Annotated in this window: 43 protein-coding genes and 1 riboswitch (1 of these 44 running past the window's edge); of the genes, 33 read left to right on the top strand and 10 right to left on the bottom strand. The window is 56.7% G+C overall.

The genetic code is table 11. The features are described from left to right. A partial coding sequence (locus C5L39_RS04010; RefSeq protein WP_342767894.1) for a biotin/lipoyl-containing protein occupies positions 1–479 on the bottom strand: 479 nt, incomplete at its 3' end. A 126-nt stretch (positions 480–605) separates the two neighbouring features. On the opposite strand from C5L39_RS04010, the gene C5L39_RS04005 reads away from it, so the two are divergent. After that, a complete protein-coding gene (locus tag C5L39_RS04005; RefSeq protein WP_123047568.1) occupies positions 606–1,001 on the top strand; it encodes an oxidoreductase in 396 nt (131 codons plus the stop codon). Between the two features lie 94 nt (positions 1,002–1,095). Next, positions 1,096–1,485, top strand: a complete 390-nt coding sequence (locus tag C5L39_RS04000; RefSeq protein ID WP_123047567.1) for a hypothetical protein — start codon at positions 1,096–1,098, stop codon at positions 1,483–1,485. A gap of 92 nt (positions 1,486–1,577) precedes the next feature. On the opposite strand, the gene C5L39_RS03995 is transcribed toward C5L39_RS04000, so the two are convergent. After that, positions 1,578–3,080, bottom strand: coding sequence for a leucyl aminopeptidase (locus C5L39_RS03995; RefSeq protein WP_123047566.1), 1,503 nt, complete (start codon positions 3,078–3,080; stop codon positions 1,578–1,580). A gap of 71 nt (positions 3,081–3,151) precedes the next feature. On the opposite strand from C5L39_RS03995, the gene C5L39_RS03990 reads away from it, so the two are divergent. Further along, positions 3,152–4,264, top strand: coding sequence for a branched-chain amino acid aminotransferase (locus C5L39_RS03990; protein WP_123047565.1), 1,113 nt, complete (start codon positions 3,152–3,154; stop codon positions 4,262–4,264). Here C5L39_RS03990 and C5L39_RS03985 read toward each other — a convergent pair. After that, positions 4,261–5,277 (bottom strand): nicotinate-nucleotide--dimethylbenzimidazole phosphoribosyltransferase, encoded by a 1,017-nt coding sequence (locus tag C5L39_RS03985; protein WP_123047564.1) that lies wholly within the window; start codon positions 5,275–5,277, stop codon positions 4,261–4,263. The genes C5L39_RS03990 and C5L39_RS03985 overlap by 4 nt on opposite strands. 60 nt (positions 5,278–5,337) lie before the next feature. Then, positions 5,338–6,060: a DUF3043 domain-containing protein gene (locus C5L39_RS03980; RefSeq protein ID WP_197714710.1), complete on the bottom strand. Its 723-nt coding sequence runs from the start codon at positions 6,058–6,060 to the stop codon at positions 5,338–5,340. Between the two features lie 225 nt (positions 6,061–6,285). On the opposite strand from C5L39_RS03980, the gene C5L39_RS03975 reads away from it, so the two are divergent. Further along, complete coding sequence (locus C5L39_RS03975) at positions 6,286–6,630, top strand: HesB/IscA family protein (protein ID WP_123047562.1); 345 nt, start codon at positions 6,286–6,288, stop codon at positions 6,628–6,630. 91 nt (positions 6,631–6,721) lie between these two features. Here C5L39_RS03975 and asnB read toward each other — a convergent pair whose 3' ends face one another. Beyond that, entirely contained in the window at positions 6,722–8,644 is a 1,923-nt protein-coding gene (gene asnB / locus C5L39_RS03970) for an asparagine synthase (glutamine-hydrolyzing) (RefSeq protein ID WP_123047561.1), read from the bottom strand. 438 nt (positions 8,645–9,082) lie between these two features. On the opposite strand from asnB, the gene ctaC reads away from it, so the two are divergent. The 12 genes from ctaC (at position 9,083) to C5L39_RS03910 (ending at position 22,864) form a co-directional block, all read left to right on the top strand. Beyond that, positions 9,083–10,177: an aa3-type cytochrome oxidase subunit II gene (ctaC, locus tag C5L39_RS03965; RefSeq protein ID WP_123047560.1), complete on the top strand. Its 1,095-nt coding sequence runs from the start codon at positions 9,083–9,085 to the stop codon at positions 10,175–10,177. Positions 10,178–10,192: 15 nt separating this feature from the next. Continuing rightward, positions 10,193–10,624: an aa3-type cytochrome oxidase subunit IV gene (gene ctaF / locus C5L39_RS03960; RefSeq protein WP_123047559.1), complete on the top strand. Its 432-nt coding sequence runs from the start codon at positions 10,193–10,195 to the stop codon at positions 10,622–10,624. Positions 10,625–11,354: 730 nt separating this feature from the next. Then, the gene (gene ctaE, locus C5L39_RS03955; protein ID WP_123047558.1) at positions 11,355–11,969 is read left to right on the top strand and encodes an aa3-type cytochrome oxidase subunit III; all 615 of its coding nucleotides are present in this window, start codon (positions 11,355–11,357) and stop codon (positions 11,967–11,969) included. Positions 11,970–12,036: 67 nt separating this feature from the next. Next, entirely contained in the window at positions 12,037–12,930 is an 894-nt protein-coding gene (qcrC, locus tag C5L39_RS03950; RefSeq protein WP_425453848.1) for a cytochrome bc1 complex diheme cytochrome c subunit, read from the top strand. Next, positions 12,927–14,144: a cytochrome bc1 complex Rieske iron-sulfur subunit gene (gene qcrA / locus C5L39_RS03945; protein ID WP_123047556.1), complete on the top strand. Its 1,218-nt coding sequence runs from the start codon at positions 12,927–12,929 to the stop codon at positions 14,142–14,144. The genes qcrC and qcrA overlap by 4 nt, the downstream gene beginning before the upstream one ends. After that, positions 14,144–15,772, top strand: coding sequence for a cytochrome bc1 complex cytochrome b subunit (gene qcrB / locus C5L39_RS03940; RefSeq protein WP_123047555.1), 1,629 nt, complete (start codon positions 14,144–14,146; stop codon positions 15,770–15,772). Before qcrA ends, qcrB begins: the two co-directional genes overlap by 1 nt. A gap of 862 nt (positions 15,773–16,634) precedes the next feature. Beyond that, positions 16,635–16,835: riboswitch (cyclic di-AMP (ydaO/yuaA leader) on the top strand. Between the two features lie 12 nt (positions 16,836–16,847). Further along, positions 16,848–17,474: a C40 family peptidase gene (locus tag C5L39_RS03935; RefSeq protein WP_123047554.1), complete on the top strand. Its 627-nt coding sequence runs from the start codon at positions 16,848–16,850 to the stop codon at positions 17,472–17,474. Positions 17,475–17,637: 163 nt separating this feature from the next. Next, complete coding sequence (locus C5L39_RS03930; RefSeq protein ID WP_245974869.1) at positions 17,638–18,669, top strand: C40 family peptidase; 1,032 nt, start codon at positions 17,638–17,640, stop codon at positions 18,667–18,669. An 11-nt stretch (positions 18,670–18,680) separates the two neighbouring features. Further along, positions 18,681–19,814 (top strand): glycosyltransferase family 4 protein, encoded by a 1,134-nt coding sequence (locus C5L39_RS03925; protein WP_123047820.1) that lies wholly within the window; start codon positions 18,681–18,683, stop codon positions 19,812–19,814. 64 nt (positions 19,815–19,878) lie between these two features. Further along, positions 19,879–20,847: an ROK family protein gene (locus C5L39_RS03920; protein WP_123047819.1), complete on the top strand. Its 969-nt coding sequence runs from the start codon at positions 19,879–19,881 to the stop codon at positions 20,845–20,847. A gap of 23 nt (positions 20,848–20,870) precedes the next feature. Next, positions 20,871–21,602, top strand: coding sequence for a lysophospholipid acyltransferase family protein (locus tag C5L39_RS03915; RefSeq protein WP_123047553.1), 732 nt, complete (start codon positions 20,871–20,873; stop codon positions 21,600–21,602). A gap of 104 nt (positions 21,603–21,706) precedes the next feature. Then, positions 21,707–22,864, top strand: coding sequence for an acyltransferase family protein (locus C5L39_RS03910; RefSeq protein WP_123047552.1), 1,158 nt, complete (start codon positions 21,707–21,709; stop codon positions 22,862–22,864). On the opposite strand, the gene C5L39_RS03905 is transcribed toward C5L39_RS03910, so the two are convergent. Further along, entirely contained in the window at positions 22,845–24,221 is a 1,377-nt protein-coding gene (locus C5L39_RS03905; protein WP_165857965.1) for a glycosyltransferase 87 family protein, read from the bottom strand. The two genes, C5L39_RS03910 and C5L39_RS03905, sit on opposite strands and share 20 nt — an antisense overlap. A 118-nt stretch (positions 24,222–24,339) precedes the next feature. Here C5L39_RS03905 and C5L39_RS03900 point away from each other — a divergent pair, with 118 nt between their 5' ends. The 3 genes from C5L39_RS03900 to C5L39_RS03890 all read left to right on the top strand — a co-directional run bounded on the left by C5L39_RS03900 (position 24,340) and on the right by C5L39_RS03890 (position 27,564). Continuing rightward, positions 24,340–24,846: a polyadenylate-specific 3'-exoribonuclease AS gene (locus tag C5L39_RS03900; protein ID WP_123047550.1), complete on the top strand. Its 507-nt coding sequence runs from the start codon at positions 24,340–24,342 to the stop codon at positions 24,844–24,846. Positions 24,847–24,904: 58 nt separating this feature from the next. Then, positions 24,905–26,293, top strand: coding sequence for a class II 3-deoxy-7-phosphoheptulonate synthase (locus tag C5L39_RS03895; protein WP_165857964.1), 1,389 nt, complete (start codon positions 24,905–24,907; stop codon positions 26,291–26,293). 101 nt (positions 26,294–26,394) lie between these two features. After that, complete coding sequence (locus tag C5L39_RS03890; RefSeq protein ID WP_123047548.1) at positions 26,395–27,564, top strand: alpha/beta hydrolase; 1,170 nt, start codon at positions 26,395–26,397, stop codon at positions 27,562–27,564. On the opposite strand, the gene pknB is transcribed toward C5L39_RS03890, so the two are convergent. Further along, on the bottom strand, positions 27,561–29,783 hold the full coding sequence (gene pknB, locus C5L39_RS03885; protein WP_123047818.1) for a Stk1 family PASTA domain-containing Ser/Thr kinase: 2,223 nt from the start codon (positions 29,781–29,783) through the stop codon (positions 27,561–27,563). The two genes, C5L39_RS03890 and pknB, sit on opposite strands and share 4 nt — an antisense overlap. 82 nt (positions 29,784–29,865) lie before the next feature. Between pknB and C5L39_RS03880 the strand changes: the two genes are divergently transcribed. Further along, positions 29,866–30,246: an Rv2175c family DNA-binding protein gene (locus C5L39_RS03880; RefSeq protein WP_123047547.1), complete on the top strand. Its 381-nt coding sequence runs from the start codon at positions 29,866–29,868 to the stop codon at positions 30,244–30,246. On the opposite strand, the gene C5L39_RS03875 is transcribed toward C5L39_RS03880, so the two are convergent. The 3 genes from C5L39_RS03875 to C5L39_RS03865 form a co-directional block, all read right to left on the bottom strand. Continuing rightward, positions 30,149–31,735, bottom strand: coding sequence for an alpha-(1->6)-mannopyranosyltransferase A (locus C5L39_RS03875; protein WP_123047546.1), 1,587 nt, complete (start codon positions 31,733–31,735; stop codon positions 30,149–30,151). The genes C5L39_RS03880 and C5L39_RS03875 overlap by 98 nt on opposite strands. A 16-nt stretch (positions 31,736–31,751) precedes the next feature. After that, the gene (locus C5L39_RS03870) at positions 31,752–32,828 is read right to left on the bottom strand and encodes a polyprenyl synthetase family protein (protein ID WP_123047545.1); all 1,077 of its coding nucleotides are present in this window, start codon (positions 32,826–32,828) and stop codon (positions 31,752–31,754) included. Positions 32,829–32,926: 98 nt separating this feature from the next. After that, complete coding sequence (locus tag C5L39_RS03865) at positions 32,927–33,526, bottom strand: GNAT family N-acetyltransferase (RefSeq protein WP_123047544.1); 600 nt, start codon at positions 33,524–33,526, stop codon at positions 32,927–32,929. Positions 33,527–33,763: 237 nt separating this feature from the next. On the opposite strand from C5L39_RS03865, the gene C5L39_RS03860 reads away from it, so the two are divergent. The 13 genes from C5L39_RS03860 to murC all read left to right on the top strand — a co-directional run. Continuing rightward, a complete protein-coding gene (locus C5L39_RS03860) occupies positions 33,764–34,195 on the top strand; it encodes an SAV_6107 family HEPN domain-containing protein (protein WP_123047543.1) in 432 nt (143 codons plus the stop codon). Between the two features lie 113 nt (positions 34,196–34,308). Then, positions 34,309–34,698, top strand: coding sequence for a DUF3040 domain-containing protein (locus tag C5L39_RS03855; RefSeq protein ID WP_123047542.1), 390 nt, complete (start codon positions 34,309–34,311; stop codon positions 34,696–34,698). A gap of 534 nt (positions 34,699–35,232) precedes the next feature. After that, complete coding sequence (gene mraZ, locus C5L39_RS03850; protein ID WP_123047541.1) at positions 35,233–35,667, top strand: division/cell wall cluster transcriptional repressor MraZ; 435 nt, start codon at positions 35,233–35,235, stop codon at positions 35,665–35,667. Positions 35,668–35,882: 215 nt separating this feature from the next. Beyond that, positions 35,883–36,893 (top strand): 16S rRNA (cytosine(1402)-N(4))-methyltransferase RsmH, encoded by a 1,011-nt coding sequence (rsmH, locus tag C5L39_RS03845; RefSeq protein WP_425453847.1) that lies wholly within the window; start codon positions 35,883–35,885, stop codon positions 36,891–36,893. Continuing rightward, on the top strand, positions 36,890–37,717 hold the full coding sequence (gene ftsL / locus C5L39_RS03840; RefSeq protein WP_123047539.1) for a cell division protein FtsL: 828 nt from the start codon (positions 36,890–36,892) through the stop codon (positions 37,715–37,717). Before rsmH ends, ftsL begins: the two co-directional genes overlap by 4 nt. Positions 37,718–37,923: 206 nt before the next feature. Continuing rightward, the gene (locus C5L39_RS03835; RefSeq protein WP_342767892.1) at positions 37,924–39,774 is read left to right on the top strand and encodes a peptidoglycan D,D-transpeptidase FtsI family protein; all 1,851 of its coding nucleotides are present in this window, start codon (positions 37,924–37,926) and stop codon (positions 39,772–39,774) included. A gap of 29 nt (positions 39,775–39,803) precedes the next feature. Next, positions 39,804–41,321: a UDP-N-acetylmuramoyl-L-alanyl-D-glutamate--2,6-diaminopimelate ligase gene (locus C5L39_RS03830; protein WP_123047538.1), complete on the top strand. Its 1,518-nt coding sequence runs from the start codon at positions 39,804–39,806 to the stop codon at positions 41,319–41,321. Continuing rightward, a complete protein-coding gene (locus C5L39_RS03825; RefSeq protein WP_123047537.1) occupies positions 41,318–42,862 on the top strand; it encodes a UDP-N-acetylmuramoyl-tripeptide--D-alanyl-D-alanine ligase in 1,545 nt (514 codons plus the stop codon). Before C5L39_RS03830 ends, C5L39_RS03825 begins: the two co-directional genes overlap by 4 nt. Before the next feature lie 12 nt (positions 42,863–42,874). Next, on the top strand, positions 42,875–43,984 hold the full coding sequence (gene mraY, locus C5L39_RS03820) for a phospho-N-acetylmuramoyl-pentapeptide-transferase (protein WP_123047536.1): 1,110 nt from the start codon (positions 42,875–42,877) through the stop codon (positions 43,982–43,984). Then, entirely contained in the window at positions 43,981–45,393 is a 1,413-nt protein-coding gene (murD, locus tag C5L39_RS03815; protein WP_123047535.1) for a UDP-N-acetylmuramoyl-L-alanine--D-glutamate ligase, read from the top strand. The genes mraY and murD overlap by 4 nt, the downstream gene beginning before the upstream one ends. Further along, a complete protein-coding gene (locus C5L39_RS03810; RefSeq protein WP_245974868.1) occupies positions 45,390–46,820 on the top strand; it encodes a peptidoglycan glycosyltransferase FtsW in 1,431 nt (476 codons plus the stop codon). Before murD ends, C5L39_RS03810 begins: the two co-directional genes overlap by 4 nt. Positions 46,821–46,823: 3 nt before the next feature. Continuing rightward, the gene (gene murG, locus C5L39_RS03805; RefSeq protein WP_123047534.1) at positions 46,824–47,921 is read left to right on the top strand and encodes an undecaprenyldiphospho-muramoylpentapeptide beta-N-acetylglucosaminyltransferase; all 1,098 of its coding nucleotides are present in this window, start codon (positions 46,824–46,826) and stop codon (positions 47,919–47,921) included. Between the two features lie 47 nt (positions 47,922–47,968). Then, positions 47,969–48,584, top strand: partial view of a UDP-N-acetylmuramate--L-alanine ligase gene (murC, locus tag C5L39_RS03800; protein ID WP_123047533.1) — the 5' end (the start) only. The gene runs 839 nt beyond the window's last position; 616 of the gene's 1,455 nt are visible here — the first part of the coding sequence; its start codon is at positions 47,969–47,971; its stop codon lies off the right edge, out of view.

Here is a 48,584-nt window from a genome sequence, read left to right as displayed (position 1 = left end):
ACCTTGTCGGTGGAGACCTCTAGCAGTGGCTCGTCGACCTCAACGGTATCGCCGACCTGCTTGAGCCACTGAGTGATGGTGCCTTCGGTGACGGATTCGCCCAGTTCAGGCATCTCAACATCAGTAGATGCTCCACCAGAAGACTTCGGAGCCGATTCTTCCTTGGCTGGCTCCTCAGCTGACTCTTCGTCCGGGGTCTCCGGCTCTTCATCAGCATCGTCGGAAGAATCGGAAGACTCGTCCTTGTCTCCAATCACGGCGATCACAGCCCCGACGTCGACAGTGTCATCTTCCTCGGCCTTAACCTCTAAAAGAACACCTGCCGCTGGGGAGGGGATCTCGGTGTCAACCTTGTCGGTGGAGACCTCTAGCAGTGGCTCGTCGACCTCGACGGTATCGCCGACTTGTTTCAGCCACTGAGTGATGGTGCCTTCGGTGACGGATTCGCCCAGTTCGGGCATCTCTACGGAGAACGCCATGGTGTTCTGACTCCTCGAAAGTCGTTCGTATGTCGGTAGGTAATGAGACTCAGCGTACCTGGGTAATGAGGTACCCGTGCCACCGAGCGTTCCTGCCGCGTGCAGTTACCCCTACAATTGTAAAGCGTGTTCAACCTATTTGGTCGCAACAGGTCCCGGTCCAGCCTCCGTCCCCCCAGAGCACCGGGTGAGACGATTCGTCCTGGGGACGCTCAATTCCTGCGCGACTGGTGTCGAACTCGGGGGTTTGTGGAAGGATTCGTCGAACCAGAGACGGCAGTTAATGAGATGTCAGTGGTGCTAGTTGATGAGACTGGGGAATTCGTCCGACGCCGTATCGGCGGCCCCAGAGGCATTGATGTTGTGGCAAAAATTATCGACGGCCCCGTCTACGACGTAGAAGAAACCGGGTACCCGCAAAGAATGCGCGAGCGCATCGAACGGGAACGCATTTTGCGTAAACGTGAGGAACAGCGACTCCGCCGAGAGCGGTTTGAACGTGGAGAATCGCCAGATAGGTAAATCAGATCGGCTTTACGATGCTTGAGATGGCGACCGTCGGTACTGACTGCTTCTAAACCACTCGGACCTCTGCGAGATTTTCGAATGCGATTTCGTGTTGAGCCCCGCGGTGGTTGTTCGCGCTGCAGTTTCGGCCCAGGCGCGGTGGTTCGACCGCTTAAGTGCGGTGCGAGTAACCGTTGGGGTGGCAGGTTTTGCCTGGGTGGTTGTTCGCGCTGCAGTTTCGGCCCAGGCGCGGTGGTTCGACCGCTTAAGTGCGGTGCGACTAACCGTTGGGGTGGCAGGTTTTGCCTGGGTGGTTGTTCGCGCTGCAGTTTCGACCTACAAGCGGTGCCCTGACCGCCTAAGTGCGGTGCGAGTAACCGTTGGGGTGGCAGGTTTTGCCTGGGTGGTTGTTCGCGCTGCAGTTTTGACCTGCAAGCGGTGTTCTGACCGCTTAAGTGCGGTGCGAGTAACCGCCCAAGGAGTCATCCCTGCGCATTGATCCCGGGGAACGCAGAAACCCGCGGGCCGGATGCCTCAACAACTTTTAAGACACCAGCCCGCGGGCTCAGCAACAGCAGAAGCTAGGAGGAATTACTTCTCCTGAGCAACCTGGTCTAGCAGTGCCAGGAAGGTTCGCACTGGAACTCCGGTGGCTCGCTTGGGGGTGTATCCGGAGACGCCACCGTTGTTGAACGAGGGGCCCGCGATATCCACGTGTGCCCATTCGGTGCCTTCGCTGACGAATTTCGACAGGTAGAGACCCGCGAACATCATGCCGCCGAAACGGGAGTTATGGGAGTTGCGGATATCGGCAACCGGGGACTTTAGCTCGGATTCTTGTTCCTCGAGCAGCGGCATAGCCCACGCGGGCTCGCCGACGGTGCGTCCGATTCCAGCGATCCGGTCGCGGAGTTCGTCGGTGCCCATGATTCCGGCAGTCTTGGAACCAAGTGCAACCATCTGCGCGCCGGTGAGGGTGGCAGTCTCGACGAGGTAATCGGGGTTGTCCTCGCAGGCACGGGCGATGCCATCGGCGAGCACCAAGCGTCCTTCAGCATCGGTGTTGATGATTTCGGAGGTAAGTCCGCCGTAGTGGGTAATGACATCGCCTGGGCGCTGCGCATCGCCAGAAGGCATATTTTCAGCCAACGGCAGGGTAGCGGTGATGTTGACTGGCAGTTCTAGCTTCGCCGCAGCGATGACGGTGGCAGCCACAGCGGCGGAGCCGCCCATATCGGAGATCATGTCTTCCATCTTCGATGCGGGCTTGAGGGAGATTCCGCCGGTATCGAAGGTGATGCCCTTGCCGACGAACGCAACCGTCTTCTTTGCCTTACGGGGGCTCCAGGTCAGACGCACCAACCGAGGGCCACGGGATGAGCCTTGGCCGACGGCGAGGATGCCGCCAAAGCCGTTCTTAGCTAGGGCCTTCTCGTCGAGGATTTCTACCTTGAGGCCAGTGGTCTCTGCCTCTGCGGCGATGATGCCAGCGTAGGACTCGGGGTAAAGATGTGAGGCTGGGGTGTTGACAAGATCGCGAGCCAAGATGACAGCCTCGGCGGTGATCACGGCAGTCTCGAACTCTGCCTTGTCAGTCTTTTCCGTGCCCAGGAAGGCAATTTCGGCAACCGGGGTGGAGGAGTCCTTTTCGCGGCGAATACCACGGTAGCTGTAAGCGCCCAGTGCGAGGCCTTCGACGGCGGCGGCCAGACCGAACATGCCCAGGGTGGTGGCGACGGTCTCCAAGCCGGTTAGGGTTCGGGCGGCGCTACCAGCTGCACGGCGCAGGATCTCATCGGTCAGTTCCTCGGGATCGCCCAGGCCGACAACGATGATAGAGTCCACGCCGAGTTTTTCGGGGGCCGGAACACGGGTGATTTCGTTGGCATCTCCGGTAGCGCCGACGGCGGTGAGGGAGCGTAGGACCTCGCGCAGGGAGGCGTCGTCAAGCAGGGTGGAGCCGGGTAGCTCCAATCCTTCTTCGCCAGCGAGTGCGGGGACGAGGAAAGCATCCGTGGATTTCGGGGCTTTCTTGACCAGCTTGAGCTGCGGGGTGGCGCTGCGAGCTGGAAGTGTGAACGTTGGGTTCGCCATGAATAGATCCTTTATCTGATAGGCAAGGGATACGTCCAGACTATAGATTGCGTCGGTGTAGCGTTGTCGCCATGTCGCCTCTCAAATTCACCGTGAATCGCACGAAAACTCCGACCTCCGAGGAAACGCGCCAAGAGATTCTGGCCAACCCTCGGTTCGGTAAGAACTTTACTGACCATATGATCACCATTCAGTGGGATGAGACCAACGGATGGCACGACGCCCGAGTGCGTCCCTATGAGTCCATTCCGATGGATCCGGCGACCACTGTTTTCCACTATGGCCAGGCGATTTTTGAAGGTGTTAAGGCATACCGCCAGCCGGATGGCTCCATCGCTACCTTCCGCCCAGAAGCCAACGCCGAGCGGATGCAACGCTCCGCCGAGCGGATGGCAATGCCGCCGCTGCCCACTGAGGATTTCCTAGAGGCTCTGCGATTGCTTGTCGACGCCGACTCCGACTGGGTGCCGGCAGCCGGCGGAGAAGCTAGCTTGTACTTGCGCCCGTTCATGATCTCGACCGAGGTCTCTTTGGGAGTTAGCCCTGCAAGTTCTTATACCTTCTTCGTGATTGCTTCACCTGTGGGCGCGTACTTCTCCGGGGGAATCAAGCCGGTGTCGGTGTGGCTCTCAGAGGACTACGTTCGGGCCGCCCCTGGTGGCACTGGTGCTGCGAAATTCGCTGGCAACTATGCCGCTTCTCTACTCGCCCAGGCTCAAGCCGACGAGAAGGGCTGCGACCAAGTCGTGTGGCTAGATGCCATCGAACATAATTACATCGAGGAAATGGGCGGCATGAACCTCATGTTCGTCTACGGCTCTGGTGAATCGGCCAAGATCGTCACCCCAGCACTCTCCGGCTCCTTGCTGCCTGGCATCACCCGTGATTCCCTGCTTCAGGTTGCCAGCGATATGGGCTACGAGACCGAAGAGGTCAAAATCTCCAAGACCCAGTGGCGCGATGATGTCGCTTCCGGTGCGATGACTGAGACCATGGCCTGCGGCACTGCTGCAGTGATCACCCCAGTTGGCCGCGTGCTGTCTAATGCCGGCGAGTTCGAGGTCAACAACAACCTCCCCGGGGAGATCACCATGGCTATGCGTGAGCGGCTCACTCATATCCAGCGCGGCGAGCTGCCCGATACCCACGGCTGGGTGCATTCACTGGTCCCAGCTGAAAACTAGGCTGGAGAAAGTTCCTCCGCGACGAGTTCGGCGGCGGCGCTGATCAATGGCAGCGCCGCAAGGGCACCGACGCCTTGGCCAGCATTGATATCCAAGGCAAGCAACGGGGTTAGCTCCAGAGCCTGTAGCGCAATCAGCTGCGCAGGCTCTGGGGTGAGTTGCCCCGCCCAAAACCAGTCACGTGCTCCGGGTGCGAGACGCTCGGCGACATAGGCTGCGACACTGACCGCGGCACCGTCAAGCAACACCGGGGTACGACGGATCGCGGCTTGAGCCAGGAAACCTACCAATGCCACAAAGTCGGGGGAGGAAGCTTTCCGCAGGACCTCGGTCGGTTCGGCCAATAACGTGCGGACACGGAACATAGCATCGCGGATCACGCATACCTTGTTTTTCCACAGCTGGTCACTCATCCCGACCCCAGTTCCGACCACCACCACAGGTTCGGTGCGAGTGAATGCGCCGATGATGGTCGCGGCGATAGTGCTGCTGCCTACACCGAGTTCTGCCGGGATAAGCAGATCAGCTCCGGAATCGACTTCACGGTCGGCGATGGCGCGTCCAATGTCTAGCGCACGATCGAATTGTTCGAGGCTCATGGCGTCTTCGACGTCAATAGCCCCGCTAGAGCGGGAAACCCGTTGTTCCCCCCATGCTTCATGATCGAGCGAGACATCTACGAGGCTTATCGACGCCCCCGCCGACCGCGCCAATACATTAACCGGCCCGGAGCCCTCGAGGATTCTCTGTGCTCGTTGTGCCGAGGCCTCTGCTGGGAGCGCCGAGACTTCGCGCGCGGCGATACCGTGGTCGCCTGCGAAGACGATCATCCGGGGCCTAGCGAGCGGTTGCGGTGGGACCTGACCCTGGCAGGAAGAGATCCACGCCGCAACCTCGCCGAGCCGACCTAATCCGGCTCCTACCGGGCGGGCATCGGCAAGTGCGTTAAGCACAGCTTCCTGGGAGGCGACGTCGGGTGCAACGACGGCGTCGAAAAGCGAGGACGTATCCAAGAAAAGCCTCCTGGGGTCGGGGTGAGACGGTCCACGTTTCAGACTCTAGTAGACCTTTGATCAGGAGTGTTTGGTGATTTCCACCTGGGGTTTGGGGGAGCGCCACTTCCGAGGCTGAGTAGCGCGGGAGTAGGCGTAGAAGCCCAAACCGAAACCGGCAGCGGAGGTATTCGGGAACTTCGCTCGAGTAGCCCGATTCGCTCGGCGGGCCAGCCAGACGCCTTCCATGAAAAAGGCGAACATCAAAATCATGGCGAACAGCGACATGACATTAGCCACCGTAGGCAACCAGGTGCCGATGAACAGGATCACCAAGAGGCCCAGTGCGACCGGCATGACGTAGTTATTCAAGAAACGGCGCGAATCGATCCAATCACGCACGAATCGGCGTTCCACACCCTTGTCTCGGGGAAGGAGGTATTTTTCTTCACCGCGATCCATAGCGGCATTGACTGCTTGGCTTTGCTCGCGAGACTTAGCCCGCTCACGGCGCTTATGTTCCTTCCATTCTTCTTTAGACATGGATTTCTTGAGTTCTTTGTTCTTGGCATTGCCGAGAAGGCCACCACTCGGACCAGCGGGATCGCGCATGACGCCACGCTCGATTTCGACATCGCGGCGTCTGGGCGTGGGGCGGCCCTTCGGCGGGGTATAGCTCTTAGGCCGCGACTCGCCTGAGTGAACCGAGTCTGTGACGTTCTCGCCCAGGCTCGTGTCAGTGACGTCGGCGACGTGGGATTCGGACTGAGTAGTTTCATCGGATTTCTGCCAGGGAAGTTTCACAATGCCCAGGTTACAAGGCCAGTAGGTCATTCGGGAATACGGGTACTCGCAGGCGTGTTAATTAGGGATAAGGCGCTTTGCCCGACATGGGAAGCCAGTGGGTAACCAAGGGCTACCGTGGCCATCTAGCACCCGTCAATAGTATGGTGGGCGGCTATAGCAGACTCTCAGTGCATTAGCGGGAGTTTTGGCGCCACCGAAATTCACATACGCAAGGAGATCAGTATGACAGCCCCTACCTCCGCAACCGGACTCATTCTCACGGATGCAGCAGCATCCAAGGCCAAGGCACTACTTGACCAAGAAGGACGGGATGACTTGGCACTGCGTATCGCCGTACAGCCGGGTGGCTGTGCTGGCCTGCGCTACCAGCTCTACTTCGATGATCGCACTCTCGATGGGGACAAAACCGACGAGGTCGGCGGTGTCCGCATGGTGGTGGACAAGATGTCGGTTCCGTACCTCAACGGCGCTCGCATCGATTTTGCTGACACCATTGAGTCTCAGGGATTTACCATTGACAACCCCAATGCAGGTGGATCCTGCGCCTGCGGCGACTCCTTCAACTGATTCGCGCTTAGCTGTCCTTGGAATCCAATAACGAAAACGCCCGCCTCCCCAGATTGAACTGGGTAGAGGCGGGCGTTTCGCAGTTTCAAGATTACAGATTGACTGGGTAGTCCTTTTCTTCAATCTGTGGGTCGATACGGTGCTCGACGAAGATGCCGTGCCAGATCATGAAGGCCAAGACTGTCCAGAGGCGACGAGAGTGATCAGAAACTCCGTCGCGGTGCTCTCGAAGCATCTCTAGTACGGCTTTTCGGTTGAAAATCTCATCAGTCTGAGATTCGTTGATGGTCTGCTGCGCCCAGCCAAAGAGCTCATCGCCAGCCAACCAATGTCGCATCGGGACTGGGAAACCGAGCTTCTTACGGTGCAAAACATGCGGCGGAACGATCTGCTCCATGGCCTTGCGCAGTGCGTATTTAGTGGTGCCGTTGGAGACTTTGAGCTCATGGGGAATCGTCTGTGCGACGGCAAAGACTTCCTTGTCCAAGAAAGGCACACGTAGCTCAAGGGAGTTAGCCATGTTGATCTTGTCGGCTTTGACCAAGATGTCTCCGCGCATCCAGGTAAAGAGATCTAGGTGCTGCATTCGAGCCACCGGGTCCATGTCCTGAGAGACCTGATAGATCGGGGCGGTGACCTCTTTGTGGTCCCACTCCGGCTTGGCCCAAGGGATCACTCGCTCCATTTGCTCGAAGCTGAAGGAACGAGCATTGCCGTAGTAGCGCTCTTCCATGGTCTGAGTTCCGCGGTCGAGCAGCGACTTGCCCTTGACCCCATCAGGAAGCACCCGACTGAGTTGACGCAGGCCCTTGAGTAGTGGGGAGGGGAGCTTTTCGAAGGGAGCGAGGGAGAGCGGTTCTTTGTAGATGGTGTAGCCGCCGAAGAGCTCATCGGCACCCTCACCGGAGAGCACAACCTTGACGTGTTTGCGAGCTTCTTGAGCCACAAAATACAGCGGGACCAGAGAAGGATCAGCCACCGGATCATCGAGGTACCACATGATTTTCGGGATGGCGGAGGCATATTCCTCTGGGGAGACCACCTTGACGATGTGTTCCACCCCGATGGCGGCAGCTGACTCGGCGGCTACATCTACCTCGGAATAACCCTCGCGCTCAAAACCAGTAGTAAAGGTCAGCAGGTTCGGATTATGACGCTTAGCCAGGGTGGCGATGGCGGTGGAATCGATGCCTCCAGAGAGGAAAGATCCGACGGTCACATCGGCACGCATGTGCTTTTCCACCGAGTCTTCCATCACCTTGGCGATCCGATCGAAGAGATCCTGCTCTGCTCCCTTGGGAACGGCGGTGATGGGAAACTGCGGCTTGAAATACCGCTTTGCGACGACCTCTTCTCCCGGTCGCAGCGTGACCGTGCAGCCTGATTCGACGCGGCGAATGGCGGAGTGCAAAGACTCTGGCTCCGGCACGTACTGCAGATCTACGTAGTGCTCGATGGCACGCCGGTCAAGGCTGAGATCCAGACCCAGCTCGGGAGCCATCTCGAGGATAGACTTCTTCTCCGAGGCGAATACGGTGCCGACGGGGGAGGTGGCGTAGAACAGGGGCTTGATACCGAATTGGTCACGTCCGACGAACATGACCTGTTCGAGGGTGTCCCAAATTGCGAAGGCGAACATGCCACGCAGATGCTCGACGACGTCCTCGCCCCAATGGTGGTATCCCACCACAATGGTCTCGGAGTCGCCTTCAGTATGGAAGGTGTGACCAGCCTCTTTGAGTTCAGCTCGCAGCTCAACGTAGTTGTAAATCTCGCCGTTGAAGATGAGGGTGTAGCGCTCTGGAGTATCTGCCGGGCCCCACACCAAGGGCTGGTGGGAGTGCTCAAGGTCAACGATGGAAAGACGATTAAAGCCGAAAATGGCTGATTCATCATTCCAAGTCCCGGCCTCGTCTGGGCCGCGGTGGCGCATGCATGGCAGCGCCCTGGTCGCGGCGTCAACGAAAGTGGACGCATTTCCGCCGCTGGTAAGCATGCCAAGGAAGCCGCACATGGTGGGAAGTGTTCTCCTCATATATTAACGGGAATGTAGAAGGGTCTGTCCCACGATACGACTCTTGAGCCTTCCTAGGGGAAACCGCCACGAAATCGAGGTTGTTTTGACGTGATTAGTGAAGACGGGTGTGGGTTAGTGATGGTGAGGGGCAAAGGGGCTGAAAGTCTCCCCGAACGGGTTGATACTTTAGGTTGACGCAGGCTAGCGGTCACTGTGAGATGGGTTACATCGGTTATGGAGTGGTTTTGCAGCATTGGGCGGTTAACCCGCAGGGGCTGTAATATTCTGAGTACTTTGTGTGGCACTGGTGACTAAGTGGGCCTGAGTTGGCAGGGGTAAAGCCCGTGGATGGAGTTCATTCATGAACTATCCTGCTGAATTAGGAATGCTTCACCAGTGTTCAAGGATTTAGCGTGGACAGGAAGGCAGACACACGTGGAACAGCGTAAAAAGCGTGGCTTCGCCCGTAAGGCGAGTCTCGGCGGAGTGATGGCACTCGGTGGCTTAGCGCTCGCCGGCTGTGACGTCGCTCCCCCGGAGAGCGTCAGCAAGATTCTCGGCATGGGTTGGCCGACGGGTATTACCCCAGAAGCTACCTCCATGTACAACTTCTGGGTTTGGGTGTGGGTTACCGCCTGGATCATCGGCATCATCATGTGGGCATTGTTCCTCGTGGCGATCTTCCGCTGGGGCGCAAAGAAGGCTGAAAAGCAGGGCAAGGGTGAGTTCCCGAAGCAGCTGCAGTACAACATTCCCCTCGAGCTCGTACTGACGATCCTCCCGATCTTCATCGTCATGGGACTGTTCTTCTTCACCGTCCAGACTCAGCAGAAGGTCACGGCCTTGGACAAGGATCCAGAGGTTGTTGTCGACGTAACTGCTTTCCAGTGGAACTGGAAGTTCGGCTACCAGCAGGTCGGCTCGGAGCTTAGCCCGACCGGAACCGTCTATGACGGACTGGATGAGGAACGCCAAGCCATCGCTGAAGAGTCTAAGTATGACGATGAGGAGTCGGTCGAGAATCCGAACCCGATTCACGGCATGTCTAAGGGCGATCAGTCCTACCTCCACTTCAACCAGATCGAAACCCTCGGCACCACTGAGGAAGTTCCGGTCTTGGTCCTTCCTACCGATACCGCCATTGAGTTCCAGCTGGCTTCCGGTGACGTCTCCCACGCTTTCTGGATCCCCGAGTTCCTGTTTAAGCGCGATGCTTACGCACACCCGGAGACCAACCAGCAGCAGCGCGCTTTCCAGATTGAGGCTATCGAAGAAGAAGGAGCCTTCGTCGGACGCTGTGCTGAGATGTGTGGCACCTACCACGCCATGATGAACTTCGAGCTTCGTGCAGTCTCTCCGGAGGCATTCACTGACTACATGCAGTTCCGCATCGACAACCCGGATGCTCCGAACTCTGATGCTCTGGCTTCCATCGGCGAAGCGCCCTATGCAACGTCGACTCAGCCGTTCAACTCAGATCGTCAGACCTGGGACGGCGAGAACTTCGTCGATAACAACGCCAACACCTAAACGAGGAGAAACACCATGCGTTCAAGCGCGAAACTGATGTACAGCATCGCCGCATTCCTCGCTGTGATGGCAGGCGTCTACATCTTTGCTACCAGCTATGTGGCAGATGACGCCTACCTCTTCCGCACTGAGTGGGTCGGTATTACTGCTCTAGTCCTTTCCTTTGGCCTAGCGTTGATGCTCGGCGCCTACCTTCATTTCACTGAGCGAAGGATCGATATCCTTCCCGAGGATTGGGAAGAAGCAGAGGTTGCCGATAAGGCTGGCATCTTGGGCTTCTATTCCCCGAACTCGATCTGGCCAGCCACCATGGCCGGTGCGATCATGGTCTTGGGCCTTGGTATTGCCTTCTGGTTCTTCTGGCTCATCGCCCTGGGCGCTGTCCTATTGATCTGGGCTACCACCATGCTCAACCTGCAGTACGGACTGCCTAAGGAAAAGCACTGATTTACTCGGCCTGACTTTTCTGGCCACGCACAAATCCGAAACACCCGCTCCCTCGCGATCTGAGGGAGCGGGTGTTTTCTTGTATCTGGGATTGGTGCGAACCTCGGATCACTTGGATCTAGCTGTGGCAGTTGGGAGAGCCTGGTGCTGGAGTTAGTTGGGTACAGCCGTTTCCTAGTCCGCAGCATTAGTGCTGTATCTGAAAGTGGTCTGGCCCTGGCGAACTCCATGACTGGTGGGGTGCGAGCTCCCGCGTTGTGTCGGCTGAGCCCCGGAGCGAAGGACGCGACCAGATTGCTGCTAGGCGTCAGGGGTGGAGTGACTGCTTAGCGCTGACGTCTCCGCAGTGGGGAAGAGGGGCGCCCGATAGTTATGGGAGGAGGAAAGGTGCAGTTCACGGGGGGTCATCCGAAAGTTGGAAGCTCTATATTCCGCTATTCTTGGCCTGTGATCTGGATCTCTATGGAGGTTGGCGAGTTTCCTGCGCAGGTGCTACGAGATGCGGTATGGTTACCGCCAGCAACTGCCAATATGGAGCTGGGGACTCCCTGGTGGTGGGTGACCTGCAGAAATGCAGCGTCGGTGGGGGGATCGAAATAGTTCCCGGGGGTGGGGAAGTTTTTCTATCGATTTTTTCGATCCATAAACCTGCTGGTGGTGTCGATGCTCTCTCTTCTTTGCGGGGGGAGATGAGGTGACTTCCGCATTCAGACCCGTCATACTGTCTTACGTGACGAGCGCAATTTCAAACCCAGGTATGGCAGCACCACAACGTGTGCCGGCACTTAACCGACCCAATATGGTCAGTGTTGGCACCATCGTGTTCCTGTCGCAGGAATTGATGTTCTTCGCCGGTCTGTTCGCGATGTATTTTACTTCGCGTGCTAACGGTCAAGCAGGAGACTGGGCGGAGCAAGCGGAGCATCTTAATGTTCCTTATGCTCTGGCCATCACCGTTATTCTGGTGTCCTCCTCCTTCACCGCGCAGATGGGCGTCTTCGCAGCTGAAAGGGGTGACGTTTATGGTCTTCGAAAGTGGTTCCTTATAACCATTTTGTTAGGAACAACCTTCCTTGCTGGTCAGAGCTTTGAGTATTACGAGCTTGTCCATCATGGGATGACTATCCAATCGAGTGTCTATGGCTCGGTCTTCTTCATTACAACGGGCTTCCACGCCGCACACGTCTTAGCTGGCGTGCTGGGCTTCGTGGTTGTCCTCATGAGGATTGGTCGCGCTAAGTTCACGCCGGCACAGGCCACCGCGGCCATGGTGACGTCGTACTACTGGCACTTCGTTGACGTTGTCTGGATCGGCCTCTTCATCGTTATTTACTTCATCCAGTAGGCCGTAGTCCGCCGAGTTACTGGGCCTACAGCCCTTCACTTTCCGTTCACGATTTTCAAAAGGGAAACTGATGGAAACCACCCCGAATACCGCCCCCGCGGACGACACAACGTCGTCCCCGTCGGCCAAGAAGGTTCGAAATCGCCGTAAAATGCGACGGACCGTAGCTGGCGCCTTCGCCCTAACCCTGGGCCTTACCGGCGCAGGCGTTTTGGCGACGGCCCTTACCCCGGACGCTCAGATCGCCACCGCGCAGTCTGATGACCAGGCATTGATCCAAGAAGGCAAAGACCTCTACGAAGTTGCCTGCATCACCTGTCACGGTGCCAACCTGCAGGGTGTGCCCGATCGTGGCCCATCTCTGATCGGTGCTGGCGAAGGAGCGGTCTACTTCCAGGTCCACTCCGGACGCATGCCGATGATGTCTAACGACGCACAGGCCGAGCGCAAGACTCCTCGATACACCGAGCAGCAGACGCTGGCTATGGCCGCATATGTTGCTGCCAATGGCGGTGGACCGGAACTCGTGTTCAACGAAGACGGCACCCTTGCTATGGAGGAGCTCCGCGGAGAAAACTTCGATGGCCAGATGGCCGCCGAGGATATCGCCCGTGGCTCTGAGCTCTTCCGCTTGAACTGTGCTTCCTGCCATAACTTCACCGGTCGCGGCGGCGCGCTGTCCTCCGGTAAGTACGCTCCGGGTCTTGACCCAGCGAATGAGCAGGAAATCTACCAGGCGATGCTCACTGGCCCGCAGAACATGCCGGCCTTCTCTGATCGTCAGCTCAGTGCTGACGAGAAGAAGGACATCATCGCCTTCATTAAGAACGCTAAGGAAAACCCCTCTCCCGGTGGTTGGTCCCTCGGCGGTCTTGGCCCAGTCAATGAAGGCTTGGCCATGTGGTTTATCGGCATCACCCTCGTCGGTGCAGCTGCTATGTGGATTGGATCCCGCTCATGAGTGACTCGAAAAGGACCTACACGGACCAAGAACTCAACGCGATGAGCAATGACGAGCTCGCGCGCCTGGGTACAGAGCTTGACGGCGTGACCGTCGCTTATCGCAAGGCACGTTTCCCCGTAGCCAACGATCCCGCTGAGAAGCGTGCTGTTCGTGCCATTTACATCTGGCTGGCCATCGGTATTCTCGCCGGCATCGCTTTCCTTGGTGTCTACATCTTCTGGCCTTGGCAGTTCCAACTGCTCGGCGACGATAACCACATGTTCCATACCCTCTACACCCCGCTACTGGGTGTGACCTCAGGTTTGTCAATCCTGGGATTGGGCTTTGCGGTTGTTCTCTACGTTAAGCGAATTGTCCCGGAAGAGATTTCGGTGCAGCGTCGCCACGATGGTCCCTCGGAAGAGGTTGATCGCCGTACGATTACTGCTTTGCTGAATGATTCTTGGGAGACCTCGACCCTAGGCCGCCGCAAGGCGCTGCAGGGTCTGCTCGGCGGAGCTGGAATTCTCGCAGGTTTGGTCGTAGTTGCTCCTTTGGGCGGCATGATCAAGAACCCGTGGAAGGCCAGCGAGCTCGGTATCATGGGCGATGGCACTCTCTGGACTTCAGGTTGGACTCTTCACAACGAAGGGGTCACTCTCTACTTGGCTCGTGACACTGGTGCCATCGCTGAAGAACACACCGGCGATTCTGGTACTCACTGGACCACCACTGGTATTTCTCGGCTGGTTCGTGTTCGTGCCGAAGATCTAGATGCCGGCGCAATGGAGACTGTCTACCCGTTGACTGCAGAAGATGCTAACGATGGCGAGAACTACGATCCTTCCCGCGATGTCTATGAAAATCACATGCACTCGATCCACGGTCCGCGTAACCCCGTGATGCTGATCCGCCTGCGCACTGCTGATGCCGAAAAGGCCATCGAGCGCGAAGGTCAGGAAGACTTCCATTACGGTGACTACTACGCGTACTCGAAGATCTGTACTCACATCGGCTGCCCGACCTCGCTGTTTGAGGCTCAGACGAACCGTATTCTTTGCCCGTGTCACCAGTCGCAGTTCGATGCGCTTCAGTACGGTAAGCCGATCTTCGGCCCGGCGGCCCGTGCGCTGCCGCAGCTGCCGATCGAAGTCGATGAAGAAGGTTACTTCGTCGCTAAGGGCAACTTCATTGAGCCCCTTGGCCCGGCATTCTGGGAGCGTACGTCCTAATGAGTAAAAAAATGGCCCAAGCGGCTAATAACATTGATTCTAGGTACACCGTTGCGGGGCTACTTCGCCCTCAGCTCAACAAGGTGTTCCCGACCCACTGGTCGTTCATGCTCGGTGAGGTGGCGCTCTATAGCTTCATCATCTTGCTGCTGACTGGTGTCTACCTAGCCCTATTCTTCGATCCTTCCATCACGAAGGTCATCTACGACGGCGCTTACCTGCCGCTCAACGGTGTCGAGATGTCCCGTGCATATGCCACGGCGTTGGATATCTCCTTCGAGGTCCGTGGCGGACTCTTCGTTCGCCAGATGCACCACTGGGCCGCACTGATGTTCATGATGTCGATGGTCGTCCATATGCTCCGTATCTTCTTCACCGGTGCGTTCCGTCGCCCGCGTGAAGCCAACTGGATCATTGGTTGCACCTTGATCATCCTGGGTATGGCCGAGGGCTTCATGGGTTACTCCCTCCCGGACGACCTGCTCTCCGGTGTTGGCCTGCGCATTATGTCGGCGATCATTATCGGCCTACCGATCATCGGTACCTGGCTGCATTGGTTGATCTTCGGCGGCGACTTCCCCTCTGATCTGATGCTTAACCGCTTCTACATCGCCCACGTGCTGATCATCCCGGGCATTCTGCTTGGCTTGATTGCTGCTCACCTTGCCCTGGTCTGGTACCAGAAGCACACCCAGTTCCCGGGTGCTGGTCGTGCAGAGAACAACGTGGTCGGTATCCGAATCATGCCATTGTTTGCTACCAAGGCCATCGGCTTCGGTCTGCTGACTGCTGGTGTGCTGGCACTGATGTCAGGTCTGCTGACGATTAACGCAATTTGGTTGCTCGGACCGTACAACCCCTCGCAGGTTTCTGCAGGTTCGCAGCCTGACGTTTACATGTTGTGGACAGATGGCCTGGCTCGTGTCATGCCCGCGTGGGAGCTCTACCTTGGCAGCTACACCATCCCTTCAGCCTTCTGGGTTGCTCTGGCAGCTGGTTTGATGGTGGTTGTACTCTTCGCCTACCCATGGATTGAGAAGAAGGCCACTGGTGATGATGTTCACCACAACCTTCTGCAGCGTCCTCGCGACGTGCCGGCACGTACCGGCGTCGGCGTCATGGGTATCGTGTTCTTCATGCTGGTGACCATCTCTGGTGGTAACGACCATATTGCGCACTTCTTCCAGATCTCGCTGAACGCGATGACCTGGTTCGGTCGAATTGGCATCATCATTCTGCCTCCGCTGGCTTACTACATCACCCATCGCATCTGCGTTGGCCTGCAGCGTTCCGACCGTGAGGTCTTGGAGCACGGTATCGAAACCGGCGTCATTAAGCAGATGCCCAACGGTGCCTTCGTGGAGATCCACCAGCCCTTGGGCCCGGTTGATGAACACGGACACCCGATCCCGCTTGAGTACGCTGGTGCGATTGTGCCGAAGCAGCTCAACGAGCTCGGCTTTGCAGAGATCGAGGCCAGGGGATCCTTCCTCAAGCCTGATCCTGAGGATGTCACCGACAAGCTTGACGCCATTCACCACGAGAATGCTCTCGAGGAGAAGGCAATGTACGAAGCACTCCAAGCTGAGAATGAAGCTAGGGATCGTCGCGACGGTCTGCTGGACTAATATTGCTTGGGCTTTGATCCGCTCACCGAAAGATCCCGTCTCCCCAGTTTTGGGAAGGCGGGATTTTTCGTTGAGCTAGGAGAATATGGACCACCTTCTAGGTGATGTAGTCAGCCTAAAACGAGCATTTATTCCTAGGCTGAGCCATTTGGGTGTGGTTGAAGCAATCCTGCATCGGTTGGGATGGGCATCTCTTAAACGGATGATCCAGGGCGCATTGATCTGGTTCTAGTAGAAGGGGCAGGTCTATCTATTGAGCTCAGCTAGCTGGCCACTGAGTTAGTCGTATCGAGGGTTTGCTAACAACGAGATGGAGTTGCCCATTTACACTCTGCTTGGGAGAGAAGACGATCACTGTTGATGAAGTGGGAGTATGCAGCAGCATTGGTCTAGATAGTTCTAGGCGGGCAGTTGCCCCATATGCGCTTTCTGATGTGTCTGGCAGTGAAGGGGGCTACAGCCGCTGTTGCTGAAGTAACGCATGGGACGGCTTGGGGGTGTCAGTTTGATGGGGAGCTAGTGCACCTGTCTAGAGATGCTCTTGTTACTTAGCCCGGCATTCTTGATGTCGTCTCAGTGGAAATCTCATTATGTGTCCTGAATCACTTGTAAAGGTCTGTGAATCTCAACTTCTTCACAATTTCAGGGCTATCGACCCAGGGCCTTTGGAAAGTGCAGTTCAGGGCGGGGTTTCCGTTTTGGGCTGTGAAGATTGCGTAGTCCGATGGTTCCGCATGAATTTGATAACGACGAGGTAACGGCTGGCGATGGCTGGTCCCATTGGACAGACTTCGTTGCTGTTTTGTAACCTGACTGAGACATTGCGGGGCAGCCGATAGTGCGGCCCGGTGATCTGAACTAACAAAGACCAACGCCGAACCTTAGGCAATGACAATTCACCACGAATGTCAGAACCGGGGGCCGGGGAACCAAATAGCTTTCATCTGGGGTTTATCCCTCGCAAGAGCGTCTCCCAAGTTTTAGATGGGCGACGTGGAGCGGGGGAGGGGCGTTTCCTTCTCTCAACCCGTCAGCTAACCCGGTAGGCCACAAGGAAGATCTGGAGAATAAATTAGTGTCTAAGCACCGCCGTCAGGGTAATTCTACTCGCCGCATCGCTACCGCTTCTGCTGTCGTCATGGGAACCACCATGCTGGCCCCCGGCATCGCCGGCGCAGCTGAGGTAGTTGTACCAAACACTGACCTCAGCTTCGAGGTTGCTGGCCTTGAGAATATCCCTGGCATCTCTTCCGTCCCGGAGATCGGCCAGTTCGTCCCTTCGTTGCAGGCAGAGACCTTCACCGCTGGTCCGGTTGCAACTGACGTGACCTCCATCGCGCCGATGGCATCTTCTACTTCTACCGGCCAGGCCATCGTTGACGCCGCCCGTGCGAAGATCGGTTCCCCCTACGTTTACGGTGCTGCCGGCCCCAGCGCCTTCGATTGCTCTGGCTTGACCTCTTGGGTCTACCAGCAGGCTGGAAAGACCATCCCTCGCACCTCCCAGGCGCAGGCTAGCCAGGGCCAGCAGGTCTCATTGGATCAGCTCCAAGCGGGCGACATCATCGCCTACTACGGTGGGGCCTCCCATGTCGGTATCTACACCGGCAACGGCACCATCATTGACGCCCTCAACTCCGGCGTCCCGGTTGCTGAGCGTGCACTGGACTACATGCCGATCCATTCGGCAGTGCGCTTCTAAGCTGCTCGCTGTGCTGCCGGTTTAGCCGGGAGCTTTTCGACCCCGCCCGCATAACCGCTCACTGCGGTGGTGCGGGCGTCGTGCGTGTCTACGGAGGGATGCCCGCGTCCCGTCTATAGTGATCAACGTTGTTTCTTTTTGTCCTTCTGCCGAAAGTTGAGCTGTGCGCCTCAGTCTCGCTAGCAATCGCCGTTGTCATCCGATCATTTCGGCGGGTTGTGCTGCTGTCCTGTTGGTAACAGGGACCACGTTTGCCGCGACCGCCAACGCAGATGAAGTCGATGAGCTGATAGCGGCTATGTCGGAGGTTTCTCAAGAGGCGTCCGCGCAGAACGAAGAAGTCAAGCAGCTGGAGATTGATATCGAAGCCGGGCAAGCCGAGCTAGAGCGTCTGCAGGCGGATGCTGATAGCGCTCAGCAGTTTGCTGATTCTGCCCGGACAGCAGAAGAAGAATACCAAGGTGAAGTCAATGACTTGGCTGGCGCTAAATACCGGGGGTTGATGGTAGATCCGGTGATCAATGCCATTGCTGCCAGCAACCCACAAAACGCTATTGATAGAGCTGCTTACCTAGGGACGCTGACACGAGGTGCTGAGGCGGTCGTCGATAAGCTCGCTGAGGCCACTGCGGAAGCAGCCGTCTCACACACTGATGCCTCTCGCGCATTGGCTGAGGCGTCCTTTCAGCAGAGTGTTCTTGAGCAGCAAATGGCAGAGCTTGATGCTGGCCAAGAAGAGCTGAACGAACGCATCGCCGACATTGAAGAACAAGTCAACGCACTTCCGCCTGCGGACCAAGCGCGATGGGAAGGGAAGAACTCGCCCATCGGAGATGCTGATCTCAGCTCCGTGTCCGGTTCTGGGGCGGTATCTGCTGCACTGGCTAAGTTGGGCTCTCCCTATGGTTGGGGTGCTGTTGGGCCGAGTCAATTTGACTGCTCTGGGCTAATGTACTGGGCATATCAGCAGCAAGGGCAGTCTATTCCTCGTACTTCGCAGGCTCAGCTTGCTGGTGGAACTCCGGTTTCCCGAGCTGATCTACAACCGGGCGATATCGTCGGCTACTACCCAGGGGTGACCCACGTCGGTATGTATATCGGAAATGGTCAGCTGGTGCACGCCTCCGATTACGGTATTCCTGTGCAGATTGTGTCCGTTGATTCCATGCCTTGGGCTGGCGCAGTCCGCTACTGATCAACCATAAGATGCCACGTATTCTCCTGGTAACCAATGATTTTCCGCCCACTGTTGGCGGCATTCAGTCCTACTTACGAGACTTCCTAGACACCCTTGATCCAGCTGATGTCTTGGTCTTTGCTTCTACCCAGGACTCGCAGGCGGCCCGTGATTTTGATGCGACCTTGCCTTATCAAGTGATTCGGTGGGCTCAAAGCATGATGCTGCCTACCCCAGCAACGAGTCGAGAGATGTCTAGAATCATCGCTGACTACGGTATTGAGACCGTCTGGTTCGGGGCGGCCGCCCCACTAGCGCTTATGGCGAAGGCCGCCCGTTCAGCAGGCGCTGCCAAGGTGATTGCCTCTACCCACGGCCACGAGGTGGGCTGGTCGATGATTCCTGGTGCACGCCAGATACTCCGGAGAATCGGGGATCATTGCGACGTAGTTACCTACATATCTGACTACACCTTGGGGCGTTTTAATACTGCCTTTGGCTCGCATCCGCAGTTTGTCCACCTCCCTTCCGGAGTGGATATCCAGACTTTTCAGCCGGTGGGCTCACAACTGCAGGCTCAAACCCGTGATCGGCTTGGTGTCGGTGCGGATCCCTTAGTGGTTTGTATCTCGAGGCTGGTTGCACGCAAGGGGCAAGACCAACTTATTCGTGCTTTGCCGCAACTAAGACTGAGCCATCCTAGAACGCGCCTGCTCATCGTTGGTACGGGTGGCTATGAATCGAGGTTGCGCAGGTTAGCAGCAAAAGAGGGCGTTGACAACGCCGTCGTTTTCACCGGTTCGCTACCCTTTGATGAGATGAAAGCGATTCTGGGCTGCGCGGATGTATTTGCCATGCCAGCGCGTACTAGAGGCAAAGGACTCGACGTTGAAGGCCTGGGGATCGTCTACTTGGAAGCTCAGGCTTGTGCAATACCGGTGATAGCTGGCAATTCGGGAGGTGCTCCGGAAACCGTCACTGCTGATAGCGGCATCGTGGTCGATGGTGGAGACCTCAAGGAACTGACTATGGCCCTCGAAGAGCTGTTAGCCGATCAAACTCGTCGCAAGGAAATGGGAGAGGCTGGCAGAGTCAATGTAGAAGACAACTGGACGTGGGAGATTATGGGTGCTCGGCTGCGAGAGATAGTGGTGCCAATGTGATGACTTGGGTGATTGCTGGCTATAATCACCAGTTTGCAGTGATATGTCCGACGAAGGTGGCTCCATGAATCCCGACCCGCAGGTGACGACTCTGGGGTTTGACATCGGTGGCACCAACGTGCGTGCCGGAGTTGTTACCGCCGACGGTGAGATCATCGATTCTCGTAGTGGTGCCACGCCTGGTACTGCTGCGGAGTTGGAAGATCTAATTGCCAGCATGGTCGCTGAACTGAGCGTTAAGCATCAGCCAGCTGCGGTTGGACTGGCCATCGCAGGCTTTTTAGACCCAGAGTGTGAGACTGTCCGTTTTGCCCCTCATCTGCCGTGGCGCGATGCCCAGGTGCGTCGTGATCTGCAAGAGCGTTTAAAGCTGCCAGTAAAATTGGAACACGATGCGAACTCCGCAGCGTGGGGAGAGTACCGCTTCGGTGGTGCCCGGAATGTTGGTACTTGGGTGTTTTTCGCCGTAGGTACAGGCATCGGTGCCACACTGATGATTGATGGAAAGATCTACCGTGGAGCCCATGGAACTGCGCCTGAATTTGGTCACCTGACTGTCGTCCCCGGAGGTCGTCAGTGTGCCTGTGGAAAGCGAGGTTGCCTAGAACGCTATGCCTCCGGTACCGCTCTAGTCGAGACCGCAATAGAAGTAATCGAGCGAGATCCTTCCCTGCGAGACTGCGAACTGGGCCGTCGGATTCAAGCTAATCCAGGGGAAATAACAGGCAATGACATCATGATTGCTGCCCGCAACTCAGACATTGCCGGCCTAGCAGTGATCGCTGAATTTGCAGAGTGGCTAGGGCAAGGCCTGGCGATCGTGGCAGATGTACTCGACCCAGCTTTGATACTCATCGGCGGGGGAGTCTCGCGAGACGCAGACCTTTATTTAGACATTAGTAAGGGCAAAATGGCACGGAGTATTGTCGGTGCCGGATACCGTCCGCTGCCCGATATCGTTGGGGCAGAACTGGGCGCAGACGCAGGTATGATTGGCGTGGCGGATTTAGCTCGCCAACATACTATTAGTTAAACGCATACGACTGGGGAGAAAACATGCATAACAAATGGTACTGGGCCTTTAAGAATGTATTTATTGGCCCAGCCTTGAGGGTATGGAATCGCCCTTGGATCGAGGGAGTGGACAACATTCCTACTGAAGGCCCCGCTCTGGTGGCCTCGACACACCAGTCAGTGATGGATTCCTTCTTCTTCCCATTGGTCTGCCCACGCCAGATCATTTTTCCGGCTAAATCGGAGTACTTCACCAACACTGGCATCATCGGCGCTATTCAACGATGGTTCTTCAAAGTCTTGGCGCAGGTGAAAGTTGATCGCACCGCTACCAACGCTGGGGATGCTACTCAAGCAGCAGCTTTAGAAGTACTGGAAAGGGGCGATGTCTTTGCCATTTATCCGGAGGGCACGCGTTCTCCTGATGGCCGGATCTACCGCGGACGGACCGGCATGGCACGTATCGCCTTGGCTAGTGGCGTTGAGATCATCCCCGTGGCCATGATTGACAGCCGTCGCGCCAACCCAATTGGTACCTGGATTCCTCGCCCAGTGAAGGTGGGCATGGTCGTCGGCGAGCCCATTGATGGTCGAGCCTATGTATCTTCCCTAGGACTAGATCCAGATTCACGGGAGGCAGTTCGCCCACTGACCGACCATGTGATGATGATCTTGGCTGAGCTGGCAAAGCAGCCGTATATCAATATTTACGCCTCCGAAGTTAAAGCCTCCCTAGCTGCTGGCTACGGATACCCGCAGGGTGCGGAGATTTAGTCGTCCGCTAGGAGCATTGGACAACTCACGCATCCCCTATATAGTGAAGCGAGCATGCCGACCGGCAGCTTTAATGAACTTCATGATATAGGTGGTATGAGTCGATGACGGCTAAGAAGGAGCGCCTCGACTGGCCAGATATTGCCAAGGGATTGTCAATTTTCGGGGTGGTGCTACTACATGTCAGCCTGGCTATCCCCGAGGGCATGGACACCTTTGTCGCCCAACTCAACCGTTTCCTCGATCCGCTCCGGATGCCCCTGTTTTTCCTAGTCAGTGGATTCTTCTCAGCGAAGGTTTTTCGACTGAGTCTGCGTGAGTTGTTTTTAAGCCGATTGTGGTTTTTTCTCGTGCCCTACGTTATTTGGGCTCCGATCGAGCTGTGGCTGAAATTCCGTGAATATCACATGTTCGATGGCTCTGAAATGCCAGGAATTGGTCGCTATCTTGGCCAGCTACTGACCGGCACCGGAATGTACTGGTTCCTATTCGCGCTGGTGGTGTTCAACCTTATTCTCTGGGCCACCCGTACTCTGCCTTCTTGGGGAGCAGTGTTGGTGAGCTTTTCCCCGATCCTGCTGCTTCCGCTGCATTCTGATGTCCACATGGTCGGCAAAGCAGTGCTGTATCTTCCAGTGTTTATTATCGGTGCTCATTTCCGCCAGAAAATAGCTGATTTCGCGGCGGGTGGGACCTCGGTACGCAACTTGAGCCGAAGTCTGATTCTTTATGCTGTGGCCTTTAGTGTTTCGAGCAGCTGGGTATACCTCAACACCGTCGCTGAGATCTCTGTTACTTGGCCGCTGCCAGGACCTGAGACCATCAACTATTTCGATCTGAGACTGGTAGTCAATTCGGTGGTTCAACTGGCAATGATGCCGATGGCCATCATGTTCGCCATTATGTTGTCGAAGGTGCCGGTGCTTTCCAACGGTCTGAAGTTCCTGGGACGGCACACTCTGGTGATCTATCTCGGACACCCTCTGGCACTGACGGTGCTCTACCACTACAACATGCGTGCAGTAGATCTTCCGATCAGTCGAGATGCTGAGAGCTGGCTCAACTCCACCGCATTCTGGATGGTTATCGGCCTGGTTATCTCGGCAATTGGAGCTTTTGTACTGTGGATTATTACCCAAATCCCTTACCTGAGGTGGACGCTTATGCCTCCGCGTTTGCCCTTCTGGGACGCTACTCCAGTTCAACAATCTAAAGAATCGGTGAAGGCAGAAGCTCTCGAGCTTAAAGTGGCCCGAGAATAATCCGAACCAGTAGGGAAACCGCCAAGCTGGCAAAGGTCGCGAGGACCACCCACGACCACACTTTCCGCGCCGTCGTTTCTGGCTCAACTCCAGTGCGGGATGGAATCATCAGCGAGGGTGCCCACAATGCGCTGATCAAGATCAAGATCGCCACCACTAAGTATGAGTTACCCAGCAGTTGAGTCCACCACGGCCAGTCATATTCGACATCGTTGGTTCGTGGCAGCAGCCAGTGCGGTCCGATGAGCATAACCGCAGTGACCCCGGTTGCGAGGAAGAACGCGAGACGTCGATAAGTTCCCTTCGGCGCATGCCAGGCAGCGATTGCTAAGGCCACAGCAAAGGGGACCAACCAGACCCAGTGGTGGGACCATGACACCGGTGAGCACAACAGTGCGGCTAGGGAAGCCAAGAGGACCAATCCCAAATCCGGGGAAGCGTCCGTGTTCCGAGCAGTCCGCTCGACCAGCACCATCGCGGTGATAATAGTGGCAAGAGCGAGTATCACGAGCACTAGCCACGGCAAACTAGAAGAGGTCTGTTCAGGATCCGACAAACGGGTCAACATACCCCGGATGGACTGATTTCCAGCGTAGGCCAAGCCACCGATCCTGCCTGGGTCCGAAAGCGTATCCAACCAATAGGTCAGTGAATTCTGTGGACTAATCAGGGCAGCCAAGAGTGTCACAGCCACCGCTGAGGCTACGGTCGTAGCCGCCTCTCGCCATTGGCGCCGGACGAAAAAGATCAGAATAAACACAGCAGGAGTCAGCTTGATTGCCGCTGCTAGGCCGATGAGAACACCCCGGGGTAAAAGCGTCCGTCGAGCAAGGACATCGGTGAGTACCAAGGTCATCAGCAAAATATTGACCTGACCAAATGACAAGGTCTCCCGGACTGGCTCGGCTAATAGCGCCAAGGGAAGGACTATCGTGGCGATGACCCGATGATCCTGGTCCGACCACTCCGGCAGGCTGTGACGAACGACGAGGACCACGCACCACCACAAAGCTACTGCGGTAGCCACCGTCAATAGAGCGGAACCGAGACCAAGGGGAATCCACGCTAATGGCGCGAACAAAATTGCGGCAAGCGGGGGATAAGTGAAAGGAAGGTCGATTCCCTCGACTTGGTAGAGACGAGTGTAGAGCTCCTGGCCCTCCAAAAATGCTCGCCCACCTTCGCGGTAGACATCATAATCAATGTGGTAATACCAGCTGAGGCCGGAAGTAATCAGCCAAGGCAATAATGCAGCCACTGCCAGCAATACCGAGATGGCGACGACAACGGTCCTACTGCGGCCGCTGAGCCAAGCAGGGCGTTCTAATGGGGAAACTATGAGTGAAGGGGAGTACACAGGATGACTATATCTGGCCAGGGCACGGCTACCCGAGCGCCAGTGGGGGTTGTCAGCCAGTTAGGCTAAAGAACGATCCCGCCACAGGTGTGGGAATTCGTGAAGGGACGAGTTGGCCGTGCGCTATTTCTACGACACTGAGTTTATCGAGGACGGCCGTACCATCGAGCTGGTCTCAATCGGGATCGTGGCCGAGGACGGGCGGGAATATTACGCCGTATGCACGGACTTCGACCCTTCCAAGGCCAACGGCTGGGTTCGGGAAAATGTGCTAGACAAACTGCCCAATCCGGCGTCTAAAGCATGGAAATCTACCGATACCATCCGCTCCGAAGTCTATGACTTTCTCAAATCAGGGGCCGGACGGACCGAGCTGTGGGCATGGGTGGGTGCCTATGATCATGTCCTGTTGGCACAAATGTGGGGGGACATGACGGGGCTTCCCCGGGAGATTCCGCGTTATACCCGAGAGCTCCGTCAGTACTGGGAGTTTGCCGGCAACCCGACCTTGCCGGATGCCCCGACGGGTAGTCATGACGCACTAGTTGATGCTCGGCATAACTTGGCAAAGTTCCAAGCCTGCGCCAAGGTCTTGCCGTTGGGGCGCAACAACCGCATTCTCTAGTAGCACTGTTGCTGGTCGTACGTGCTCCTCGCCTCAAGTTCGTGATATGAATATGAGTGTGAGTTGGACTGTTGATATTCCTAAAGAAGTTCTCCCTGATCTGCCGCCGCTGCCGGCTAGCCTGAATGAGCAATTTCAGGATGTGATCTCGCGTACGGCATATCAGCAGCCGACCTGGGATCGCGCTCAAGCCGAAAACGTCCGCAAGATCCTCGAGTCGGTGCCTCCGATTATTGTTGCTCCGGAGGTCACTGCGCTTTCCCGCCAGTTGGCTGATGTTGCCAACGGCGAGGCCTTCCTGCTTCAGGGCGGTGACTGCGCTGAGACCTATGAGTCCAACACTGAGCCCCATATTCGGGCCAACGTTAAGACTCTCCTCCAGATGGCAGTTGTCCTGACCTATGGCGCTTCCACCCCAGTGGTGAAGCTGGCTCGTATTGCTGGGCAATACGCGAAGCCGCGTTCCCAGGACCTAGATGCCAACGGTTTGCCCAACTATCGCGGCGACATCGTCAATGGCGTTGAGCCCACTCCTGAGGCTCGTCGGCATGACCCCGCACGTATGATTCGGGCCTATGCTAACGCCTCTGCCGCGATGAACTTGGTCCGTGCATTGACCTCTTCCGGAACTGCTGATTTGCAGCGCGTGCATGAGTGGAACCGCGAGTTCGTTTCGCAGTCTTCTGCCGGCGCCCGCTATCAGGCACTGGCAGATGAGATCGAACGAGGGCTTAGCTTCATGGAAGCCTGTGGAGTGAACGATGATTCACTGCGCACCTCCGATATCTATTGTTCGCATGAAGCACTGTTGGTGGATTACGAGCGCGCGATGCTGCGCCTGCATGAGGACGAAGACGGCGTAGTTCGTCTCTATGATCTCTCTGCTCACCAGCTCTGGATCGGCGAGCGTACCCGTGGCATTGATGATTTCCATGTCAATTTCGCGGCTATGATCGCCAACCCAGTGGGCATCAAAATTGGCCCGTCTATCACTCCGGAAGAAGCGGTTGCCTATGCCGCCAAGCTGGACCCAGAGCGGATTCCTGGCCGGCTGACTTTTGTCGCTCGGATGGGCTACGACAAGGTTCGCACGGTATTGCCTCCGATCATTCAGGCTGTCGAAGCCGCCGGGCATAAGGTGATCTGGCAGTCAGATCCAATGCACGGCAACACCTTCACCGCATCCAATGGTTACAAGACTCGTCACTTCGACAAGGTCATCGATGAGGTTCAGGGCTTTTTCGAGGTCCACCGCGCCTTGGGTACCCACCCAGGCGGCATTCACATCGAGCTGACCGGTGAAAATGTCACTGAGTGCCTTGGTGGAGCCGAGGACATTGCTGACGTCGATCTGCCGGGCCGCTATGAATCCGCATGTGATCCTCGTCTGAACACTCAGCAGTCGTTGGAGCTTGCCTTCTTGGTAGCAGAAATGTTGCGCAACTAGCCCATCTGAGGAGGCCAGTAGGCTTTCTTAATTTATCCCCCAGACTCATTTCTCTTCTGGAAATGGGCCTGGGGGATTATCTATAGAACAAGGTTCTTAATATGAAGGCACAGCAGCTACGTACACTCATGGCAGCTTCGGCTACCGTGGCCATTTCACTGGGGAGTATCTCTCCAGCTGCGGCGCAAAGCGCAGAAGAAGGGGTCAACGGAGTCATCGCTGGTTCAGTCGAAGGCTCCAGCCAAGATCTGGAATGGACCGGTTCCACTTTGGAAGCGGCACTGAGCTCGCTTAATGCTATTGGTTCAGCTGATATTTCGCTCAGCGGCCCATTAGTCTCTAGCAACTCTGAATATCCTCTGGCGACTAGGGACATTGAGAAGGCTGAGATTCTTGACCGCCGAGTTATTGATGCAGGTGAGCGGCTAGAGCGTTGGACTATTGCCTCACCAGCTATGCAACGCGACGTCTCCGTCCAGATTATGAGAGCCGCTGACTCGGAAGCACCTGCACCGATGCTTTATATGCTCTCAGGAATTAATACTCCCTATAACGCCGGGTGGGTGGAAGAAGGCGACCTCTCCTCTGTATTTGGTGATCAAGATGTCACCCTGGTTATCCCTACTGAAGCCTCAGCATCGATGTTCTCCGACTGGGTATCTAAAGACTCAGCTCTCGGAGTGCACATGTGGGAGACCTTCCTAGTAGACGAAATTGCACCTCTGTTGGAGCAAGAAGCGGAGTTGAATTTCAACGGCAAGCGCGCTGTCGGCGGTCTGTCCATGGGAGCTATCGGCGCGGTTCATTTGGCCAACGACAACCCAGAGTTTTTCGACGCCACCTTCGGTATCTCTGGTTGCTATTCCACCCTTGACCCTATTGGTCGGCAGATGACCAGTCTGATTGTCGGCTCTCGTGGCGGAAATGTGGAGAATTTGTGGGGACCATTTGGCTCCGAAGAATGGGTTAACCACGACGTGGTCAACGACCCAGAAGGTCTCCGCGATATGTCGGTTTACCTCTCTGCCGCTAATGGGGCAGTAACTGCGGAAGACCGCGAGTTTTTCGGTACAGATGTAGTTAGCATGACCGGCGGTTCGGTTCTTGAGCGCGGAGTGCTCAGCTGCACTGAGAGCCTTGATACAGCTATGACTGACCTAGGAATGAATCATCAGGAGGTCCATTACAAGGGCAACGGCACCCATAATTGGAATAATTACCGGGAAGAACTTTCCCCAGCGTGGGAGCACGTTAAGACCGCGCTTTACTAGTCCTCCAACGACAGCCTCACGGTAGAACCTGCGCGCGTGTCATCTCCGGATTCGGGGCGCTGATCAGTGACGATTTTCTCGAGCTGGCTGCTTTTGAGATTAGTTTCCAGTCCGATGTCTTCCAATGCGGTGTTAGCCTGGGCGCCCGTCATCCCCTCGAGATCTGGCACGAGCACGTAGCGGGGCAAGCTAAGTTCCATCTTGGTATCACCGAGCGCCACGGTCTCACCGGCGCTTGGGCTGGTAGCCAAGACGGTGTTTCCGGAGGCCTCAGGTTCTGTACCAGTGCGTTCGACATCACTGACGCTAAATCCCGCGGCTTTGATAGCCGCGGTGGCCGCCTCATAATCCAGGCCAATTACATCTGGCACTTCTAGAGCGTTGTTGACCACTAGGGTGATTTCATTGCCTCTGGTCAACATGGTGCCAGTGGGAGGAGAGACGTCGATGACTTCGTTGACGCCGGCATCCTCATCGAATTCTCGTTGAATACGGGTGACATTGAGACCTAGCGTGCCGAGCCTAGTTTGGGCTTCAGCTAAATCCACGCCAACAAGGTTGGGTACTTGGACAGGTTCGGGCCCGCGAGAGAGTTGGACGGTAACGGTAGATCCGATGGGGGCGGTGTCTCCTCCGGAAGGGGTGGTGCGAGCGACTGCGCCTTCGGGCACGTTTGCGGAGTAAATCGGATCGCCGGTGACCACATCGAGGGTGCGTTCGGAGGCTGCCTCTTGGAAAGCTAGGATGTCCATCCCCTCGGCAGAAGGTACTGTCGGCTGCCCTTGGGAGACCAAAACAGTGACTTCTTGACCGCGGACCAGACGGTCACCGATCTCTGGGTCGGTTCCGGCGATCTGCTCAGCTGGAATTTCATCGCTGTAGACAGTGCGTGTCGCCGGAGTGAATCCAGCGTCCTCCATTACTGCGACAGCTTCGATGCTGTCCATGCCTAATACTTGCGGGATTTCACCGTATCGTCCTGATCCAAACCACCAGCCACCGATGGCGACTGAAACCGTGATTAATACGACCAACAAAAGCCAGATGATGAGTCCGGCTTGGGAGCGGTTGGTGAGCGGAGGATCATTAGGAGTCGATGGCGCAGGAGCTTGCCGACTATCCACGACAGGTTCTGCGGGCGCGGTTCCTTCCGGCTGCTGAAGCTGCGTCGGAGCCACGGCATAGGGCAGGGGCGAGCCCGTCTCCGGGGAGTCCTCTGCTTCTAGCATGATGGTTTCCCTGCTCTGGGGCGGATCCGCGGAGATATCAGCGGCAGGAAGATCAATGACACCGGTTGCTGGGCCGACGAGATCAGTAATATCAGTAGGCACTGCGGCGGCACGATTAGCCGCGGAGTTCTCAGGTACGGGCACTGTGAACGCAGGAAGTCGCAGTTCACTGGCGACGTCCTCGACAGCCGCGAGGAACTCTCCGGCATCGGCGAAACGGTCCCTGGGGTCAAGCGCCGTGGCAGTGGCCACTAGGGCGTCGATAAGCGGGGGGATGCCTGAGATCATTGAGCCAGGCGCAGGGACAACCTCATCCAAGCGGCTGAAAGCGTGGTCAAGGGGAGTCTCGCCGCTGAATGGAGTATCGCCGGTGAGTAGCTCAAATAGGACTAATCCCGCGGAATAGACATCTGAGGCTGGCGTGATCTCAGAGCCATCGACCTGCTCTGGTGAGAGGTACGCGACGGTACCGATGATCTGCTGGGAGCTAGGTGAAGAAGAACTAGAGACTCTGACCAGACCAAAGTCAGCGAGCTTGACCCGATGATCGTGGTTGATGAGAACATTATCGGGCTTGATATCTCGGTGAACCAACCCGACGGCATGCACTGCAGACAAACCGGTGAGCACCGAAGCGAGCACGGATGTGGCGGCATGTGGCGGCATTGGTCCGCGTTCAGCGAGCAGTTCACGCAGGGTCCCACCGGTGATCAGCTCCATAACAAGGAAGAGCTGATTGCCATCGGAGCTGAAGTCATAGACGTTGACCAAATTGGGGTGTGCCAATTGGCCCATGGCACGGGCCTCGCGGCGGAACCGTTGGCGGAATACTGGATCTGAGACGTATCGGTGATCCATGACTTTCACTGCCACCGCTCGGCCCAGACGCAGATCGACACAGCGATAGACCGTGGACATGCCACCGCGAGCGATCGGGTGATCGATGCGGTAACGGTCCTCGAGAACATCTCCCACTGACAGTTGGATCATGGCCACCAGTATGGTGCACCGAGCATGCTCCATGCCAACGAGGAAGTGACCATCTGTTATCTGGGGCAGTAGAGTAGGTTCCGTGAATTCGAAAGACAACCTTAGTACTGGCTCCCTTGAGAAGCTGCTCGCCGACGAAACCCTGCTTTCCCTGCCTGAGGCAGCTGAACTTATGGGTGTTCCGATTACCCGAGTCTATGATCTACTGACCGATCGAAAACTGATTGCCTATGTTTCTGACAGTGGTCGTTGCATCCCGGCGTCACTGTTTGGTGGAAACACCACGACTGGGAAGTTCGTTCCGGGTGTGATTACCCTGCTCACCGATGGTGGCTACTCCGATGTCGAGATCCTCGAGTACCTGTTTACTGAGGACGATTCGCTGCCCGGTCGACCGGTGGAGGCGTTGCATGGTCAGCTGGCGCGTGAAGTGGTGCGTCGGGCTCAAGCAATGGCGATCTAGGAGCCACTAGCTTTCGCCCCAGGGCTCCATCCCGATAGATGAAGTCGGTCAAAAGCCAGGCTGAGACGATCGCCCATGCCATCCACCAGGCGTTGTAGAGCTGATGATTACCGCTGCCGGTGAACGCGAGAGTGACCATGATTGAGGCGCCCGTCGATAGACGGAGTACCCACCGTGGGGGGCTAAAGGTGCCCAGCAGGGATATCACCGAGGCGTAGTACCACGGCAAAGTCACGGAGTTAAATATGAAAGCTACCTGGTAGGCGGCTGCGGTTCCCATGATGGCGCGGCGATTATCGCCTCTAAATAGCCACCAGATGATCACTAGTCCGATGAGCATCAATAGCATCGACAGGCTGCGGAAAAATTGCAGGGGAACGTTGTAGTTATATTGCTCGTCAAACAGCTGCATAAATGGAGTGACTATTCCTGCCAGGAAGGAAGGCAGTGCCAGGGGATTGATAACCTTGGAGTTTCCCGAGATCTCTGAGAGCCATCCCCAAGACGCGCCAGAAGCCCAGGTCACCGTAGCTACTACCGCGAGGGTTTCGGCTACTGTGACTGCGCCAGAGATTATAAAAACAATGACCTGCCGGCCGCGGGTTGCTGTGGCCCCTGCATAGTGGTGGACGGCCATCCAAACTACGAAAGGTAGCGCGATGGCTGCGGTGGCTTTGAGCGAGACGGCCACTGCGATGAGAGCAATACCCATCAGGAATTTCTCATGCAGGGCGGCGAGCAACCCTAGGCTCACTAGGCCAACCATGACCGCTTCATTGTGCATGCCGCCGATCATGTGCAGGATCATCACTGGATTGGCGACTCCTAACCACAGCGCTAGCGCAGGATTTCCACCCAGCCGGCGTGCGATTTTGGGAACTGACCATGCGATAGCACCGAATCCCGCGATCGAGATGAGTTTATAAACAATTACTCCTGCGGTGACGCTGTCACCGACTAACCGAGTGATGCCTTCACCGATCCACAGGTGTAAAGGACCATAGGGAGTAGTTGTGTTGCGCCAATCATGGGAGACCTCCAGTAGGTAGGGTCCAGGATTAACGGCAGCGCCTTGGGTATAAGGATCGAAGCCATCGCGCAGCATCGCACCTTGCATTAAGTAGGAATAGACATCGCGGGAGAGTATCGGCGCGGCCAACACTAACGGGGCTATCCACACCCACAGTGCCTTCTGGACCAGCTGAGCTCGCTTTTCGACGCCCGTGTCTGCAGGCGAGCCGCTAGTGCCGATGATGTGTCGATGGCCAAACAAAACCCAACCGGCCAACAACAGCATCATGCCTAGCCAGAGAACGATATTGGAGATGCCAGCCCCGTGCCCGTAGGCGAGAAAATCTAAACCGGTTGCCTCAAGTACGCCATCTCGATTGCGGGTAGCACCGCCACCGAAGGAGCCCAGCAGGATCAGGAAAGAGCCGACTGCGCCGAGAGTGATCGCATGGGGCAGCCTGGAGACAGTCAGGTTCATGTGTACGTCCCGTGGGTTAGCTTCGTCGGGCGGTGGCGCGGATCGCCAGATCAGTGAGCGTACGAGTGACCTCCGCTGAGGTATGAGCGGTGGCCAAATGAGAGAGTCCCGATTCGGTCAGATGTTCAATGCGTTGTTCGATCTCGGCGACTGCTCCAGTTCCAGCGATCAGATCTGCCAAATGTGACAGCTCTAGTGGGTCGGCGGTTGATCCGATCCCAGATCGCAGTGCGGCGGCAGCTGCAGGATCAGAGCTATCGGCCAACCGGAGTGCGGTGGCTAGCAAGACAGTGCGTTTACCTTCGCGCAGGTCATCGCCAGCAGGTTTTCCGGTTAGCTTCGGGTCGCCATAGACCCCGAGCTGATCATCGCGGAGTTGGAAGGCGACCCCAATATCCTGACCATATCCTCGGAAGGCACTGATGGTATCGGCCTCGGCGTTGGCGATGGCAGCTCCCAGATGTAAGGGGCGCTCAATGGTGTAGGCGGCAGTCTTGAATCTATTGACCGAGTCAGCTGCGGAGATGTCCTCACTAGCGGCGGCTTCTAGAGCGATGTCGAGAAGCTGCCCGCCGATGACTTCCGTACGCATCGCTCTCCACGGTTCGCGAGCCCTTGCTAGCGCTTCGGAAGAAAGGCCTGAGTCTTGGAACATGTCCTCGGCCCACACCAGTGCCAGATCGCCGACAAGGATGGCTACGGATTCGCCGAAATGGGAGGAGCTGCCGGACCAATGAGCATCACGGTGGCGAGCCTCCACGGAGCGGTGCACCGTTGGGCTTCCACGCCTGGTATCAGATGCATCGATGATGTCATCATGAATCAGTGCACACGCTTGGATAAATTCCAAGGAAGCCGCGGCTCGGAGCATCGCCAGCGGGTCTTCATCGGTATTAGTGAGACCACCGCCACCTATAAAACCTGCCCATGCGTAGAGCGGTCGGATGCGTTTTCCACCGTTGAGGATAAAAGACTCCAGATGGGAGACAGCCTCGGCGACTGGTCCGCCGATCGCGGCGACCTGTTCACTGCGTGCGTGGATAAACTCAGCCAGTAACTTCGTGGTGGCTTCAGGTATCTGGTCGAGGGTCATGTCTGTGGGATTGAGAGCGGACAACGCGGTGGTTCCTTAACCTCAGTGGGGCACCGGGAGTGTCCGGTGGAGTTTTCTATCAACGATACCCAGTGGTTTCATCCGGGATGGTGGTCGGAGGTAGCAGGCTTGTTGACCATACCTGGAAGCGGCAAAGGAGCAGAGAGGACTGCGAAAGGGCGGGTGTCCCCGTCAAAGATGAAATGGCGTAGTACATCGCGAAAACCCATCGAGCGATAGAGCTTAAATGCAAGGTTGGACTCTCCATCTACCTCTGGCGTAGATAAAAGAGCATTCGAACCTGGGGCATTCCATAACAGCTGAGACAGCAGTATCCGGCCGATTCCCTTGCTCTGATGGAGCGGGTGCACGTGGATTTCAGCAACTTCGAAGTAGTCACGAAGCAGTTCGATCTGGCTGGTGTCGGGGCCACCTTCTTGCCGAATTCCGCGGCGAATTTGCCGATCCCACCACATCTCTCGAGTCCCTAAGTATCCGTAGGCGACTCCGAGAATCTCATCTTGGTCCAGCGCTACGAGCGAGGTGAAACCGGGTTGGAAGATCTCGCGACGCCAGACCTTGGTACGGCTATCTCTGATGGCGGGGTCATAATTCATGGCGTCGATATAGACGCCAACCAGCCGTGGGCAGAGGATGGCAAATTCGGGGCCGGACAGTCGGCGGATCTCCAGTGTCACGTCTCCACTGAACCACGAATGAGGTGGCTATGGGTTAAGGATCACCGCAGTTAAGGGGAGCGGGGTTTCAAGAGTATTCGAAGGTATCAGTGAAAAACTATTGGCAGAGCATTTGAAACGATTGACTGTTTCGAATGTATGTTCTATTGTTTGGGGGGAGATGTCCGATAGGTCTTCTACGTTGGATGACACAGTCCGGAGCGGCAAGCTGGAGACGATGGAGAGGAGTCGGTCCCCATGGCAACGATCAAGTCGGCGACAACAAGTTTTGTGGGTGCTGATCGTGGTGCTCGCTGGGCTGATTTCATCGCCAAAGCGCATGTCTTGCTCTTGCAGGCTGATCGGGCTCGCAAAGATGGTGTCTGGGATCAGGCTCTAGAGTTGGCGTACCAGGCGGGATTGCGTACGGCCGGTGCTTGTATCGCCGACTCTGATGTGGCCAAACGCCGGCGCCGTTCCAGTAGCGCTTGGGCGCAGCTCCGTCTGGTCGATGACCGAGGGGCACAGTGGGCGACTGCCTTTGAGCATTACTCGCTCCTGCGTTCCCGGGTAGCTTCTGGGATAGAACGCAGTCTTGACCCTAGGTTGGTAGATCACATTATTGCTCTGGCCGGGGAGTTTATTGCCGAAGTGGAGGCGGATGCCGGTTCGTTCGGGGTAGCGGCGTAGCTCATTTTTTCCGAGCTACTGGGGAGGGTTGGCAGTGAAGGGAACAATACCGATAGGCTGGGCGTTAGTCCTAGTAGATGGAAATTAGCGCCCAGTCACATCCGGGAGGAATAGTGTCGCTTTCAGAGCAGGAACAGCGAGTATTGCGCGAGATTGAGCAGTCATTGCTTGCTGAAGACCCAAAGTTCGGGTCCTCCGTGTCTGGCGGTCTCGGTGAGGCTGGTGTCGCTGGCTTAAGCCTCCGGGGAATCGCTGTAGCAGTGATTGGCCTGTTGATGCTTATCGGTGGAGTAGCTCTCGCTGCGCAAAGCCTATGGTTTATCTCCCTGAGCCTTGTTGGCTTCTTGGTGATGTTCGGGGCTGGCGTTTGGATGCTTCGGGGTGGCGGTTCAGTCTCGAGTACCAGTAGCCGAGATCGCGGTGGTCGAAAGTCCTCCGGTGAGAAGATCTCCAAGAGTTCCACGATGGAAGAGGACTTCCGCCGTCGTTTTGAGGGGAAATAGCGCAGACGTAAGTATTGCCGATTTTCCTCATTGAGTATCGGTTTTTAAGGCCCGCCGCACCGCTGGTGCGGCGGGCCTTAATCGTTTTCTCCAGGTTTTCTGGGTGTTTTCTGTGATTATGAAGTGATCTGTGGGTTACCCACTTCTCGCCACATGTTGGCCACCTTATGGGTTTCGGGGTGTCGCCCTGGAGCTGCCGGTCTCGAGAACTGCCAGGTTGTGGGGCATTTTCTGGTTGCGGGCAAGGGATCTTCCAAGTGAGAAAGCCCTAAAAGGGGATACCCATTGGCCTCAGTTGAGGCGTCAATAGGGTCAGTTTTGGAACCTCGTGGGATTTCCCTATATGTTCTTTGGTCCCTTTCACCTGCAAGGAGTAATGGCATTGATGAAAACGGGTGTTTTGGATCTTGTCGGTGGGGCAAAGTGGGGTATTGTGGGGCGCAGCGGTGGAGATGAGGGGTACTCGTGACCTTTTCTGAATCCATGGCGGGAATTACATCGACAATGTGATTGAGCCGAGGAAGGTGGCCCGGGATGTTTCTCGGTACCTACACTCCGAAACTTGATGACAAAGGTCGGCTGACACTCCCAGCTAAATTCCGTCAGGATTTGGCTGGTGGGTTGATGATCACGAAGGGGCAAGATCACAGTCTTGCGGTCTATCCCCGGGAAGAGTTCGCGGCTCGTGCCCGAAAGGCTGCGTCCGTGTCTCGTACGAATCCGAAGGCTCGCGCCTTCATTCGCAACTTGGCTGCAAGTGCGGATGAGCAACAGCCCGATGGGAGCGGAAGGATCACTTTGTCAGCTGGGCACCGTGAGTATGCAGGCCTGATCAAGGAATGCGTGGTAGTCGGGTCGGTGGATTTTCTGGAGATCTGGGATGCGCAATCCTGGGCCGCTTATCAGCAAGAAACGGAAGCTGCCTTCTCGGCGGCTGACGCAGATGATGTCCTCGGCGGACTGCTCTGATCCTCCCCGGCTACTGGCCGAGGAGACTACAGGGTCTGGCGGAGCGCGTGTACGGACTCTGCCCGAGGTGATGCTCTGGTGTACTTCCCCGACATCAGATGAACACATCGGGCAGGGCCCTGTACGCACCCCGCACCTTCCGGGTGCCTGAGCAAACCTGAAAATGATGAGCAGAAAAGTGGGGAGGGCACACCATGGCCGACCGGATCGACGATATGGGTTTCGATATCAAGGCTAACCATGGACACGTTCCCGTCCTGCGTAACCGCGTCACAGAGCTTCTTGCTCCGGCCGTTCTAGCGCTGGGAGATCGAGCTGTCGTGGTTGATGGCACGCTGGGCGCTGGCGGTCACAGCGAGCATTTTTTGCGTACCTTTCCTGAGGCAAAGATCATCGGCGTTGACCGAGATCCAGCCGCGTTGTCCGATGCCCAAGAGCGGCTAGCACCATTTGGTGATCGCTTCACAGGTCTCCTGAGCCGGTTCGATGGCATCGGAGAGGCCATCGCAGAAGGATCGGAGGACGTCTTTGAACTTGCCCGCACCAACGGGATCGCTGGCGCACTATTCGATCTAGGTGTCTCGTCTATGCAGCTAGACCAGGTCGAGCGTGGATTCGCCTATCGCACTGATGCGCCGTTGGACATGCGCATGGATCCCACCACTGGAATCACTGCCGCAGAGGTGCTCAATACCTATGACCACGGCAATCTAGCCCGGATTCTTAAGACCTACGGCGATGAGCGTTTTGCCGGGAAGATCGCTTCGGCGATCTTGCGCGAGCGGGAGAAAGAAGCGTTCACCACTTCGGGTCGTTTGGTCGAGCTGCTCTACGCCGCTATTCCGGCTGCTACTCGGCGCACCGGCGGGCATCCGGCAAAGCGTACGTTCCAAGCATTGCGCATCGAGGTTAACGCCGAGTTGGAAGCCCTTGAAAACGTGCTCCCAATTATTGCCGAAACATTGTCGGTGGGTGGGCGAGCAGTGTTCATGAGCTATCAGTCGCTCGAAGACCGAATCGTCAAGAGCGCCTTCGTGGAGATGACAAAATCCACCACCCCACCCGGTCTGCCGATGGATCTTCCTGGAACGGCCCCTCGCTTTAGCACCGTCACTCGTGGCGCGGAGAAAGCGACGGAAGCTGAGACAGCGGAGAACCCGCGGGCAGCTCCGGTGCGGGTGCGCGCCATCGAAAAGCTACCTGACCCAGAGGAAGTGCGACTGTGACCGCTCCCAATCGGAAGGAACGTCATTCAATGGGCGCCAGCCGGGATTTCACCACTGGAACTGAAACCGGCTCCCGTGGAGCCACCACACTGCTTGAGCCAGGTCGACGGCTACCACGCTCGCCACAGCCCGCGCCGCAGCCGGTTCGTGTTCCCGGGCAGGATCCGCACGCCCCACTACCTACTCGACGTCGTCCCTATCAGCGACGGCTTGGCTCGAACCAGGTCGTATCCGTTCGTGGCCGAAGGGTTTCTTCTCGAAAACAGACCACGTTGCTGGCCAAGCTTTCAGCGGTGGCGATTGTCCTTTTAGTGACTGGTGTAGCTGCGGCTATGTGGCTATCCGGAATCTCTACTCAGCAGACCTTTCAGATTCAGCAGCTCTCTTCCCAAGAACGACAGCTTTCTAATCAACTCGAGACCCTCAACCGTGACCTAGAAAGTGTCCGTTCCTCTGCTGATATTGCTCGCCGTGCAGGTGAGATGGGCATGGTTGTGCCGACACAGCCGGGCGTGTTGTCCGTGCAACCTGATGGTCAAGTCATCGAGGAGCTTGCTGCCGATACTGCGACTCAACCGATCATTGATGCCAATGGATCATCGGCTCAACCAAGTCAGTCGAACCAAGCATCCTCGGATCCCGCGGCGATTACTGAACTTGGAGATAACCTCGAGGCAGTTCCGCAAGATGGTCAAACCTTAACCAGCACTGACCCCGGTGTGGCGCCCTATGCACCGAATGTTCCGGTAGCTGAAGCCCCGGTAGCTGAAGCTCCGGTTGTTCCTGCCGAGGAGAATGCGCAGGTTGGTGAGAACGGGCAGTGACTCCAGTAAGTGGTGGAGACGATAGGCGCGAAGCGGGACGAGGAGACTCGTCCCGCCGTTCGTCCTCGCGCACCTATTCTGGTGCGCGCGCCGCTCGAACCCGGCAAGATGCGGAAGAAATCCGGGCGGCTCGTCCGACAGCTTCCAACCGGAAACGTCCCGGTCGCACCAACCCAAATATGGTTACCCTCCGTCGGATAAGGTTCATGATCATTGTTGTTGTGGTAGCCGTGATCATGCTTATTGTCCGACTGGCTTGGGTACAAGTGGTGTGGGGTCCAGACTTGGCCGCACAAGCTCAAGAACAGCGTGCACGCGTCTATGTTGATCCGGCTCGCCGAGGCGAGGTTGTAGACCGTGAAGGCAATCAGCTGGCCTTTACTATGCAAGCGCGTTCGCTGACGGTTTCTCCGCAGCTGCTGCGCGAAGAGCTCCGCCAGCAGCAGGACCTGCAGATGCGGATTGACGGTGAGCAAGAAGGACTCAGCGACGCCGAGATTGAAACTGAGCTCGACAGTCGGGTTGATGATGTGCTGGAAGAGATGTCGCAGGGCATTCCGGAAATGATTGAAGACTCTGGTGCCACAGCCGATGATGTGGAAGAAGAAGAGATCCTCGAAAAGCTCCATGCGGAGACTAGCTATGAGGTTTTGGTTCGTAACCTTGACCCAGACGTGGCGGTCGATATCTCGGCGGAGTATCACGGGATTGCCGCCGATCACCAGGACATTCGTCAATATCCGAATGGGGCGATCGGGGAGAACATCATCGGTCGAGTCTCGATGGACGGCCAAGGCCAATTCGGATTTGAGTCCTCTTCTGATGCTTTCCTTTCCGGAATCAATGGCCGTTCCACTGAAGACGTGTCCACTGATGGTCAGGTGATCCCCGGAACGCTGAGGGATGTAGTCCCGGCGGTAGATGGAGCGGCCGTCGAGCTCACGCTTGATCTGGACTTGCAGACCTACGTCCAGCAGTTACTAGAGCAGGCTAAGACCAACTCTCTTGCTCAATCTGCTGAAGCAGTAGTCCTCGACGTCGCTACGGGAGAAGTGCTGGCGATGGCCAACACCGACACCATTGATCCCAACGGGGATATCACTGGCCAGCTCGAGGAAGGAAAGAATTTTGAGAATCTGAGTATTTCGCATCCCTTCGAACCTGGATCCGTGGCCAAGATCATCACCGCAGCTGCCACCATCGAAGAAGGTTTGACGGACCCGGATGAAGTGCTTCAAGTCCCCGGGTCAATCAACATGGCGGGAGTAACTGTCGCGGATGCTTGGGAACATGGTGTGGTGCCTTATACCACCACCGGCGTGTTCGGTAAGTCCTCCAACGTAGGCACCCTCATGCTGGCTGACAGGTTGGGGGAGGAGACTTACTCTGAATATCTTGATCGCTTCGGTGTCGGCCAGACCACCGGGATTGAATTGCCCAATGAATCTGCGGGTCTACTTCCTCCGTTGGAACAATGGTCGGGCGGTACTTTCGCGAACCTGCCTATTGGTCAAGGTATGTCGATGACCACCTTGCAGATGGCTAGCATCTATCAGGCTCTGGCCAATGACGGTGAGCGAATTGAGCCACGCATTGTTGATCAGATCACCGGCGCCGATGGTTCGATCGAGGAGACCGATGAACCGGAGCACACTCAGGTAGTCAGCCCAGAAACCGCACGTACTACCATCGATATGTTCCGGGCTGTTACTCAATATGACCCCACTGGTGTGCAATCTGGTACCGGCTCTAGTGGTGCGATCCCTGGCTATCAGACCTCCGGAAAGACTGGTACGGCCCAAAAGGTCGACCCGGACACCGGAGCCTACTCGCAGAGCGACTACTGGATTACCTTCGCTGGCGTAGCACCTGCAGATGATCCACGATTTGTCGTTGCGGTCATGGTCGATGAACCCGTCCAAGGAGTGGAAGCAGGTGGAGCAGGTGGCCAATCTGCAGCTCCGATCTATCGGGATATCGCTTCCTGGCTACTCAATCGGGACAATATTCCAACGTCACCACCAATGGAGGACCAATTGATCCTCCAAGCCAACTAGCCCGTAATTTTTCTCAGGAGGAAAAGACCATGAACCAGCAGTCACCCACACTGTCTAAACTGGCGCATCTTTCCGGGGGAGAACTCCTCCACACAGACGGCCACGATCCCGTCATTACCTCGATCGGGTTGGATTCGGCCTCGTTGGAAGTCGGAGCGCTATTTGCTGCGGTTCCAGGAACGCGCAAGCATGGTGCAGAGTTTGCCGCAGCGACAGCAGCCGCGGCGATTCTCACTGACCGGGCAGGAAGAGAATTACTCGAGGCAGCAGATGAAAAACGTCCGGTGTTGGTGGTTGAAGATGTGCGTTCAGTCTTAGGTGAGATCTCGGCTGAGATCTACGGGCATCCCTCCCAAGATCTGACACTTATTGGTGTTACCGGCACCTCTGGAAAAACCACCACTAGCTACCTGCTGGAGGTGGGACTTATGGCCGCCGGCTACCACGTTGGTTTGATCGGAACCACCGGCACTCGGATCAATGGCCGTTCTGTTCCTACCAAGCTCACCACCCCTGAGGCTCCCACGTTGCAGGCATTGTTCGCCCGGATGCGTACCGAGGGAGTGACCCATGTGGTGATGGAAGTCTCTTCTCATGCGCTTTCGCTGGGGCGTGTCGACGGCACCAATTTCGATGTCGCTGGTTTCACGAACCTCTCCCAAGATCACCTCGATTTTCATCCCACCATGGAGGACTATTTCGAGGCCAAAGCAAAGTTCTTTGACCCGAAATTCTCGGTGGCAGCCGGCCACTCAGTCATCTGCGTAGATGATATTTGGGGCCAACAGATGGCAACGCGTGCGGCTAATCCGGTGACCGTGAGCACCACTGGGGTCCCCTCCGACGTCAGCGCTAGGCAGATCGAATTGGCACCAAGTGGTGCTCAAACAGTTGAGTTGGACCTGCCTGATAGAGATGAGCCGCTACGCTTTGTGCTGCCATTGCCGGGAGATTTCAACATCGCTAACGCGGCGCTGGCCACTGCCCTGGCGTGGAGCGTTGACGTACCAACCGAACGCTTCGTTGCTGGTCTCTCAAAGGTTGCGGTCCCCGGCCGAATGGAGCGTATCGACGCCGGCCAGGACTTCCTTGCTGTCGTCGATTATGCGCATAAGCCGGCTGCTGTCGCAGCCGTCCTAGACACCCTCAAAGACCAGATCAGTGGCCGTCTGGGCGTGATTATTGGCGCTGGCGGTGACCGAGATCCTGGCAAACGCCCGATCATGGGAGCTGAGGCTGCCCGGCGCGCTGACCTGGTGATCATCACCGATGACAACCCTCGCAGTGAGGTCCCAGAGACCATCCGGGCCGCAGTGCTAGCGGGTGCCAAAAAGGCAGCTACTGACGCCGAGATTCTAGAGATTGGTGATCGAGCGGCGGCCATCGAGGCGCTCGTTGCTTGGGCTAAACCTGGAGACGGGATTATTGTTGCTGGTAAAGGCCATGAGGTTGGTCAGCTAATCGCTGGAGTTGACCACCACTTCGATGACCGTGAGCAACTACGCCGGGCACTAGATGACCGGATTCTCAAGGAGGGGGAGCAATGATCGCATTGACGCTTGCCGAGATTGCTGAGATCACTGGAGGAGTCCTCCATGATGGAGCAGACCCTGAGGCCATTGTGAGCAGTTTCGTGGAGTTTGATTCCCGAAAGATCACTGCTGGTGGACTATTTTTGGCGCTACCAGGTGCCCGGGTCGACGGCCACGACTACGCGAACACCGCGATGGCGGCAGGAGCTGTTGCCGTATTGGCTGCTCGTCCGGTGGGAGTGCCCGCGATCGTCGTCACGCCGAATGGGCGGGGTGATTCCACCTCTGAGGTGTATGCCCATGACGAGGATGGATCTGCCAAGGCAGTGGTCGACGCGCTCTCTGCGCTGGCACATGCAGTGGTAACTAAGTTGGTCCACGACAGCGGGCTCACCGTCGTAGGGATCACCGGGTCAGCGGGAAAGACCTCCACCAAGGATTTTGTCGCTTCGGTCCTGCGCCAAGCAGGAGACACTGTGGCGCCGCCAGGATCTTTCAATAATGAAGTCGGACTTCCTTATACTGCCCTCCGCTGCGATTCTGACACCCGCTTCCTCGTCGCTGAGATGTCTGCGCGAGGCATCGGGCATATTGCGCACCTAGCGGAGATCACGCCACCGCGCATCGGAGCTGTGCTTAACGTTGGGTCCGCGCATCTTGGTGAGTTCGGTTCTCGGGACAATATTGCTCGAGCCAAAGGAGAGCTCGTTGAGGCGCTGCCAGCTGGAAACGAAGGCGGAGTGGCTGTGCTTAACCTCGATGACCCCTTCGTCGCAGCGATGTCCTCGCGTACCCGCGCGCGGGTGCTGACCTACTCCGCGACGACCCCGCCAAGCTCTGGTGCGGATCTGTGGGCCAGCAACGTAGTTCTCGATGATGTTGCTAGGGCCTCGTTCACGCTGAACTCTCGTTCTGATTCCGCGCAGGTCACCCTGCAGGTATTCGGCGAGCACCAAGTTTCTAACTCTCTGGCGGCTGCCGCTATTGGTTTGGAAGCGGGGCTGAGCTTGCAACAAGTCGCGGAAGGACTCCAAAACCACAAGAGTGCCTCCGCCCACCGGATGGATGTTCGCACTGGTGTCGACGGAGTCACCGTTATCAATGACTCATACAACGCTAATCCGGACTCTATGCGTGCTGGAATCGCAGCTTTGGCTTATACCGTTTCGGCTCGTCCGCATGCCCGTGCGATAGCGGTACTCGGTGAGATGAACGAGCTCGGTCCGGATGCAGCAGGGTCGCATCGGGCACTTGGTGAAGAACTCGATCGCTACCGAGTCGGCTACCTGGTTGCGGTGGGGGATAGCCCAAATACCCGGGCAATGGCAGAGGAAGCTCGTGCTCGGGGTATAAATACGGAGATTGCAGCAGACGTAGATGAGGCGGTGAGCCTGGTTGAGAGTGTGCTGCGAACCTGCCCGGCAGAATACAATGCCAACGGTAATCCCGGAGACGTTGTGCTGGTTAAGGCTTCGAATTCACTTGGTCTGTGGCGGGTGGCAGAAGGCCTGCTCACCAGCCGGTATCACCACGAGGAAAAGACAAAGGGTATTTAGGGGCGCATTGACGTGACACAGATCATTATCGCAGGAATCGTGAGTTTCCTCGTCGCAATCTTCACCACTCCATTGCTGATTCGACGCTTTTCCGCAGAGGGCATTGGCCAAGAGATCCGCGAGGACGGCCCACAATCGCACCTGCGTAAGCGCGGCACCCCGACCATGGGCGGAATCGCGATTATCGCGGGCATCGTGGTCGGCTATGTTGTGGCAGCTCTCTACAGCCTGGCCACAGGCTCTGGTGGGTTTACGGTATCCGGACTATTGGTCTTAGGCTTGACTCTTGGCCTCGGCGCGCTGGGTTTTGCTGACGATTTCATCAAGCTCTACTTGGGCCGCAACTTGGGCTTGAACAAAACCGCCAAGTTGGGCGGGCAGCTAGTTCTAGCGATCATTTTCGGACTCTTGATCTTGCTATTCCCGGATGAGGACGGCCTGACCCCAGCCTCGACTCACCTGTCCTTCATCCGAGACATCGATACTTTTGACATTGCCATCGGTGGTGGGGTGCTGGGCATCCTGCTGTTTTTGGTGTTCATCTATATTCTTATCGCCGCGTGGTCGAATGCAGTCAACCTCACCGATGGTCTTGACGGCCTAGCCGCTGGCTCCACCGCCTTTGTCATGGGTGCCTACTCCATCATCACCTTTTGGCAGTTCCGAAATTCCTGTTCCGAGTTCGTGGCACCGGGTTGTTACTCCGTCCGTGATCCGCTAGATCTCTCGGTACTTGCCGCTGCTGGTCTCGGAGCCAGCTTGGGCTTTTTGTGGTGGAATGCAGCACCGGCGAAGATTTTCATGGGAGACACTGGTTCCCTGGCATTGGGTGGTTTGGTCGCCGGGCTATCGGTAGCTTCGCGTACCGAATTGCTCATGGTGATCATCGGCGCCTTGTTCGTCATCGAGGCTGCTTCCGTGGTCATCCAGGTTGTGGTTTTCCGAACTACGGGGCGCAGATTCTTCCGCATGGCGCCTTTCCATCATCATTTCGAAAACGGTGGATGGCCCGAAACCACTGTTGTTGTTCGCTTCTGGCTGATCACCGCGATGGCAGTGATGCTGGGAGTATCCGTCTTCTACGCTGAGTGGCTCAGTGCCACAGGAGTGAGTTTGAGATGACCCAGAATCTCCCCGCTGAATTGACTGGCTCTGTCCTGATCGCTGGAGCCGGGGTCTCTGGGCGGGGATGCGCCCGCCTGCTCAACGATCTGGGTGTGCAGACGATCGTTGCTGACGATAATCCTGCTTCTTTGCAGCAGGTCTCCGAGGAAACCGGCGCCACGGTCCGAGGTATTTCAGTAGCTCAGGCCAGAGAAAGCCTGCAGGAATATTCTCTCGTTGTTACTTCTCCCGGCTGGCGCCCGGATAGCCCTTTGCTTATCGACGCCGCCGTCCATACCGAAGTCATCGGAGACGTCGAACTGGCCTATCGGCTTGACCAAGCAGGAGTATTCGGTCCTCCGCGAACCTGGCTGGTAGTCACCGGAACTAACGGCAAGACCACCACTACGGCAATGCTCGCAGCGATGATGGACAAGTGTGGCAGTGATACCGGTCGGCGTGCCCTTGCTGTCGGAAATATCGGTGTGGCAGTCGCTGATGCACTGGTCGACCCTCATCGAGTCGACATTCTGGTTGCTGAGCTTTCTAGCTTCCAACTCCATTGGTCTAGCGAACTTACTCCTGACGCTGGGGTGTTGCTCAACTTAGCCGAGGATCATATCGACTGGCATGGCAGCTTTGCGGACTATGCAGCAGCTAAAGCCAAGGTCCTTAACGGCTCGGTGGCCGTCGCCGGAATCGATGACCCGCACGTACGAGACATCGTCGCTGCCCTGGATCGTGACGGACTTATTGGTTTTAGCCTTGGCGAACCTGCGCGCGGAGAGTTTGGTGTCATAGGCGCTCAGCTAGTCGACTATCTGGGCACGGAACCCGTCGAGCTGGCAGATGCTCGAAGCATCGAACCCGCAGGCCCCGCAGGGATCCTCGATGCGTTGGCCGCTGCGGCCATTGCGCGTAGTCAAGGTGCCCAACCTGAACATATTGCTTCGGCGCTAGCAGAGTTCCGGGTTGCTAGACACCGCGGTCAGGTCGTAGCCAACGACAATGGTGTTCAGTGGATTGACAATTCTAAAGCTACTAATCCTCATGCCACTGAGGCCGCTCTAGCTGGACTCGAGAGCGTCATCTGGTTGGCTGGCGGACAGCTCAAGGGTGCCGATATCAGCGAGCTGATCCGAGATCATGTGCACCGTTTTAAAGCCGTGGGCCTGCTGGGAAAGGACGCCGAGCTCATCGCGCAAGCTTTGAAGAACCTTGCCCCAGAGACTCCGGTGTTTATTACCCAGCTCAGCGATCCAGAAGCAGCCGTCGATTCCTTGGTTGGCTGGGCTGGCGAACTGGCTGAAGCAGGAGACACCGTCTTGCTGGCTCCAGCCGCAGCTTCGCTAGATATGTTCAGTGGAATGGCCCAACGCGGTGACCTCTTCGCCGCGGCCGCCCAAAGACAGGTGACATCGTCATGAGCGCACCGACTCAAAACCAACAGGACAAGGCCCCGGCGACTGGGCGGGTCGGACGAAGTCTGGCGACCTGGAACCAGTGGATGGATTCGCATCCAGGCATCGACTATTTCATGATTCGTTCGGTGGTATTCCTGATCACCGGGATCGGGATAGTCATGGTCTTGTCCTCGTCGATGACTTGGTCAATTCTCGATGGAGATACCGTCTGGTCACAAGCAATGCACCAGGGGACCATGGTGATTGTCGGTTTAGTAGCCTTCATCGTCGCCCTGCGAATGAAGCCGACCTTGATCCGAACACTTGCTCCTTGGCTACTGGGTATTGCTCTGGTTTTGTTGGTGTTAGTGCTTATTCCCGGCATTGGTACCGGACGTGCTGAGGTCGGCTCCCAGTCGTGGATCGTGGTAGGCCCACTTCGCCTACAGCCCTCCGAAGTCGCAAAAGTCGCTATCGCTATCTGGGGAGCGAGCTTTCTTTCCCCTCCTGCCAATGAGCTTCCGAGTCTGCATAAAAGGCTAAGGATCTACGCAATTGTCGCCATAGTGATGGCTGGTCTCATCGCTTTGGAAGGCGATATTGGTATGGCGATGTCCTTTGCCGTGCTCGTCATATTTACGCTGTTTTTCGCGGGAAGCAGCATCCGCTCCTTCCTTAGTGCTATCGCAGTCGTGGCAGTCGGACTGGTAGGTCTGCTCTTAGCTGGTGGTTTCCGATCCAGCCGCTTCATCGTCTACTTCGATGCCTTCTTTGGTCGTTTTGAAGACACTCAAGGCACAGCTTTTCAGTCGTATCAGGGATTTCTATCTTTGGCGGATGGTTCTACTTTCGGCGTCGGACTGGGACAATCCCGAGCGAAATGGTTCTATCTTCCGGAGGCCAAAAACGACTTCATTTTCGCAGTCATCGGTGAAGAACTAGGACTCTGGGGAGGCATCCTGGTCATCGGCCTTTTCGGCCTATTGGGCTATTTCGGCCTGCGTACCGCGCTGCGTGCCCAAGATCGTTTCCAATCTCTCATGGCGGCTACTCTCACCGCCAGCGTGGTGTCCCAAGCCTTCATCAACATTGGCTATGTCATTGGTTTACTTCCGGTCACGGGTATTCAGCTGCCGATGATCTCCGCTGGTGGTACCTCGGCGATTATTACCCTCGGATCCATGGGACTGTTGGCCAATATCGCCAGGCATGAGCCGGAAGCCATCTCCGCTACCCAATCCTATGGACGGCCGCTTTTTGATCGACTGTTGTTGATGCCAGAGCCTGGTGCGCCAGCTTCGACGGATTCCTATAGTCGCCCGCGGGAGCGCTTCGGTGCACCTGTGACTGGTAGCGTCAAAGAAGAAACTCGGAATGATCGGCGTCGTCAAGACCCACCTTCGCGGCGTGAGCGTCGTTCATCCCCATCCCCCTATGACAGGAGACGCTAGATCATGAGCGCACGAAGCGACCAACTGAGTGTCGTCGTCGCTGGTGGCGGAACCGCCGGCCATATCGAACCCGCTTTGGCTGTCGCCGAATCACTCGTCGAGCGTCACGGCGCACGAGTAACTGCGCTGGGATCTCGCCGAGGTCTTGAACGTGACCTAGTACCCGAGCGAGGTTTCGACCTAAGATTCATCGATCCAGTCCCGGTGCCGCGCCGTCTCAATCTTGATTTGCTGAAGCTTCCCTGGCGCATAGCTGTTGCTGTGCACCAGGCTCGGAAGATCCTCACTGAAGTGAAAGCCGATGCGCTCATCGGTTTCGGCGGATATGTCTCTGCGCCGGCCTATCTAGCAGCCCGTACCTTGGGTATTCCCTTCCTCGTCCATGAAGCCAACGCGAAAGCCGGTATGGCTAATAAGTTGGGCACTAGGTTGGGCGGGATCGGCTATAACGCCGTCCCCGGTTCAGGTATTCCCGGTCGAGTGGTGGGGATTCCAGTGCGCTCGGGTCTGCGTGAAGGCGACTCGGCGGAAGCTATTGCGCGGGCGCGAAAGCTATGGGACCTAGACCCAGAACGCAAAACCTTGTTGGTCACTGGTGGTTCGCAGGGCGCGGTCAGTATTAATAAAGCAGTCGCGGGGGCAGTAGATAAGCTCACCGATACTGTTGGTATCCAGATCCTGCATGCTTATGGCAAACGCAACACTGCTCCTACTGAGCATGCTCACTATCTACCACATCCCTATATCGGAGACATGGCCGCAGCCTATGCGGTTGCAGACCTTATTGTCTGTCGATCGGGTGCGATGACCGTCGCGGAAGTAACTGCTTCAGGGCTACCTGCCGTTTATGTCCCGTTGCCTCATGGCAATGGAGAACAAGCGCTCAACGCCACCGAGGTGGTTGAGATTGGGGCCGCCCGAATCATCGATGACGCCGATTTAACCTCAGAACGACTGATCGAGGAAGTCACCCAGATATTGGGAGATGACAAGCAGCTGGTAGCGATGAAGGCTGCTGCTCATGGGCACGCTGCAGGCGACACCGCTGGTCTGCTCGCGGATGCGCTCGCAGCTGTGGCGGCTGACAACAGCAAAGAATAGCTAAACTTTCTACCTACTCCACTTACAATCACATCAGGAGGCCTTCTGTGCTCGAGTCAGTCGATTTGTCACGGGTCCATCTCATCGGCATTGGTGGTTCCGGTATGTCCGGGGTCGCCCGTATTCTGCTCTCGCGGGGAGCTACGGTCACAGGATCGGATGTAAAGGACTCCCGGCCGGTCCGCGCATTGAGGTCGATGGGCGCACAAGTGGCAGTGGGGCACGACGCCGCCAATCTCGAGCTTTCCGGTCAGCTACCCACCGTGGTCGTGGTTTCTTTTGCTGCCATCCCGCAGGACAACCCAGAATTAGCAGCGGCTCAAGCGCAGTCAATTCCAGTTTTGCGCCGCTCTGACCTACTTGGTGAACTGATGGCTGGCTTCAAACAGGTCCTCATCGCAGGTACCCATGGCAAGACTTCTACTACCTCCATGGCGGTCGCTGCTATGCAGGCTGCTGGCATGGATCCCAGTTTTGCCATCGGCGGACAGCTCAATCGCTCTGGCACCAACGCTCACCATGGCACTGGTGAAGCATTTGTGGCTGAAGCCGATGAATCGGATGCTTCGCTGCTGCGATATTCACCTGATATCGCTGTGGTTACCAACATTGAACCTGATCACTTGGATTTCTTTGGCACCGCTCAGGCTTATTTCCAGGTAT

The sequence above is a fragment of the Corynebacterium alimapuense genome, assembly GCF_003716585.1.
GTDB lineage: Bacteria > Actinomycetota > Actinomycetes > Mycobacteriales > Mycobacteriaceae > Corynebacterium > Corynebacterium alimapuense.
The sequence above is the reverse complement of the archived record's forward strand: the minus strand, read 5'-3'. Positions and strand labels throughout refer to the sequence as shown.

What these genes read in the sequence shown, in the direction of transcription:
- pknB (WP_123047818.1), bottom strand. Translation starts at nt 29,783, where the DNA reads ATGATCCAACTGTCAGTGGGAGATGTTCTCGAGGACCGTTACCGCATC.
- ctaF (WP_123047559.1), top strand. Translation starts at nt 10,193, where the DNA reads ATGCGTTCAAGCGCGAAACTGATGTACAGCATCGCCGCATTCCTCGCT.
- qcrA (WP_123047556.1), top strand. Translation starts at nt 12,927, where the DNA reads ATGAGTGACTCGAAAAGGACCTACACGGACCAAGAACTCAACGCGATG.
- C5L39_RS03860 (WP_123047543.1), top strand. Translation starts at nt 33,764, where the DNA reads ATGGCAACGATCAAGTCGGCGACAACAAGTTTTGTGGGTGCTGATCGT.
- murD (WP_123047535.1), top strand. Translation starts at nt 43,981, where the DNA reads ATGACCCAGAATCTCCCCGCTGAATTGACTGGCTCTGTCCTGATCGCT.
- rsmH (WP_425453847.1), top strand. Translation starts at nt 35,883, where the DNA reads ATGGGTTTCGATATCAAGGCTAACCATGGACACGTTCCCGTCCTGCGT.
- C5L39_RS03870 (WP_123047545.1), bottom strand. Translation starts at nt 32,828, where the DNA reads ATGACCCTCGACCAGATACCTGAAGCCACCACGAAGTTACTGGCTGAG.
- C5L39_RS03910 (WP_123047552.1), top strand. Translation starts at nt 21,707, where the DNA reads ATGACGGCTAAGAAGGAGCGCCTCGACTGGCCAGATATTGCCAAGGGA.
- C5L39_RS03810 (WP_245974868.1), top strand. Translation starts at nt 45,390, where the DNA reads ATGAGCGCACCGACTCAAAACCAACAGGACAAGGCCCCGGCGACTGGG.
- C5L39_RS03925 (WP_123047820.1), top strand. Translation starts at nt 18,681, where the DNA reads ATGCCACGTATTCTCCTGGTAACCAATGATTTTCCGCCCACTGTTGGC.
- C5L39_RS03975 (WP_123047562.1), top strand. Translation starts at nt 6,286, where the DNA reads ATGACAGCCCCTACCTCCGCAACCGGACTCATTCTCACGGATGCAGCA.
- C5L39_RS03995 (WP_123047566.1), bottom strand. Translation starts at nt 3,080, where the DNA reads ATGGCGAACCCAACGTTCACACTTCCAGCTCGCAGCGCCACCCCGCAG.
- C5L39_RS03890 (WP_123047548.1), top strand. Translation starts at nt 26,395, where the DNA reads ATGAAGGCACAGCAGCTACGTACACTCATGGCAGCTTCGGCTACCGTG.
- mraZ (WP_123047541.1), top strand. Translation starts at nt 35,233, where the DNA reads ATGTTTCTCGGTACCTACACTCCGAAACTTGATGACAAAGGTCGGCTG.
- C5L39_RS03875 (WP_123047546.1), bottom strand. Translation starts at nt 31,735, where the DNA reads ATGAACCTGACTGTCTCCAGGCTGCCCCATGCGATCACTCTCGGCGCA.
- asnB (WP_123047561.1), bottom strand. Translation starts at nt 8,644, where the DNA reads ATGTGCGGCTTCCTTGGCATGCTTACCAGCGGCGGAAATGCGTCCACT.
- murG (WP_123047534.1), top strand. Translation starts at nt 46,824, where the DNA reads ATGAGCGCACGAAGCGACCAACTGAGTGTCGTCGTCGCTGGTGGCGGA.
- C5L39_RS03835 (WP_342767892.1), top strand. Translation starts at nt 37,924, where the DNA reads ATGATCATTGTTGTTGTGGTAGCCGTGATCATGCTTATTGTCCGACTG.
- qcrB (WP_123047555.1), top strand. Translation starts at nt 14,144, where the DNA reads ATGAGTAAAAAAATGGCCCAAGCGGCTAATAACATTGATTCTAGGTAC.
- C5L39_RS03920 (WP_123047819.1), top strand. Translation starts at nt 19,879, where the DNA reads ATGAATCCCGACCCGCAGGTGACGACTCTGGGGTTTGACATCGGTGGC.
- C5L39_RS03915 (WP_123047553.1), top strand. Translation starts at nt 20,871, where the DNA reads ATGCATAACAAATGGTACTGGGCCTTTAAGAATGTATTTATTGGCCCA.
- C5L39_RS03830 (WP_123047538.1), top strand. Translation starts at nt 39,804, where the DNA reads ATGAACCAGCAGTCACCCACACTGTCTAAACTGGCGCATCTTTCCGGG.
- C5L39_RS03825 (WP_123047537.1), top strand. Translation starts at nt 41,318, where the DNA reads ATGATCGCATTGACGCTTGCCGAGATTGCTGAGATCACTGGAGGAGTC.
- C5L39_RS03990 (WP_123047565.1), top strand. Translation starts at nt 3,152, where the DNA reads ATGTCGCCTCTCAAATTCACCGTGAATCGCACGAAAACTCCGACCTCC.